The organism is Streptomyces sp. A012304, from assembly GCF_026008495.1.
Classification (GTDB): domain Bacteria; phylum Actinomycetota; class Actinomycetes; order Streptomycetales; family Streptomycetaceae; genus Streptomyces.
This window is the reverse complement of the sequence record NZ_BQUN01000228.1, coordinates 169,983-226,695: the sequence shown is the minus strand read 5'-3', so window position 1 is coordinate 226,695 and position 56,713 is coordinate 169,983. Positions and strand designations below refer to the sequence as shown.

General features: G+C 72.7%; 47 protein-coding genes and 3 pseudogenes (1 of these 50 running past the window's edge). 23 read left to right on the top strand and 27 right to left on the bottom strand.

The window, feature by feature from the left end:
* Positions 1-35, top strand: the final stretch of a protein-coding gene (locus ALMP_RS43940) for a TfoX/Sxy family protein (protein WP_264937686.1). The gene continues 295 nt to the left of window position 1, outside the view; the window shows 35 of its 330 coding nt (coding positions 296-330); its start codon lies off the left edge, out of view; its stop codon occupies positions 33-35.
* 159 nt (positions 36-194) lie between these two features.
* Here the strand turns inward: ALMP_RS43940 and ALMP_RS43935 are convergent, their stop codons facing one another.
* The 4 genes from ALMP_RS43935 to ALMP_RS43920 form a co-directional block, all read right to left on the bottom strand.
* Positions 195-1,496 carry a glycosyltransferase family 87 protein gene (locus tag ALMP_RS43935; RefSeq protein ID WP_309299627.1) on the bottom strand — a complete coding sequence of 434 codons (1,302 nt, stop codon included), beginning with the start codon at positions 1,494-1,496 and terminating at the stop codon, positions 195-197.
* A 176-nt stretch (positions 1,497-1,672) separates the two neighbouring features.
* Entirely contained in the window at positions 1,673-2,542 is an 870-nt protein-coding gene (locus tag ALMP_RS43930) for a bifunctional 2-polyprenyl-6-hydroxyphenol methylase/3-demethylubiquinol 3-O-methyltransferase UbiG (RefSeq protein ID WP_264937684.1), read from the bottom strand.
* Positions 2,539-3,195 carry a DUF2064 domain-containing protein gene (locus tag ALMP_RS43925; RefSeq protein WP_264937683.1) on the bottom strand — a complete coding sequence of 219 codons (657 nt, stop codon included), beginning with the start codon at positions 3,193-3,195 and terminating at the stop codon, positions 2,539-2,541. The genes ALMP_RS43930 and ALMP_RS43925 overlap by 4 nt, the downstream gene beginning before the upstream one ends.
* Positions 3,192-3,923, bottom strand: coding sequence for a glycosyltransferase family 2 protein (locus ALMP_RS43920; protein WP_264937682.1), 732 nt, complete (start codon positions 3,921-3,923; stop codon positions 3,192-3,194). The genes ALMP_RS43925 and ALMP_RS43920 overlap by 4 nt, the downstream gene beginning before the upstream one ends.
* A gap of 113 nt (positions 3,924-4,036) precedes the next feature.
* Between ALMP_RS43920 and ALMP_RS43915 the strand changes: the two genes are divergently transcribed.
* Both ALMP_RS43915 and ALMP_RS43910 read left to right on the top strand, forming a co-directional pair.
* Positions 4,037-4,756, top strand: coding sequence for a response regulator transcription factor (locus ALMP_RS43915; RefSeq protein ID WP_264937681.1), 720 nt, complete (start codon positions 4,037-4,039; stop codon positions 4,754-4,756).
* A complete protein-coding gene (locus ALMP_RS43910; RefSeq protein ID WP_264937680.1) occupies positions 4,746-5,858 on the top strand; it encodes a sensor histidine kinase KdpD in 1,113 nt (370 codons plus the stop codon). Before ALMP_RS43915 ends, ALMP_RS43910 begins: the two co-directional genes overlap by 11 nt.
* A gap of 73 nt (positions 5,859-5,931) precedes the next feature.
* On the opposite strand, the gene ALMP_RS43905 is transcribed toward ALMP_RS43910, so the two are convergent.
* The 4 genes from ALMP_RS43905 to ALMP_RS43890 form a co-directional block, all read right to left on the bottom strand.
* Complete coding sequence (locus tag ALMP_RS43905; RefSeq protein WP_264937679.1) at positions 5,932-6,984, bottom strand: NAD(P)-dependent oxidoreductase; 1,053 nt, start codon at positions 6,982-6,984, stop codon at positions 5,932-5,934.
* 265 nt (positions 6,985-7,249) lie between these two features.
* Positions 7,250-7,660 (bottom strand): hypothetical protein, encoded by a 411-nt coding sequence (locus tag ALMP_RS43900; protein ID WP_264937678.1) that lies wholly within the window; start codon positions 7,658-7,660, stop codon positions 7,250-7,252.
* On the bottom strand, positions 7,657-8,793 hold the full coding sequence (locus tag ALMP_RS43895) for a molybdopterin-dependent oxidoreductase (protein WP_264937677.1): 1,137 nt from the start codon (positions 8,791-8,793) through the stop codon (positions 7,657-7,659). Before ALMP_RS43895 ends, ALMP_RS43900 begins: the two co-directional genes overlap by 4 nt.
* A 494-nt stretch (positions 8,794-9,287) precedes the next feature.
* On the bottom strand, positions 9,288-9,536 hold the full coding sequence (locus ALMP_RS43890; protein WP_264937676.1) for a hypothetical protein: 249 nt from the start codon (positions 9,534-9,536) through the stop codon (positions 9,288-9,290).
* A 261-nt stretch (positions 9,537-9,797) separates the two neighbouring features.
* Here ALMP_RS43890 and ALMP_RS43885 point away from each other — a divergent pair, with 261 nt between their 5' ends.
* Complete coding sequence (locus tag ALMP_RS43885; RefSeq protein WP_309299626.1) at positions 9,798-12,176, top strand: Tex family protein; 2,379 nt, start codon at positions 9,798-9,800, stop codon at positions 12,174-12,176.
* 77 nt (positions 12,177-12,253) lie between these two features.
* Complete coding sequence (locus ALMP_RS43880) at positions 12,254-12,820, top strand: putative glycolipid-binding domain-containing protein (protein WP_264937674.1); 567 nt, start codon at positions 12,254-12,256, stop codon at positions 12,818-12,820.
* A gap of 55 nt (positions 12,821-12,875) precedes the next feature.
* On the opposite strand, the gene ALMP_RS43875 is transcribed toward ALMP_RS43880, so the two are convergent.
* A complete protein-coding gene (locus ALMP_RS43875) occupies positions 12,876-14,516 on the bottom strand; it encodes an ABC-F family ATP-binding cassette domain-containing protein (protein WP_264937672.1) in 1,641 nt (546 codons plus the stop codon).
* A 79-nt stretch (positions 14,517-14,595) separates the two neighbouring features.
* On the opposite strand from ALMP_RS43875, the gene ALMP_RS43870 reads away from it, so the two are divergent.
* Positions 14,596-15,555 (top strand): FAD-dependent oxidoreductase, encoded by a 960-nt coding sequence (locus ALMP_RS43870; RefSeq protein ID WP_264937671.1) that lies wholly within the window; start codon positions 14,596-14,598, stop codon positions 15,553-15,555.
* 4 nt (positions 15,556-15,559) lie between these two features.
* Here ALMP_RS43870 and ALMP_RS43865 read toward each other — a convergent pair whose 3' ends face one another.
* A complete protein-coding gene (locus tag ALMP_RS43865) occupies positions 15,560-17,503 on the bottom strand; it encodes a Xaa-Pro dipeptidyl-peptidase (RefSeq protein ID WP_264937670.1) in 1,944 nt (647 codons plus the stop codon).
* 200 nt (positions 17,504-17,703) lie between these two features.
* Here ALMP_RS43865 and ALMP_RS43860 point away from each other — a divergent pair, with 200 nt between their 5' ends.
* Positions 17,704-19,257, top strand: coding sequence for a M1 family metallopeptidase (locus tag ALMP_RS43860; RefSeq protein ID WP_264937669.1), 1,554 nt, complete (start codon positions 17,704-17,706; stop codon positions 19,255-19,257).
* Positions 19,258-19,367: 110 nt separating this feature from the next.
* Here ALMP_RS43860 and ALMP_RS43855 read toward each other — a convergent pair whose 3' ends face one another.
* Together ALMP_RS43855 and ALMP_RS43850 are read right to left on the bottom strand one after the other, a co-directional pair.
* On the bottom strand, positions 19,368-20,288 hold the full coding sequence (locus ALMP_RS43855) for a PfkB family carbohydrate kinase (RefSeq protein ID WP_264937668.1): 921 nt from the start codon (positions 20,286-20,288) through the stop codon (positions 19,368-19,370).
* A 299-nt stretch (positions 20,289-20,587) separates the two neighbouring features.
* Entirely contained in the window at positions 20,588-22,051 is a 1,464-nt protein-coding gene (locus ALMP_RS43850; protein WP_264937667.1) for an amino acid permease, read from the bottom strand.
* 243 nt (positions 22,052-22,294) lie between these two features.
* Between ALMP_RS43850 and ALMP_RS43845 the strand changes: the two genes are divergently transcribed.
* Positions 22,295-23,008, top strand: a complete 714-nt coding sequence (locus ALMP_RS43845; RefSeq protein ID WP_264937666.1) for a MerR family transcriptional regulator — start codon at positions 22,295-22,297, stop codon at positions 23,006-23,008.
* Positions 23,009-23,019: 11 nt separating this feature from the next.
* On the opposite strand, the gene ALMP_RS43840 is transcribed toward ALMP_RS43845, so the two are convergent.
* The 4 genes from ALMP_RS43840 to ALMP_RS43825 all read right to left on the bottom strand — a co-directional run bounded on the left by ALMP_RS43840 (position 23,020) and on the right by ALMP_RS43825 (position 28,185).
* Complete coding sequence (locus tag ALMP_RS43840) at positions 23,020-25,194, bottom strand: 3-hydroxyacyl-CoA dehydrogenase NAD-binding domain-containing protein (RefSeq protein ID WP_264937665.1); 2,175 nt, start codon at positions 25,192-25,194, stop codon at positions 23,020-23,022.
* 41 nt (positions 25,195-25,235) lie between these two features.
* Complete coding sequence (locus ALMP_RS43835) at positions 25,236-26,450, bottom strand: acetyl-CoA C-acetyltransferase (RefSeq protein ID WP_264937664.1); 1,215 nt, start codon at positions 26,448-26,450, stop codon at positions 25,236-25,238.
* Complete coding sequence (locus ALMP_RS43830; protein WP_264937663.1) at positions 26,447-27,637, bottom strand: CaiB/BaiF CoA-transferase family protein; 1,191 nt, start codon at positions 27,635-27,637, stop codon at positions 26,447-26,449. The genes ALMP_RS43835 and ALMP_RS43830 overlap by 4 nt, the downstream gene beginning before the upstream one ends.
* A gap of 167 nt (positions 27,638-27,804) precedes the next feature.
* On the bottom strand, positions 27,805-28,185 hold the full coding sequence (locus ALMP_RS43825) for an MmcQ/YjbR family DNA-binding protein (RefSeq protein ID WP_264937662.1): 381 nt from the start codon (positions 28,183-28,185) through the stop codon (positions 27,805-27,807).
* 91 nt (positions 28,186-28,276) lie between these two features.
* Between ALMP_RS43825 and ALMP_RS43820 the strand changes: the two genes are divergently transcribed.
* Positions 28,277-29,455: a trans-acting enoyl reductase family protein gene (locus ALMP_RS43820; protein WP_264937661.1), complete on the top strand. Its 1,179-nt coding sequence runs from the start codon at positions 28,277-28,279 to the stop codon at positions 29,453-29,455.
* Positions 29,456-29,501: 46 nt separating this feature from the next.
* Here the strand turns inward: ALMP_RS43820 and mmpA are convergent, their stop codons facing one another.
* From mmpA to ALMP_RS43800, 4 genes are all read right to left on the bottom strand, one after another.
* Positions 29,502-29,648: a morphogenic membrane protein MmpA gene (gene mmpA, locus ALMP_RS43815; RefSeq protein WP_264937660.1), complete on the bottom strand. Its 147-nt coding sequence runs from the start codon at positions 29,646-29,648 to the stop codon at positions 29,502-29,504.
* 209 nt (positions 29,649-29,857) lie between these two features.
* Entirely contained in the window at positions 29,858-30,553 is a 696-nt protein-coding gene (locus ALMP_RS43810) for an endonuclease V (protein WP_264937659.1), read from the bottom strand.
* A 62-nt stretch (positions 30,554-30,615) separates the two neighbouring features.
* Complete coding sequence (locus tag ALMP_RS43805) at positions 30,616-30,942, bottom strand: plasmid stabilization protein (protein ID WP_264937658.1); 327 nt, start codon at positions 30,940-30,942, stop codon at positions 30,616-30,618.
* 49 nt (positions 30,943-30,991) lie between these two features.
* Positions 30,992-32,104 (bottom strand): oxidoreductase, encoded by a 1,113-nt coding sequence (locus ALMP_RS43800; RefSeq protein ID WP_264937657.1) that lies wholly within the window; start codon positions 32,102-32,104, stop codon positions 30,992-30,994.
* 224 nt (positions 32,105-32,328) lie between these two features.
* On the opposite strand from ALMP_RS43800, the gene ALMP_RS43795 reads away from it, so the two are divergent.
* The 4 genes from ALMP_RS43795 (at position 32,329) to ALMP_RS43780 (ending at position 36,776) form a co-directional block, all read left to right on the top strand.
* A complete protein-coding gene (locus ALMP_RS43795) occupies positions 32,329-32,745 on the top strand; it encodes an SsgA family sporulation/cell division regulator (protein ID WP_264937656.1) in 417 nt (138 codons plus the stop codon).
* 288 nt (positions 32,746-33,033) lie between these two features.
* On the top strand, positions 33,034-34,665 hold the full coding sequence (locus ALMP_RS43790; protein ID WP_264937655.1) for an ABC-F family ATP-binding cassette domain-containing protein: 1,632 nt from the start codon (positions 33,034-33,036) through the stop codon (positions 34,663-34,665).
* A gap of 130 nt (positions 34,666-34,795) precedes the next feature.
* Positions 34,796-35,572, top strand: coding sequence for a dimethylargininase (gene ddaH / locus ALMP_RS43785; protein WP_264937654.1), 777 nt, complete (start codon positions 34,796-34,798; stop codon positions 35,570-35,572).
* Positions 35,573-35,801: 229 nt separating this feature from the next.
* Entirely contained in the window at positions 35,802-36,776 is a 975-nt protein-coding gene (locus tag ALMP_RS43780; protein ID WP_264937653.1) for an acyl-ACP desaturase, read from the top strand.
* 146 nt (positions 36,777-36,922) lie between these two features.
* Here the strand turns inward: ALMP_RS43780 and ALMP_RS43775 are convergent, their stop codons facing one another.
* From ALMP_RS43775 to ALMP_RS43765, 3 genes are all read right to left on the bottom strand, one after another.
* A complete protein-coding gene (locus tag ALMP_RS43775; RefSeq protein WP_264937652.1) occupies positions 36,923-37,168 on the bottom strand; it encodes a WhiB family transcriptional regulator in 246 nt (81 codons plus the stop codon).
* Positions 37,169-37,341: 173 nt separating this feature from the next.
* Positions 37,342-38,379, bottom strand: a complete 1,038-nt coding sequence (locus tag ALMP_RS43770) for a LacI family DNA-binding transcriptional regulator (protein WP_264937651.1) — start codon at positions 38,377-38,379, stop codon at positions 37,342-37,344.
* A gap of 75 nt (positions 38,380-38,454) precedes the next feature.
* Entirely contained in the window at positions 38,455-39,471 is a 1,017-nt protein-coding gene (locus ALMP_RS43765) for a multicopper oxidase domain-containing protein (RefSeq protein ID WP_264937650.1), read from the bottom strand.
* A 187-nt stretch (positions 39,472-39,658) separates the two neighbouring features.
* Here ALMP_RS43765 and ALMP_RS43760 point away from each other — a divergent pair, with 187 nt between their 5' ends.
* Positions 39,659-42,145, top strand: a complete 2,487-nt coding sequence (locus ALMP_RS43760; protein WP_264937649.1) for a ThuA domain-containing protein — start codon at positions 39,659-39,661, stop codon at positions 42,143-42,145.
* A 68-nt stretch (positions 42,146-42,213) separates the two neighbouring features.
* Complete coding sequence (locus ALMP_RS43755; RefSeq protein WP_264937723.1) at positions 42,214-44,364, top strand: OmpL47-type beta-barrel domain-containing protein; 2,151 nt, start codon at positions 42,214-42,216, stop codon at positions 44,362-44,364.
* 116 nt (positions 44,365-44,480) lie between these two features.
* Here the strand turns inward: ALMP_RS43755 and ligD are convergent, their stop codons facing one another.
* A complete protein-coding gene (gene ligD, locus ALMP_RS43750) occupies positions 44,481-45,536 on the bottom strand; it encodes a non-homologous end-joining DNA ligase (RefSeq protein WP_264937648.1) in 1,056 nt (351 codons plus the stop codon).
* A gap of 105 nt (positions 45,537-45,641) precedes the next feature.
* On the opposite strand from ligD, the gene ALMP_RS43745 reads away from it, so the two are divergent.
* Positions 45,642-46,718, top strand: coding sequence for an ATP-dependent DNA ligase (locus ALMP_RS43745; RefSeq protein ID WP_264937647.1), 1,077 nt, complete (start codon positions 45,642-45,644; stop codon positions 46,716-46,718).
* A gap of 67 nt (positions 46,719-46,785) precedes the next feature.
* Here the strand turns inward: ALMP_RS43745 and ALMP_RS43740 are convergent, their stop codons facing one another.
* Positions 46,786-47,976, bottom strand: coding sequence for a zinc-dependent alcohol dehydrogenase (locus ALMP_RS43740; protein WP_264937646.1), 1,191 nt, complete (start codon positions 47,974-47,976; stop codon positions 46,786-46,788).
* A 296-nt stretch (positions 47,977-48,272) separates the two neighbouring features.
* Here ALMP_RS43740 and ALMP_RS43735 point away from each other — a divergent pair, with 296 nt between their 5' ends.
* Complete coding sequence (locus ALMP_RS43735) at positions 48,273-49,298, top strand: DUF3048 domain-containing protein (protein ID WP_264937722.1); 1,026 nt, start codon at positions 48,273-48,275, stop codon at positions 49,296-49,298.
* 77 nt (positions 49,299-49,375) lie between these two features.
* Here the strand turns inward: ALMP_RS43735 and ALMP_RS43730 are convergent, their stop codons facing one another.
* Positions 49,376-49,840 (bottom strand): MarR family winged helix-turn-helix transcriptional regulator, encoded by a 465-nt coding sequence (locus ALMP_RS43730; RefSeq protein ID WP_264937645.1) that lies wholly within the window; start codon positions 49,838-49,840, stop codon positions 49,376-49,378.
* Positions 49,841-50,045: 205 nt separating this feature from the next.
* On the opposite strand from ALMP_RS43730, the pseudogene ALMP_RS44275 reads away from it, so the two are divergent.
* The 6 genes and pseudogenes from ALMP_RS44275 to pcaD all read left to right on the top strand — a co-directional run.
* A pseudogene (locus ALMP_RS44275) lies at positions 50,046-50,123 on the top strand (succinyl-CoA--3-ketoacid-CoA transferase); the annotation flags it as partial.
* 39 nt (positions 50,124-50,162) lie between these two features.
* Positions 50,163-50,309, top strand: a pseudogene (locus ALMP_RS44270) (3-oxoadipyl-CoA thiolase); the annotation flags it as partial.
* A 16-nt stretch (positions 50,310-50,325) separates the two neighbouring features.
* Positions 50,326-51,099: a protocatechuate 3,4-dioxygenase subunit beta gene (pcaH, locus tag ALMP_RS43720; RefSeq protein ID WP_264937644.1), complete on the top strand. Its 774-nt coding sequence runs from the start codon at positions 50,326-50,328 to the stop codon at positions 51,097-51,099.
* A 6-nt stretch (positions 51,100-51,105) separates the two neighbouring features.
* The gene (gene pcaG, locus ALMP_RS43715; RefSeq protein ID WP_264937643.1) at positions 51,106-51,711 is read left to right on the top strand and encodes a protocatechuate 3,4-dioxygenase subunit alpha; all 606 of its coding nucleotides are present in this window, start codon (positions 51,106-51,108) and stop codon (positions 51,709-51,711) included.
* Positions 51,708-53,039, top strand: coding sequence for a 3-carboxy-cis,cis-muconate cycloisomerase (pcaB, locus tag ALMP_RS43710; protein ID WP_264937642.1), 1,332 nt, complete (start codon positions 51,708-51,710; stop codon positions 53,037-53,039). The genes pcaG and pcaB overlap by 4 nt, the downstream gene beginning before the upstream one ends.
* Positions 53,036-54,157 carry a 3-oxoadipate enol-lactonase gene (pcaD, locus tag ALMP_RS43705; RefSeq protein WP_264937641.1) on the top strand — a complete coding sequence of 374 codons (1,122 nt, stop codon included), beginning with the start codon at positions 53,036-53,038 and terminating at the stop codon, positions 54,155-54,157. The genes pcaB and pcaD overlap by 4 nt, the downstream gene beginning before the upstream one ends.
* A 133-nt stretch (positions 54,158-54,290) precedes the next feature.
* Here pcaD and ALMP_RS43700 read toward each other — a convergent pair.
* Positions 54,291-56,713: pseudogene (locus tag ALMP_RS43700) on the bottom strand (ATP-binding protein); the annotation flags it as partial.

Sequence of the window (56,713 nt, the reverse complement as noted above, 5' to 3'; positions counted from 1 at the left end):
GACGCACCTTCGCATCGAGCCTGCCACCCAAATAACCCCGGTAACCCCGGCACGCGCCCGTCTGACAGATCACCTGGGCGGCCACACCATAGGCAGTTCGATCGCATCAGGCGGCGGCGAGGCGGGCGATCGGACAACAACTCGGATTCGGCTTCTCGACGTCACGGCGGGCAGGGGGAGTGGGCGGCGCCCCCTCAGGCGGCGATCGGCAGCCGCTCGCGTCGGCGCCGCACCATCCGGCGTGTCCGCTCGGAGCGCAGGCAGGCGCCAAGGAGAACGGCCAGAGCGGCGGCGCCGTAGGCCCAAGCCTGAAGGGGAAAGCCGGGCAGCAGGCGTCCCGCGAGATACAGGACGGTGCCGGCGAGGGTGACGGTCAGCCATTCCCAGCGGCCGTCCAGGGCGACGAGAGCGACGACGAGCAGTGAGTACCACGGGTAGCTGGGCGAGACCAGCAGCAGAGTCGTGCCGGTCAGCAGCAGGGCGCCTCGCCAGGGGCGCGCGGGGTCGCCGCGGAGAAAGACGTGGAGGGCGATCAGTGCGAGGAGCACAACCACGGCCATTCCGGCGGCGGCATCCGGCACCAGCAACCGCAGCAGGGCGAAGCGTCGTACATGGCCTGGTTCGTAGCCCTCCTCGTGGAGGTATCCGGGCAGGTAGCCGAGGACGCCGGCGCCGGAGGCGGCTACGTAGGGCAGGTAGGCGAGCGCGATCGCGGCCAGGACAGCAGAGAGCAGGCGCGCGATGCCTTTCGGACTGCGCCGGCCGGAGAGGGCGCCGGGCAGAGCCAGGATGGGCAGGAGTTTCACGGCGACGGCTGCGCCCAGCAGCGCGCCGCGGCGGGCGCCGGCGGTGGCGGTTCCGAGGGCGAGGACGGTGAGCAGAACGCCGAGGGTGTCGATGTGGGCGTTGTTGACCGCTTCGAAGGGGACGGCCGGACACCAGGCCCACAGGGCGGCGCGGGCCGGTGCCCGCCGGGGATCGCCGCGACGGCGCAGCACGGCAAAGAGGGCGACTGTGGTGCCGAACGCCAGGACTGCGCCACCGACTTGGAGCGGCTTGTGGCGGCTGTCCGGTGGGGAGACGGCGTGCACGGCGAAGTACCAGCCCTCGGCGACGGGTGGGTAGATGGTCGGGACGGTGGGGCGGTTGATGCGGACGCACAGGCCGCTGGCCATCCGGGTCACCCCCCAGTCCTCGCAGGCGCCATCGCGGGGGAAGAGCCAGTCGTCGCGCAGGTGGTCGAGTTCAGGGGCAGCGGGCGGATGGGCGTAAGGGGAGATGCCGGCGGCCTGGACCCGGCCGTCCCAGGCGTAGCGGAACATGTCGTTGCTGGTGCGAGGTGGGGTGGCGAGCGCGGCCAGCGCGATGGCGGCCGACCCGGCCAGTACAAGACCGGTCGCGGCGCGGGCCGGAATCTTGCGGACCGTCCAGGCAGCCGCGGCGAACAGGGTCCAGGCGACGGCGTAACCGGCCAGCAGCCGGCCGGGGTCGCTCACGTTGTCCCCCGCGCGGAGCGTGTCGACGACTGTTGCCGTGAGTGCGGCAAGCAGGGCCGCGGTGACGGCGACGCGGATACGTGGACGACGGCTGCCGCGGTTCGGCGGTCCTGGAGGCGGCCCTTGCGGGGACTCGGTCGGCCGGGGTCGCGGCGGGTGCGGGATGGCAGTGTCGGTCATGGGCGTGCGGCCTTGTCACAGATGGCGGTGCGGGGCGCGGCGTCGTGCCCGGGCTTCGGGCGGTGGAGTTCGAGGAAGGGGCGGCCACAGGCCGTCCACCGGCCGGTCGGGATCCAGCCGGTGGCGTCTGCGGCGTACAGCAGCGCGGTGGTGCCGATACGGGCCCAGGGGAACGGCCGGCCGTGCCGTCCCTGGCCGTCCTCGACACGGACGGTGAGGCGTTCGTCCACGTCGGTCGGTGCGGCCTCGGCCAGCAGGCGTCCGCCGGGGGCGACCAGTTCTCGCAGCCGGGTGAGCAGGGCGAGCGGGTCGCCGCCGATGCCGACGTTGCCGTCGATCAGCAGGGCGGTGCCCCAGCGGCCTTCCTCCGGCAGGCGGTCGAAGACGGACCGTCGTACGGCGGTACCCCCGTGGCGCCGGGTGCGGGCGACGGCGGCCGGGCTGACGTCCGCGCCCAGCGCCGGTACACCGCGAGCGGCCAGGGCGGCCACCAGGCGTCCCGGCCCGCAGCCGACGTCCAGGACGGGACCGGTGCAGCGCCTCAGCACGCTGGTGTCGGCGGCGTCGGGGGGTGCGCACCAACGCTCGACGTCCAGTGGGAGCAGCTCCTCGCTGAGGCCGTCCGGGCTGTCAGGGGGTGACAGGCGGCGCAGGAACAGGGGGCCGCGGCCGGCGCGAAGGGCGTGGGCATAGGGGTCCTCGGTCCACGGCTCGCCCGGCGCTCCGGGTGCGAGCCGGTCTGCGTGGTGTGCCGGCGTGGGGATCCGGGCCGTGCGCGCCGTCAGGGGGTGCGGCTGTGGTCCCGTTGTGGCCGGCCCGGCCCACTCGGTTACGGCGGTGTCCAGGCCGGTTGCCGTCCCGCTCATCGGGCGACCTCCGCGAGCGAGGCCAGGGCGGCGGCGAAGCGGGATCCGGGGGGACAGCAGGCGGCGACCCGGGCGGCGTCGGCGGCGGTGTCCACATCGCGCAGCACCGGCAGGTCGGCCGCTGTCAGTCCCGCCTCGGTCAGTCGCGACCGCTGGATCGCACCGGTGCGGTCCGTGGACATCGGCACCCCACGGACGACCGACCCGGCTCGCGCCGGATCGGCGAACCCCAGCGCCCAGAAGCCTCCGTCGGCGGCCGGGCCGAACCAGGCGTCGTGACCGTCCCGGCCGACACCGGACAACAGCTCGGGCGTGAGCTGCGGGGTGTCCATGCCGACCAGGAGGGCCGGTCCGTCCTCGCAGTGGGCGAAGGCGGCCGCGATCTGCTCGTCCAGACCGCCCGGCGCCTGCGGTACGACGTCGAAGCCGGGCGGCAGCCAGGGGCCGGGAGTCCCGCGCAGGACGAGGAGGCGGCGCCGGGCAGGGGTCCGCAGCAGGGTGTGGAGGGTGTCGGTGAGGGCGGCTTCGGCCAGCATGGCGGCTTCCTCGGGCGTGTAGGGCGGCGTGAGCCGGGTCTTGACCCGGCCCGGCACCGGCTCCTTCGCGATGACCAGCAGGGTGGCCGCTTCCCGTCCCGTGCGGCTGGCGCTCATCGTCCGCCTCCCGGGACGGTGGTGGCCGTGACCGCCGGTGCCGTGACGGACCGCTCACCGAGGACGGCGCGCATGTCGCGTACCGCCTGCCAGGTGCCGCGCCAGGTGCCGGTCACCTTCGAGCGGCCGGTGCGCGGGTGGTACGGCACATCCGTCTCCGTCACCCGCCAGCCGGCCTCGGCGGCACGGACCACCATCTGCAGCGGGTAGCCGGAGCGCCGGTCGGTCAGGTGCAGGGCCAGCAGTGCTTCGCGGCGGGCGGCGCGCATCGGGCCGAGGTCGTGCAGGCGCAGTCCGGTGCGGCGGCGGATCAGGCGGGCCAGTTCCAGGTTGGCCAGGCGTGCGTGCACCGGCCAGGCGTCCCGCGTGGTGGGCCGCCGTCGGCCCAGAACCAGGTCGGCGCGGTCGTCGAGGACGGGGCCGGCGACCTCGGGCAGAGTTGCGGGGTCGAGGGAGGCGTCGCAGTCACAGAAGCAGACGACGTCGGCGGTGGCGGCGGTCAGGCCCGCGTGGCAGGCGGCACCGAAGCCGCGGCGCGGCTCGTGGACGACGTACGCCCCTAGTTCGCGGGCGAGGTCGGGGGAGCCGTCGGTCGAGCCGTTGTCGACGACGATCGCACGCCAGCCGGCAGGGATCCGGTCCAGGACCCACGGCAGGGCCTCGGCCTCGTCCAGGCAGGGCAGCACCACGTCGACCCGGGAAGGGGTGGAGGGGGATGTCTCGGTCACCCCACTCACCCTACGAACCCGAAAGGGACATAAGGGATTTGGCGATCTTACGGATCGCTGACGTCCGTCGCCGCTCCCGTCGGCAGCCGGACACCGGTGCGAGACTCAGCGATGTGAAACGCGTACTCGTCGTGGACGACGACCCCACCGTCTCCGAGGTCGTCGCCGGCTACCTGAACCGGGCGGGCTTCGCCGTCGACGTGGCCGCCGACGGCCCCACCGCCGTGACCAAGGCCATCGCGCAGCCACCCGACCTGGTGGTGCTGGACCTGATGCTGCCCGGCATGGACGGTCTGGAGGTGTGCCGCCGCATCCGCGAGGACGGCCCGCTGCCGGTGATCATGCTGACCGCGCGGGGCGACGAGGAGGACCGCATCCTCGGTCTGGAGGTCGGAGCCGACGACTACGTCACCAAGCCCTTCAGCCCTCGCGAACTGGTCCTGCGGGTGGAGTCGGTACTGCGCCGCGCCGGGGCGGTGGCGGCCGCGCGGACCGCACCCGCCGGGGCATGGCTGCGGGCGGGGCCGCTCGCCCTGGAGCCCACCGCCCGCCGAGCCACCCGCCACGGCGATGAACTCGCCCTGACCATCCGGGAGTTCGACCTGTTGGAGTTCTTCCTGCGCAACCCCGGGCGGGCCACGAGCCGGGAGGAACTGATGCACAAGGTCTGGGGCTGGGAGTTCGGAGACCTGTCGACCGTGACCGTCCACGTGCGGCGGCTGCGCGGAAAGGTCGAGGACGATCCCGCGCACCCCCGGCTGATCACCACGGTGTGGGGGGTGGGCTACCGCTTCGACGCCCCCGGTACGAACGGAGCCGACGATGCTGCGTGACACCTTCCTGATCGCGCTGTACTCGGCGATCGGCGCAGCCGCCGCCGGACTGCTCGGCACCGCGGCCCTGCGACTGGTGCGCCACCGGTCGGTCACGCTGTCGCTGGCCGTGGTGGCAGCCGTCACGGTCGCGGCGATGCTCGCCGGAACGATGCTGGTGGCCTGGGCGATGTTCCTGTCCGACCACGACCTCTGGGTCGTGACGATGGTGTGCTCCATGGCGGCCGTCGTCTCGCTGGCCGTCGCCCTCGTCCTCGGCCGCAGCGTCGTCAAGGGCAGCCGGGCCCTGGCCAAGGCCACCCGCGCATTCGGCGACGGCGGCAGCTTCACTCCGCCCGCCGCCGCACCTACGGCCGAACTCGCCGCGCTCAGCCGCGAGCTGGCCGCCACGAGTGCGAAACTCGCCGCCTCCCGCGAACGGGAACAGGCCCTCGAAGCCTCCCGCCGCGAACTGGTCGCCTGGATCTCCCATGACCTGCGTACCCCCCTCGCCGGACTGCAGGCGATGGCCGAGGCACTGGAGGACGGCATGGTCGCCGACCCGCGCGTCTACCACGCCCGCATCCGCACGGAGGTCGAGCGGATGAGCGACATGGTCGGCGACCTGTTCGAACTCTCCCGTATCCAGGCCGGTGTCCTCGCCCTGAACACCGCCCGCATCTCGGTGTACGACCTGGTCGGTGACGCCATCGCGGGTGCCGACGCCCTGGCCAGGGAGCACGGCGTACGGCTCGTGGGAGCCGGGGTCGAGCCCGTGCCGATCGAGGTCGACGGCCGCGAGATGTCCCGCGTCCTGGCCAACCTGCTCGTCAACGCCATCCGCCGGACCCCCGCCGACGGCACGGTCGCCGTCTCCGCCCGCCGGGAGGCCGACAGCGTCGTCGTATCCGTGACCGACGGCTGCGGCGGCATCCTGCCCGAGGACCTGCCCCGAGTATTCGACACCGGATGGCGCGGCACCGACGCCCGCACCCCGCCCGCCGGGGCGGGACTGGGTCTGGCGATCGTCCGCGGGATCGTGGAGGCCCACATGGGACGCGCGGCGGTGCACAACGTACCGGGCGGTTGCCGCTTCGAGGTCCACCTTCCCGCGGCCGTTTGAGCGGCCCGCACGAAGGAGGGCCGGCCCAACGGATCAGCGGGCGGCGTGCGGGTCGGTGGCCGCACCGGAAATGTCAGCCCGCCCGCAGCGGTGCCGTCGCGAACTCCGCCATCCCCTCCCCGAAGGAAACCTGCGCCTTCCACCCCAGTTCGTCGCGCAGCCGCTGCGAGGAGGCGGTGATGTGCCGGACGTCTCCGAGCCGGTACTCCCCCGTGACGACCGGCTTCGGACCGCCGTGCGCCGCGGCCAGGGCGGCGGCCATCTCCCCTACGGTGTGCGGCTGCCCGCTGCCCACGTTGTACGCCCGCAACATCCCCTCCGGCAGGTCGTCCACCCCGTCCAGAGCCGTGGCGTTGGCCGCGGCGACGTCCCGGACGTGGACGAAGTCCCTCAGCTGACCGCCGTCCTCGAAGACACGCGGCGCCTCGCCACGCTCCAGCGCGGAACGGAACAGGGAGGCGACGCCCGCGTACGGGGTGTCGCGCGGCATGCCGGGTCCGTACACGTTGTGGTAGCGCAGCGCCGCCACCCGGCCGCCCGTCGCCCGCGCCCACGCGGCGGAGAGATGCTCCTGGGCGAGCTTGGTGGCCGCATACACGTTGCGCGGGTCCGCCGGCGCCTCTTCGGCCACCAGCCCCGGGTGGAGCGGGTCACCGCACTTTGGGCACGGTGGTTCGAAGCAGCCCCCCTCCAGGTCGGCCACCCGGCGCGGCCCCGGCCGCACGACACCGTGCCGGGAGCACTCGTAGCGTCCCTCTCCGTACACGACCATCGAACTCGCCAGCATCAGCCGGCCCACCCCGGCCTGCGCCATCCCCGCCAGGAGCACCGCCGTGCCCAGGTCGTTGCAGCCCACGTAGTCGGGAGCGTCACCGAAGTCCTTGCCCAGCCCGACCATCGCGGCCTGGTGACAGACGGCGTCCACGCCCCGCAGAGCGGCGGCGACCGCTTCCCCGTCGCGGACGTCTGCGTGCCACCAGTCGACCCCGTCCGGGATCGGCGGTGCCGTGCGGTGCGCGGCGGACAGCAGCGCGTCGAGCACGCGCACCTCGTGCCCGGCGCCGGCAAGGGCAGTGACGATGTGCGAGCCGATGAAGCCCGCACCTCCAGTGACCAGGATCAACATGCGGCCGACGTTACGACCGCGCACTCACCCACGGACCCTGCGGCGGGGATTCGTCAGGAGTTCGTAAGGCTTCCCGCCGGGCGCCGCGGCCACCGGACGTCACCGGTCCGGGACGCCACCGCCGGCAGACCGAAGCCCACCGCGATGCTGAGCGCGGGGCGGGCGTCAGGAGGATGTGCCCCGGCCCAGTGGTCGGCCGTCGCGTCCGCCAGATGGCGTGGATGCGTCAGCCCCGCCACTGCAGCGGGGGCGGTTGGCGTCGGAGCTACGAAGGCGGCCGCCGCCGGGTACGGCGGGTCCCCCGAACGGCCAGCAGGAAGGTCGTCACCGTTGCCACGGCCACCATGGCCAGCAGCCAGTTGCGCGGGTAGTCCAGCGGCAGCACCGATGAGTTGGCCGGCTTCCCCGGGCGCAGCAGCACCGGCAGCGCCACCGCGGTCAGGGCGCCCGCGACCAGCAGCGCCCCGCGCACCGGCCCGCGCACACCACCACGTACCAGTACCAGCCCGATGAACAGCACCAGCGGCGCGATCACCGCGTCGTGCAGCAGCACGGCCCCGCCCAGCCAGACCAGCACACCCGCCAGGTCGCGCACGTCCACCAGCAAGGAGGCGCCGACGCCCATCAGCGCCATACCGGCCGCGCCGGTCAGCACGCGTACCGCGCTCACCTTCATGACAGGACCTCCAGCCGGCCGACCCACTTCGTCTGGAGCACCCCGGGCCGGTTCGGGGCGATCAGGCGCAGCGGGTAGCCGTGGTCGGGGGAAAGCTCCTGCCCGTTCAGGCTCAGCGCGAGCAGGGTCAGCGGGTCGCGGGCGTGCTCGTGGCCCATCTCCGAGACCCGGTAGCCGCCCCGGGTCTGCAAGGACACCACCCGCACCCGCGCATGGGGCGGGGCGCCTGCCTGCTCCAGCAGGTCCACGACCCGCACGCCCGTCCAGTGCGCCGACTTGCTCCACCCCTCCACACAGGCGATCGGCAACTCCACCTCGTGCTGCGCCAGAGAACGCAGCTCATCCAGCGTCAGCGTGTACGACCGCGGTCCGGCGACCGTCAGGCGGTAACGCTCGGCGGGAACCAGACCGACCCCGGCCGCGGCGGCGGTCCGGTTGACCGGCAGCCCCTGCGGGCCATGGTCCGGATGGCGCGGCGCGAGCAGAGCGAGATCCTTCAGCGGGGTGAAGGACTGGCCCACGGTGGTCACGGTGACCGCCCCCACCGCCGCGGCCACCGCGGCCAGCAGCGAACGCCGGTCGGCCCGGTCCTCCTCCGGCAGGGCCAGTGTCCCCGGCGAGCGCCGGCCCCAGTGGGCCCGGATCCCGGGTGCCTTGACCGCGATGTGCAGCACCAGCGCCCCGGCCAGCAGCCAGGCCACGGCGTAGTGCACCGGCACGAAGGAGAACGACCACGGATACCACTGGGCGGTGTTCAGCAGGCCGATGGCCACCTCGAAGACGGCCGCCGCCACCAGGACAGCCACCGACAGCCGCTCCAGCGCGTGCCGCACCGAACGCACCGGCGGCCAGACGAACAGCCGCGGATACACCGTCCACAACTTGGCCAGCAGCAGCGGAATCGCCGCGATGCCGGACGCCACGTGCAGCCCCTGCGTGAACCGGTAGCCCCACACCGGACGGCTCGGCAGGTCATCGGCCAGCCACCCCGGCGGATGCTGCATCACATGACTGAGCAGACCGGTGACAAAGCACACCGCGAAGGCGAGGCCGAGCCACCGCCCGATCGAGGTCGCCGTCCGGGCGTCGTGCAGCCTGCCTCGGAATACCGGCGGAAAGAAGCGCTGTTCCATGCCCCCATCCCATCCGCCGCCAGGCCACTTCGGAACGCCCGAGCCCCTTACAGAACACGGACGTATCCCTGGCGCAAAGTCCGGCAGGCGATCGGAAAACGGGCCCGCGGACAGACGCGGACACCGGCCGCGACACCCTGCCCGGCATCGGCCCAAGCCCGCCGGCGAGTTCATCGCACTCACCGGCGGTGACCTGAGCACCTTCGGCAGCGCTGACCACCTCGCCGCCTCCCGCGATCCGCGTCACTTCGAGGTTGTCGAAGGCCGGGCCCCGCTCCTGTCGGTGACCGAGCCAAGGGGGGCGAAGCCCAAGGCGAAACCCGGCATGGTGTACACGCCGCGCGGCCAGAAGAGGTGGCTGTCGACGAAGGACCAGCCGAGGCGAGGAGGACGGCCGTGCCGGGGATGACCCGGATGCCGTGCCGGGGGAACAGCGCGACCGCCGTGGCCAGGACGGCGACGATGAGGGCGTAGGCACTGGTCTGCCCGAGCGCTTACCCCATGTCGTAGAGCGGGCTTTTCAATGGCCCCGGACTGGCTTCCTCGTGGGCATGGCCGACCGTGGTGCCGGCGGTGATGCCGGCGACGGCGTCGAGCCCGGTGTAGAAGGCGGCGTAGGCGAAGGCAGCCACCCAGGCCACCAACGTGGCGCAGCCGGCTGTGCCGCGGCGGGGCCGTTGCCACAGAGGCACCAGGAGCCCGATCGTGAGCAGCGGGAAGACCGGCAGGAGCAGGATGTGCAACCGTTCGTTCGTAAGGCCCCCGGCCGTTGGACAACCGTCACCGAGACGGTGGCCCTGGCAGAGCCGGGCGACCGTTTATTCGATCAAGCCTCGGACACCCCACCTCGTGAAAGCGCGACGCTAGTGACAGGTGTCGCGCCCAAGTGACAACTATCTCGCCCAGTCACAGAGGCCCGCCGGGAGTGGCGCCCTGATCCCCGGTTGTCGGTGCCGCCTGCCACAATTGCCGCGCAACCTCACTGGAGAAGGCGGTACGGGATCGTGACGACACCCGGGTCCAGCGGGACCATGGCAGCAGGGTCCATCGAAGGCAGGATCGCCGAGGAGCTCGGCGTACGGGAGCGGCAGGTGAAGGCCGCCGTGGAGCTGCTGGACGGCGGCTCGACGGTGCCTTTCATCGCCCGCTACCGCAAGGAAGCGACCGAGATGCTCGACGACGCGCAGCTGCGCACGATCGAGGAGCGGCTGCGCTATCTGCGGGAGCTGGAGGAGCGCCGGGCGGCGATCCTGGAGTCCGTGCGCGAGCAGGGCAAGCTGACCGACGAGCTCGAGGCGCGGATCCGGGGCGCCGAGACCAAGGCGCGGCTCGAGGACATCTATCTGCCGTACAAGCCGAAGCGGCGGACGAAGGCGCAGATCGCGCGGGAGGCCGGGCTGGAGCCGCTCGCAGAGGGGCTGCTCGGTGATCCGGGCGTGGCGCCCCTGGCGGCGGCGGCCGCCTTCGTCGACGCCGACAAGGGCGTGGCCGATCCGCAGGCCGCGCTGGACGGCGCGCGGGCGATCCTCACCGAGCGGTTCTCGGAGGACGCCGACCTGATCGGTGAGCTGAGGGAGCGCATGTGGGTGCGCGGGCGGCTCGCCGCGAAGGTGCGGGAGGGCAAGGAGGAGGCGGGCGCGAAGTTCGCCGACTACTTCGACTTCGCCGAGCCGTTCACCGAGCTGCCCTCGCACCGGATCCTGGCGATGCTGCGCGGTGAGAAGGAGGAGGTCCTCGACCTCGTCCTGGAGCCGGAGGAGCCGACCGAGGGACCCTCGTCGTACGAAGGGATCGTCGCCCACCGGTTCGGCATCGCCGACCGGGGCCGCCCCGCCGACAAGTGGCTGACGGACACGGTCCGCTGGGCCTGGCGCACCCGCATCCTCGTGCACCTCGGCATCGATCTGCGCCTGCGGCTGCGTACGGCCGCGGAGGACGAGGCGGTCAACGTGTTCGCGGCGAACCTGCGCGACCTGCTGCTGGCCGCCCCCGCGGGCACGCGCGCGACGCTGGGGCTGGACCCGGGCTTCCGCACGGGCGTGAAGGTCGCCGTGGTCGACGCCACCGGCAAGGTCGTCGCCACGGACGTGATCTACCCGCACGTCCCGGCGAACAAGTGGGACGAGGCGATCGCCAAGCTGGCGCGGCTGGCGAAGGAGCACGCGGTCGAGCTGGTCGCGATCGGCAACGGCACCGCCTCCCGCGAGACCGACAAGCTCGCGGGTGAACTCATCACCCGGCACCCCGAGCTGAAGCTCACCAAGGTGATGGTGTCCGAGGCCGGCGCCTCCGTGTACTCGGCGTCCGCGTTCGCCTCGCAGGAGCTGCCCGACATGGATGTGTCGCTGCGCGGCGCGGTGTCGATCGCGCGCCGGCTCCAGGACCCGCTGGCCGAGCTGGTCAAGATCGACCCGAAGTCGATCGGTGTCGGCCAGTACCAGCACGACCTGTCCGAGGTGAAGCTGTCGCGTTCGCTCGACGCGGTGGTGGAGGACTGTGTGAACGGCGTCGGTGTCGACGTGAACACCGCGTCCGCGCCGCTGCTCGCCCGGGTCTCCGGGATCACCTCCGGTCTCGCGGAGAACATCGTGGCGCACCGCGACGCCAACGGGCCGTTCACCTCCCGCCAGGAGCTGAAGAAGGTGCCGCGGCTCGGCCCGAAGGCGTACGAGCAGTGCGCGGGCTTCCTGCGGATCCGCGGTGGCGTCGACCCGCTGGACGCCTCCAGCGTGCACCCGGAGGCGTACCCGGTGGTGCGGCGGATGGTGAAGACGTCCGGGCAGGAGGTGGCCGCGCTCATCGGCAACACGGCGGTGCTGCGCTCGCTGCGGCCGGACGACTTCGTGGACGAGACGTTCGGTCTGCCGACCGTCACCGACATCCTCAAGGAGCTGGAGAAGCCCGGGCGCGACCCTCGGCCCGCCTTCAGGACGGCCACCTTCAAGGAGGGCGTGGAGAAGATCTCCGACCTGTCTTCCGGGATGATCCTGGAGGGCGTGGTGACGAACGTGGCGGCCTTCGGCGCGTTCGTCGACGTCGGTGTCCACCAGGACGGTCTGGTGCACGTCTCCGCGATGTCGAGGACGTTCGTGAAGGACCCGCGGGACGTGGTCAAGCCCGGTGACATCGTCAGGGTGAAGGTCCTGGACGTCGACATCCCGCGCAAGCGGATCTCGCTGACGCTGCGGCTGGACGACGAGGCGCAGGCCTCCGACGGTGAGCGCAGGCCGCAGCGGGGCGCGCGTCCGCCTCAGCAGCGGCAGCAGCGCCAGGGCGGCGGCTCGCGTCAGGGCGGCGGTTCGCGCCAGGCTCCGGCTCCGGCCAACAGCGCGATGGCCGACGCGTTGCGCAAGGCGGGACTGCTCGATCCCAAGAAGCGCTGAGGTCGTCGGGAACCGCGGATCGGTCGTGGCCGATCCGCGGTTCCCCGTACCTCTTCCGGGGCGCCTACAGTGACGGCATGACCGTGTCGAACGTCATCACCTGGGAAGTCACGGGAAGCAAGGGCTACGAGACCGCGTGGGCCGAGACCGGCGGCGACGCGCTGCGGGCGCGCGGACGGGCGATCGGGACGGTGCCGCGGCCGTACTGGGTGGCGTACGAGCTGGAGACCGCCGACGGGTTCGTGACCCGGCGGCTGTGGGTCACCGTGGAGACGGCCGAACGCACACGCTCGCTCGATCTGCGGCGCGACGGCCGCGGCGGATGGACGGCCGACGGGGAGCGGCTGCCCGGGTTCGAGGGCGCCCTCGACTGCGACCTGGGGCTGTGCCCGCTCACCAACACCATGCCGGTGCTGCGGCACGGCCTGCACCGGGGAGCGGGCGAACGGCGTCTGCTGATGGCCTGGGTGTCGGTGCCGGAGCTCACCGTCCGGCCCTCGTGGCAGACGTACACCTTTCTCGGCCCCGCCGGGCAGGGCGGCGCACGGGTCCGGTTCGGCTCCGGGGCGTTCCGCGCCGACATCGAGTTCGACCGGGACGGGTTCGTCGTCGAATACCCGGGTCTGGCGTCCCGGCTGAGCTGAAACTCCGCGCCGCGCCCGGGAACGGGTGGAGCGGGATGGCCGGACCGCGAGGGCGCTAGCGTTCGGTGACCTTGCCGTCCGCGACCTCCAGGCGGCGGGTGACGTGCACCGCGTCCAGCATGCGCCGGTCGTGGGTGACCAGGAGCAGGGTGCCCTCGTAGGCGTCGAGCGCGGACTCCAGCTGCTCGATGGCGGGCAGGTCGAGGTGGTTGGTCGGCTCGTCGAGGACGAGGAGGTTGACGCCTCTGCCCTGGAGCAGGGCGAGGGCGGCGCGGGTGCGTTCGCCCGGTGACAGGGTCGCCGCCGGACGCAGCACATGGTCCGACTTCAGACCGAACTTGGCCAGCAAGGTGCGCACCTCGACCGGTTCGGTGTCCGGGACGGCCGCGCAGAACGCGTCGAGCAGGGCCTCGGAGCCGTGGAACAGCTTGCGGGCCTGGTCGACCTCGCCGACCAGGACGCCCGAGCCGAGGGCGGCGTGTCCGGCGTCCAGCGGGACCCGGCCCAGCAGCGCGCCGAGCAGCGTCGACTTGCCGGAGCCGTTCGCGCCGGTCACCGCGACCCGGTCCGCCCAGTCGATCTGGAGGGACACCGGGCCGAGGGCGAAGTCGCCGCGCCGTACCTCGGCGTCCCGCAGGGTCGCCACGACCGCGCCGGAGCGCGGGGCGGCCGCGATCTCCATGCGCAGCTCCCACTCCTTGCGGGGCTCCTCTACGACTTCCAGGCGTTCGATCATGCGCTGGGTCTGGCGCGCTTTCGCGGCCTGCTTCTCGCTGGCCTCGCTGCGGAACTTGCGGCCGATCTTGTCGTTGTCGTTGCCCGCCTTGCGGCGCGCGTTCTTCACGCCCTTGTCCATCCAGGCGCGCTGCGTCTGCGCGCGCTCCTGCAGGGCGGCCCGCTTGTCGGCGTACTCCTCGAAGTCCTCCCGGGCGTGCCGGCGGGCCACGTCGCGTTCCTCCAGGTAGGCGTCGTAGCCGCCGCCGTAGAGGTTGATCTGCCGCTGGGCGAGGTCGAGTTCGAGGACCTTGGTGACGGTGCGGGTGAGGAACTCGCGGTCGTGGCTGACGACGACCGTGCCGGCGCGCAGGCCGGTCACGAAGCGTTCGAGGCGCTCCAGGCCGTCGAGGTCGAGGTCGTTGGTGGGCTCGTCGAGCAGGAAGACGTCGTAGCGGGAGAGCAGCAGGGAGGCGAGGCCGGCGCGGGCGGCCTGACCGCCGGAGAGGGAGGTCATCGGCTGGTCGAGGTCCACGCCGAGGCCGAGGGAGCCGGCGACTTCCTCCGCGCGCTCGTCGAGGTCCGCGCCGCCCAGGCCCAGCCAGCGCTCCAGGCTCGTCGCGTAGGCGTCGTCGGCGCCCGGCGCCCCGTCGACCAGGGCCTGCGTGGCCTCGTCCATCGCGCGCTGCGCCTCGGCGACGCCGGTGCGGCGGGCGAGGAACGCCCGCACGCTCTCGCCCGGGCGCCGCTCCGGCTCCTGCGGCAGGTGGCCGACGGTCGCGGTCGGCGGGGACAGCCGCAGCTCGCCCTGCTCGGGCGCGGTGAGTCCGGCGAGCAGCCTCAGCAGGGTGGACTTGCCCGCGCCGTTGGCTCCGACCAGCCCGATCACGTCTCCGGGGGCCACGACGAGGTCGAGCCCGGAGAAGAGGGAGCGGTCACCGTGCCCGGCGGCGAGGTTCTTGGCGACGAGAGTGGCGGTCACAGACCGTGGATCCTAGTCGGCGAGCGCCGCCCGGGTCGCACCGGTTCGGTTCCGGGCGCCCGTCGGTTACGGTCCGGACGTGAGCACTCAGCGGAACGGCGAGGTCGTCGTGGTCGGGGGCGGGGTCATCGGGCTGGCGACGGCGGTCGTCCTCGCCGAGCGGGGCCGCCGGGTGCGGGTGTGGACGCGCGACCCGGCGGAGCGGACCACCTCCGCGGTCGCCGGGGCGCTGTGGTGGCCGTACCACGTCGAGCCGCTCGTGTCGGCGCGCGCGTGGGCGCTGCGCTCGCTTGAGGTGTACGAGGCGCTGGCCGAGCGGCCCGAGGAGACCGGGGTGCGCCTGGTCGAGGGCGTCATGGGCGGGACGGACCCGGCCGAGGTGGAGAGCTGGACGGCCGGCCGGCTGGCCGGACTGCGCCGGGCCACGGCGCGGGAGTACGGGGGCGCCGGGACCGGTGTGTGGGCGCGGCTGCCGCTGATCGACATGGCGGTTCATCTGCCGTGGCTGCGCCGGCGGCTGTTGCGCGCGGGCGGCACGATCGAGGAGCGGACCGTCTCCGCTCTGGCGGAGGCCGACGCCGCGGTCGTGGTGAACTGTGCGGGGCTGGGCGCCCGTGAGCTGGCCTCGGACCCCTCGGTACGGCCGCAGCGCGGGCAGTTGGTCGTGGTGGAGAACCCGGGCATCCGCACCTGGCTGGTGGACACCACCTCCGGCGGTGAACCGGCCTACCTCTTCCCGCAGCCGGGGCGGTTGCTGCTCGGCGGGACCGCGCAGGACGACACGTGGTCGCTGGAGCCGGACCCGGCGGTGGCCGAGGGGATCGTGCGGCGGTGCGCCGCGCTGCGGCCGGAGGTCGCCGGGGCACGGATCCTGGAGCACCGGGTGGGACTGCGGCCCGTGCGTCCGGCGGTGCGGCTGGAGCGGGAGGTGATGCCGGACGGGCGGCTGCTGGTGCACCACTACGGGCACGGCGGTGGCGGGGTGACCGTGGCGTGGGGGTGCGCGGAGGAGGCGGCCGGGCTGGCCGCCCCCTCCTGAGGGCCTAAGGGATCCGTCGGGGGTGCGTGGGTGCCCGGACCCCGTCGAGGAGCGTGGCCGCCGGTGCCGGGGCGGGGTCTGCGGCCGTGGCGCGGGCGAACGCCGAGGCGCCGCCGACGAACGGGACGCGGGCCGAGGTACGGGACAGGTCGAGGGTCAGCGTGGGCCGGCTGGACGGCGGGTCGATGAGGCCCTTGTCCGTGCCCGCGACGATCAGGGCGAGGCGGTGTCCTGCCGGGACGACGTGGTCGGTGGCGCCCAGGTCGAGGGTGATGGTGTAGGCCCTGCCCGGGGTGAGCGGCCGGCCTTTTCCGGGGTCGGCGTGGGTGCCCAGGTCGGCCCAGCCGCGGCTGACCACGGTGTGGTCGACGTCGGTGGTCCTGGCCCGCGTCTCCTTGAAGCAGGCGCTGTCGCCGGGCGTGCTCGCGCCCCAGCAGGTGCCCTCGGTGAGGGTGGTGATGCCCTCGCCGCTCGCCGCGTAGTCGCGGATGGTGTCGGGGCCGAGGTCGACGAGCACCGCGGAGAGATGGGCCGTGGTGGTGGTCGGGGTGGCCGTCACGGTGACCCGGGAGGAGCCGGACAGGCGGAGGTCCTCGGTGAGGGGTCCGGTGGTGAAGCCGGCCTTGTCGGGTGTCGGCGTGTCGATCCGGGCGGCCCAGTCGGTCTCGCTCAGTGCCGGGTCGTCGGTGAAGGTCTCGGTGCCCCGGGCGGGGGTCAGGCCGAGCGTGCCCAGGCCCGGCTGGGTGCCCCGGGCGGGGCGCAGGGTCGTGGTGGACGTGCCGCGCGGCGGCCAGGTCTTCGAGGTGACCCACTGGTCGGGGTGGCGTTCGATGTCGGCCATGGGTTCGCGGTCGATGCCGTTGTCGTAGCCGAGGAGTTCGTGGTCGAACCAGCGGTGCAGGGTCCGCACCCAGGTGGCGCGGCGGAAGTCGAAGGGGTCGACGTGGCCGGTCTGGGAGAGCCAGATCTTGCGGGGGACGCCGTTCTTCGCGAGGGCGTCCCACCACGGGCCGACGTGCTGCATACGGACGTTGAGGTCCTGCATGCCGTGGACGAGGAAGACGCTCGCCTTCACCTTGCTCGCGGCCTCGACGTAGTCGCGTTCGGTCCACAGGCCGGTCCAGTCGCCGGTGCGCGGGGCGCCATCGACCAGTTTCCGCTGGACCGCGGCGCACTTGGCGCGGGCGTCGGGGCTGTTCACGCGGTTCGAGAGCCAGTCGGGACCGGAGTCGTACAGCGGGGCGCCCCGGGAGAAGTAGTAGTCGTACCAGGAAGAGATGGCGCTGATCGGGACGATGGTCCGCAGGCCCCGCACGCCGGTGGCGGCGACGCCGTTGGCCACCGTGCCGTCCCAGCTCTTGCCGATCATTCCGGTCCGGCCGTTGGTCCAGTCCGCCTCGGCGGTGGTGCCGCCGGTGCGGGTGGTGTACGCGGTGGCGCGGCCGTTGAGCCAGTCGACGACGGCTTTCGCGGAGAGGACGTCGGAGCGGCCGCCGACGTCGACACAGCCGTCGGAGCGGTTGGTGCCGGCGAGGTCGACGCCGACGACGGCGTAGCCGCGCGGCACGAAGTAGTTGTCGTAGAACAGCGGCATCTGCACGACGTCGCCGGCGGCGTCGTACGTCTTGCGCTGCCCCTCGTTGCCGCGTCCGCAGCAGGAGTAGTACGGGCTGGCGTCCATGATGACGGGCACCTTGCGGCCGCTCTCGGCGAGTTCACGGGGGCGGACGATGTCGACGGCGACCCGGTCGGTACGGCCGTCGCCGTCGCCGTCGAGGCCGGTGTCCACCCAGACGGCCTCGCGGATGGCGTTCTCGTACGAGTGGACGGGCTTGCTCTCACGTGGCGTGGCGTGAGCCGCCGCCGGGGTGAGGAGGGCGGCCGTCAGGGCGGTGACGGCGGTGGTCGCGAGCGGTCTCCAGATCGTCGAGCGCGTGCGTTTCGGCATGCGCGGGACGGTACAGGCGTCAACTCACGTGCAGAAGAGGGCGATTGCGCGGCCACTGTGGCCGGATCACGTCCATGGAAAGGGTTCGGTCATGACGGCCGAATGGCGATCGTGTGACAGCTGTGGCGGTGGGCAGGTCCTGGGGCACAGGGAGTCAATAGGCTCCGAACCGACTTCAGCGCCTACGACTTGGAGCTTTCGTGCACCGCAGATTCATCGCGCCGGGCGCGGTGGCCGCCGCGTCCGTCCTGCTGGCGATCCCGGCGTCGGCCGCGAGCGTCTCCCCCGGCGCCCCGGGCATCGGCGACCCCTACTACCCGGCCTACGGCAACGGCGGATACGACGTCTCCCACTACGACCTGCGGCTGAAGTACCAGCCGGCCACCGACCGGCTGGAGGGTACGGCGACGCTGCTGGCCCGCACCACGCAGGACCTGTCGCGGTTCAACCTGGACTTCCTGCTCGACGTCAGCGAGGTGCGGGTCGACGGCGCCAAGGCCGCGTTCACCACGTCCGGCGAGCACGAGCTGGAGATCACGCCGAAGACGCCGCTGGCCAAGGGCACGGCGATCACCGTCGTGGTGCGCTACAGCGGGGTGCCGTCGTCGAAGAAGGCGTACGGCTTCACCAGTTGGCTGCGCACCCCGGACGGCGGGGTCGCCGCCAACGAACCCGAGGCGGCCTGGTGGTGGTTCCCCAGCAACGACCACCCGCTGGACAAGGCCACCTACGACGTGTCGGTGCAGGTGCCGGACGGCAGCCAGGCCATCTCCAACGGCACGCTCCAGTCGACGAGTTCACGGGCCGGCTGGACCCGTTTCAGCTGGCGCTCCAACAAGCCGCAGGCGACCTATCTGGCCACGCTCGCGGTCGGGAAGTTCGACATCACGACGGGCCGGACCGAGAGCGGCATCCCGGTCGTCAACGCCTACAGCAAGGACCTCGGCGACCACGCGGGCGCGGCACGGGCCAGCATCGAGCGGACCGGCGAGATCGCCGAATGGCTGACCGAGTACTTCGGGCCCTACCCCTACAACGCGCTCGGCGGGTACGTGCCGAACGTGACGACGGGGTACGCGCTGGAGACGCAGACCCGGCCCTTCTACAGCCCGCGGCAGTTCGCGAACGGTTCCAACACGTCCGTGGTCGTGCACGAGCTGGCCCACCAGTGGTACGGCGACCTGGTGTCCGTCGCCGGGTGGAGGGACATCTGGATCAACGAGGGCTTCGCGCGGTACGCGCAGTGGCTGTGGTCCGAGCACGAGGGCGAGGGCACGGCGCAGGAGATCGCGGACTACGTGTACGCCTCGCGCCCGGCGGACGACCCGTTCTGGACGGTGAGGCCCGGCGACCCGGGCCCGGAGAACCAGTTCCACCTGGCGGTGTACGACCGGGGCGCGCTGGCCCTCCAGGCGCTGCGCAACGAGATCGGTGACGAGGCGTTCTTCGCGATACTGAAGGGCTGGCCCCAGAAGTACGCGCACGGCAACGCGACCGTCGCCGACTTCCAGCGGTACGCGGAGGAGGTGTCCGGGAAGTCGCTGGGCGCGCTGCTCGACACCTGGCTGTACCAGCCGTCGAAGCCGTCGGCCCCCGCGGCGGCCGAAGCCTCCGTCGCCCGCTCCAGGACGGCGGCCGCGCAGCAGCCGAAGTCGTGGAAGAAGATCGCGGCGACGAACGGTGTGCACGAACACGAGCACGACGCGCACGACGCTCAGGAGCAGGACGCGCAGGAGCACGAGCACGAGCACTGAGCCCACGCCCCGCTGCCGCGCCGTCGCGCCCCCGGGACTCCCGTCCGGTCCGCGGCCCGCACGGCGGCACCTCGTGAAGGAGCGGTCCTGACGGCGGCGGTCACGGCCGGCTAGCGCGGCGCCGTCGCCTCCACGGCGGCGACGCCCGCCAGGAGTTCGTCGTCTGTCAGGGCCGCGCTGCGCGTGGACGGCACCGTGCAGGCGTGGGCGCCGGCCACCGTGCCGTACACGGCGCAGCGCAGCGCGGGTTCGCCGGTGAGGCGGCCGTAGAGGAAGGCGGCGGCGAAGGCGTCGCCCGCGCCGTTGGAGTCGACCACCGGCCCGGGCGGCACGGCGGGCGGGACGTGGGTCAGCTCGCCGTCGGCCAGGAGGTACGCGCCTTCGGCGCCGGCCGTGACGACGACGATCTCGGCGCGGCCGTGACGGGCGATGCGGCGCGCGGTCGCCTCGGGGTCGGTGAGGGCGGTCGCGGAGAGGAGGACGACGTCCGCGGCGTACGCGAAGGCCTCGTGGTAGGGGTTCTCGCCGTCCCAGTTGTGCAGGTCGGTGGAGAGGGTCACGCCGGCCTCGGCGAGCACGGGCAGGGCGTGGGCGCAGGGGTGGGTGATGGACACGTGCGCGTGGCGGCTCCGTGCGGCCAGGGCCCGCAGGGTGTCCTCCGGGAAGCGGTCGTCCGGGTGGGCGCGGCTCGTGTCGTACAGGGACAGGCGCCGGCCGTCGGGGCCGACCAGGTTGACCGCGCGCTTGGTGCCGGCGGGCTGCGGGATCTCCGTGAGGGCGATGCCGTGGTCGCGGTGCAGGGCGCGGACCAGGTCGCCCTCGGGGTCGTCGCCGACGAAGTCCAGGTGGTGGGTGCGCAGGCCGAGCGCGCTGAGCCCCAGGGCCATGAAGTCCCCGGTCTGTCCCGCGCGGGGGCGGATCCCGCTGTCGATCATGTAGCTGTCGGCGTACGGAAGCGGCAGCTCGGGGACGTACACGATGGTGTCCACGCCCGCGCCGCCCAGCACCAGGACGTCGATGTCACGGCTCAACTCCGGCCCTCCCCATGGTCGTGGACCGTGACCGCGATCCCGCTTGCCGAGCCGCTCGATGACGAGCGGCTCGATCCGGGACCACTTGCCGCCGGCCGGGCCGCAGCTTATCGCTCCGCTGGATGGAGCCGGTTCGTGCTGCGCCGGTGCGGCGGGCGGTCGCTCCGTTGTTCCGGCGCCGGTACTGGCGCCGGGGGCCTTCGATCGTGGGTGTGCACCGGTCGTGGGTGGCTGGTCGCGCGGATGCCCCGCGCCCCTTCGGGGCGCGGGGCATCACCGCACCGCAGAGGCCCCGTCTGCTACTTCGTGAGGCCGGCGGGCTGCTGGTCCGCGCTCGCCGCCCGGCGGCGGACGGCGAACCAGCCGCCGACGAGGGCGGCGGCGATCACCGGGATGAGGAGGAGGGTCTTGCGGCCGACCTCGGGGTCGTTCCACATCATGCCGAGGCAGACCAGCAGGAAGGCGATCGTGGCGACCTCCGTGACCGGGGTGCCGGGGAGGCGGAAGGAGGGTCGGGCGAGGAGGCCCGCCTTGGCGCGGCGGACGAAGACCAGGTGGCAGACCATGATGATCACCCAGGTGCTGATGATGCCGAGGGAGGCGACGTTCAGCACGATCTCGAAGGCCTGGTCCGGCATGAGGAAGTTCAGGCCGACGCCGAGGACGCAGACCCCGCAGGTCAGCAGGATGCCGCCGTAGGGGACCTGGCTGCGGTTCATGCGGGCGGTGAACTTCGGGGCGGAGCCCGCCATGGCCATGGAGCGCAGGATGCGGCCGGTGGAGTACAGGCCGGAGTTCAGGGACGACATGGCGGCGGTGAGGACGACCAGGTTCATCACGTCGCCGGCGCCGGAGACGCCGATCTTCGACAGGACGGTGACGAAGGGGCTCTCGTCGGCCGAGTAGACCGAGCCGGGCAGCAGGAGGGCGAGCAGGACGACCGAGCCGACGTAGAAGAGGCCCACGCGCCACATGATCGAGTTCACCGCGCGCGGGACGACCTTGTGCGGTTCGGCGGTCTCGCCCGCGGCGACGCCGACCAGCTCCAGGGCGGCGTACGCGAAGATCACGCCCTGCATGACGAGGACGACGGGCATCAGGCCGTGCGGGAAGACGCCGCCGTTGTCGGTGATCACATGCAGGCCGGGCGTCCCGCCGCCGACCTCGTGCTGGGTGGCGAGCAGGAAAATGCCGACGCACATGAAGGCGACGAGGGTGGCGACCTTGACGATCGCGAACCAGAACTCCATCTCGCCGAAGATCTTCACCGAGATGAGGTTCACGGCCAGCACCACGGCGAGCGCGATCAGCGCGAGCACCCACTGGGGAATGCTCGTGAACATGCTCCAGTAGTGCGTGTACAGCGCGATGGCGGTGATGTCGGCGATGCCGGTCGTCGACCAGTTCAGGAAGTACATCCAGCCGGCGACATAGGCGCCCTTCTCGCCGAGGAACTCGCGCGCGTACGACACGAACGACCCGGACGACGGCCGGTACAGGACCAGCTCGCCGAGGGCTCGGACGACGAAGAAGGCGAAGACGCCACAGACGAGGTAGGCGAGCGCGAGCGCCGGTCCCGCGTTGTGCAGGCGCCCTCCCGCGCCCAGGAAGAGGCCGGTGCCGATGGCACCGCCGATGGCGATCATGTTGACGTGGCGGTGCTTGAGGCCCTTGCTGTAGCCGGCGTCGCCCGCGTCCGCGGGCATCGCGGTCGCCTGGGGGTGGGCGGCGACCTCGGCCGTGTGCACGGTGTCCTTGCTCACGGGTGGTTCCACTCTCTGGTGCGCCCGGGCGTTGTGCGCCCGGGTGTCCGTACGGTCATGGCCGGCGGCTCCCGGGTCGGGGCACAGACCAAGGCAGCAGCTTCCCAGAGGGCTCCACGATCATGCGGTGGTTCACATCACAGAGCGTTGCTTCTCACATGGTCCGCACCGGACCTCCCTGCCGTCCCCGCAGTCCCTCCCGCCGGGTGTCACAGCGCTGGTGCGACAGCGATACTGCTGCACATGACGATCGAGACCGAGGAGCCGACCCTCACGGTCGACGAGCTGGCCGCCCGCGCGGGGGTCACGGTGCGTACGGTCCGCTTCTACAGCACCAAGGGTCTGCTGCCGCCGCCGGTCATCGGCCCGCGCCGGGTGGGGCACTACGGTCCGCGGCACCTGGCACGTCTGGCGCTGATAGAGCAGCTCCAGCGGCAGGGCATGACGCTCGCGGCGATCGAGCGCTATCTGCACCGGCTGCCACCCGGTCTGGACGCGCACGACCTCGCTCTCCATCGCGCGGTGGTGGCCTCCTGGGCGCCCGAGACGGTGGAGACGGTGACGCGGGAGGAACTGGACCGGCTGGCGGGACGGCGACTGACCGACGAGGACGTCGAGCGGCTCGCCGCCATGGAGATCGTCGCGGGTGAGGACGGATCGTTCCGTGTCGACGCGGGGCTGCTCCGGCTCGGCGTCGAGCTGCTCGACGTACCGCTGTCGCAGGACGTGGTCCTCGCGGCGCGCGAGGTGCTGCTGGAGCACTCGCGCACGGCGGCACGCGAACTGTCGCGGCTGCTGCGGGAGGCGGTGGCCGAGCGCGGCGCGCAGGACGTGAAGTCGCTGTCCGCGCACATGCAGCCGCTGGTCGTGGAGGCACTGCTGACCACGTTCCAGCGTTCGCTGCGCACGGAGCTGCGGGTGTGGCTCGGGGAGCCGCCCGCGGACGGCTCCCCCTGACGTGCGGTGGCTCAGCGCCCGTCGGTGAAGGTCTCCCCCTTCTGCGCCTTGTCCACCAGCAGCGCGGGCGGCGTGAAACGGTCGCCGTAGCGTTCGGCGAGCTCACGCGCGCGTGCCACGAAGCCGGGCAGGCCTCCGTCGTAGCCGTTGATGTACTGGAGGACACCGCCGGTCCAGCCGGGGAAGCCGATGCCGAAGAGGGAGCCGATGTTGGCGTCGGCGACGGACGTCAGGACGCCTTCCTCCAGCAGCCGGACGGTGTCGAGGGCCTCGGCGAAGAGCATGCGCTCCTGCATGTCCCTGAACGGGATCTCGGCGCCCTCCCGGGTGAAGTGCTCGCGCAGGCCCGGCCACAGACCCGCCCGCTTGCCGTCGGCGTAGTCGTAGAAGCCGGCGCCGCCGCTGCGGCCGGTGCGGCCGAACTCGTCGACCATGCGGTCGATGACGGCCTCGGCCGGGTGCGCCTGCCAGGTGCCGCCCGCCTCCTCGACGGCGCGCTTGGACTCGGCCCGGATCTTGCGCGGCAGGGTGAGCGTCAGCTCGTCCATGAGGGAGAGGACCTTCGCCGGGTAGCCGGCCTGCGCGGCGGCCTGTTCGACGGACGCGGGCGCGATGCCCTCGCCGACCATGGCGACGCCCTCGTTGAGGAAGTGGCCGATGACACGTGAGGTGAAGAAGCCGCGCGAGTCGTTGACGACGATCGGGGTCTTCTTGATCTGCCGGACCAGGTCGAAGGCGCGCGCGAGCGCCTCCTCGCCGGTGCGCTCACCCTTGATGATCTCGACGAGCGGCATCTTGTCGACGGGCGAGAAGAAGTGCAGCCCGATGAAGTCGCTCTGACGCTCGACGCCTTCGGCGAGGGCGGTGATGGGGAGGGTGGAGGTGTTGGAGCACAGCAGGGCGTCGGGGGCGACGACGTGCTGGATCTCCTGGAAGACCTTGTGCTTGAGGGAGGCGTCCTCGAACACGGCCTCGATGACGGCGTCGCAGCCGGCGAGGTCCTGCGCGTCGGCGGTGGGCGTGATGCGGGCGAGCAGCGCGTCGGCCTTCTCCTGGGTGGTGCGGCCCCGGGAGACGGCCTTGGCGCACAGCTTCTCGGAGTAGCCCTTGCCCTTGACGGCCGCCTCGAGGGAGACGTCCTTCAGGACGACGTCGATGCCCGCGCGGGCGCACGAGTAGGCGATGCCCGCGCCCATCATCCCGGCGCCGAGGACGGCCACCTTGCGGACCTGGCGGGGCTCGATGCCCCGGGGGCGGTTGGCGCCGGAGTTGACGGCCTGGAGGTCGAAGAAGAAGGCCTGGATCATGTTCTTCGAGGTCTGGCCTGCGGCCAGCTCCACGAAGTAGCGGGCCTCGATGACCTGTGCGGTCTCGAAGTCGACCTGGGCGCCCTCGACGGCCGCGGCGAGGATGTTGCGCGGGGCCGGGTAGGGGGCGCCGTTGGTCTGCTTGCGCAGCGTGGCGGGGAAGGCCGGCAGGTTGGCCGCGAACTTCGGGTTCGACGGGGTGCCGCCGGGAATGCGGTAGCCCGGCTTGTCCCAGGGCTGCTGCGACTCGGGGTTGGCGTCGATGAAGGCGCGGGCCTTGGCGAGCATGTCCTCGGGCGAGTCGGCGACCTCGTGGATCAGGCCGTTCTCCAGGGCGCGCCGGGGGCTGTACTGGGTGCCCTGGAGAAGGACCTTGAGGAGGGCGTCGGCGATGCCCAGCAGGCGCACGGTGCGCACCACGCCGCCGCCTCCGGGGAGCAGGCCGAGGGTGACCTCGGGGCAGCCGATCTTGGAGCCGGGGGCGTCGAGGGCGACGCGGTGGTGGCAGGCCAGGGCGAGTTCGTAGCCGCCGCCCAGGGCGGCGCCGTTGAGGGCGGCGACGACCGGCTTGCCGAGGGTCTCGATGCGGCGGAGGTTGCGCTTGATCTCCAGGCCGCCGTCGAGGAGTTCCTGGGCGGTCTCGGGGGTGACGCGGATCAGGTCGCGCAGGTCGCCGCCGGCGAAGAAGGTCTTCTTGGCGGAGGTGATGATGACGCCCCGGATGGTGTCCTTCTCGGCCTCCAGGCGGTCGGTGACCACGGCGAGCGAGGCGCGGAACGCCTGGTTCATGGTGTTCGCGGACTGGTCGGGGTCGTCCAGGACGAGGGTGACGAGGCCGGTGCGGTCCTGTTCCCAGCGGATGGTGGTGCTCTGTGTCATGACAGGGTCTCCGTAGAAGTCTGGTGGTTCCGCCGGGGTGTTCAGACGCGTTCGACGATCGTGGCGATGCCCATGCCGCCGCCCACGCAGAGGGTGGCGAGGCCGTAGCGCTTGTCCTGACGCTCCAGTTCGTCGACGAGCGAGCCGAGGATCATCGCGCCGGTGGCGCCGAGGGGGTGACCGAGGGCGATGGCGCCGCCGTTGACGTTGACCTTGTCCAGGGACAGGCCCATGTCCTTCACGAAGCGCAGGACGACCGCCGCGAAGGCTTCGTTGATCTCGACGAGGTCGATGTCGTCGATGGTCAGGCCGGCCTTGGCGAGGGCCTTGCGGGTGGCGGGGGCGGGTCCGGTGAGCATGATGGTGGGCTCGGAGCCGGAGACGGCGGCGGAGACGATCCGCGCGCGCGGGGCGAGCCCGTACCGCTCGCCGACCTCCCGGGAGCCGATGGCCACGAGGGAGGCGCCGTCGACGATGCCGGAGGAGTTGCCCGCGTGGTGGACGTGGTCGATCTTCTCCACCCAGTGGTACTTCTGCAGGGCGACGGCGTCGAAGCCGCCCAGGTCGCCGATGTCGGCGAAGGAGGGCTTCAGCTTGGCGAGCGAGTCGGCGGTGGTGCCGGGGCGCATGTGCTCGTCGTGGTCGAGGACGACGAGGCCGTTGCGGTCCCGCACCGGTACGACCGAGCGGTCGAACCGGCCCTCCTTCCAGGCCGTGGCCGCCCGCTCCTGCGACAGGGCCGCGTACTCGTCGACGTCCCGCCGGGAGAAGCCCTCGACGGTGGCGATGAGGTCGGCGCCGATGCCCTGCGGCACGAAGTTCACGGCGAGGTTGGTCATCGGGTCGTTGAACCAGGCGCCGCCGTCGGAGGCCATCGGCACCCGGGACATCGACTCCACTCCGCCCGCGAGGACGAGGTCCTCCCAGCCCGAGCGGACCTTCACGGCGGCCAGGTTGACGGCCTCCAGGCCCGACGCACAGAAGCGGTTCTCCTGCACGCCCGCCACCGTGTCCGGCAGCCCGGCGGCGATCGCGGCGATCCGCGCGATGTCGGAGCCCTGGTCGCCCACGGGGCCGACGACGCCGAGGACGATGTCGTCGACCGCGGCCGGGTCGAGGTCCGGGAAGCGGTCGCGCAGCTCGTGGATGAGGCCCACGACGAGGTCGATGGGCTTCGTTCCGTGCAGGGCGCCGTTCGCCTTGCCGCGTCCGCGCGGGGTGCGGATCGCGTCGTACACGTACGCTTCGGTGCTCACGGGGAGGCCTTTCGGTGAGGGTCGGGCTGCTGAGGGTCTCGGGGGCGGACGAGGCGGGGCACGTCCCAGTCGCGTGCCACCTCCGCCGTGTCGGCACCGGGCCGGGCGGGAGCGCCCCGGACGGCGGTGGGGGTCGCGGAGAAGCGGGGTGCGGGGGCGGGCTGCGTGATGCCGCCGTGGTCGGTGAAGGTGGCGCGGGCCGCCAGGTGCGGGTGGTGCGGGGCCTCGCGCAGCGACAGCACGGGCGCCACGCACGCGTCGGTGCCCTCGAAGACGGCCGTCCACTCGGCGCGGGTGCGGGACTTGAAGCGGGCGGCCACGGCCTCGCGCAGCTCGCCCCAGCGGGCCGGGTCCTTGCGGGCGCCGGCGAACTCCTCCACGCCCAGCAGCCGCACGAACTCGTCGTAGAACTGCGGCTCCAGCGCGCCGACGGCCATGTGTCCGCCGTCGGCGGTCTCGTAGGTGCCGTAGTAGGGGCAGCCGCCGTCGAGGAGGTTGGCGGCGCGGCGGTCCTGCCAGCCTCCGGCGGCGAGCATGCCGTGGAGCATGGCGGAGAGGTGGGCGGTGCCGTCGACGATGGCGGCGTCGACGACCTGGCCGGTGCCGGTGGCGCGCGCGTGGTGGAGGGCGGCGAGGACGCCGACGACGAGGTAGAGGGAGCCGCCCGCGTAGTCGCCGAGCAGGTTGGCGGGGGCGGGCGGTGGCGTGCCGGGGGCGCCGATCAGGCCGAGGGTGCCGGTGAGCGCGATGTAGGCGATGTCGTGGCCGGCCCGGGCCGCGAGGGGACCGTCCTGGCCCCAGCCGGTCATACGGCCGTAGACGAGCCGGGGGTTGCGGGCGTGGCAGTCCTCGGGGCCGACGCCGAGGCGTTCGGCGACGCCCGGGCGGTTTCCCTCGATCAGCACGTCGGCGCGGGCGGCGAGGTCGAGCACGCGCGCGGGGCCGTCCGGTGCCTTGAGGTCGACGATCACCGAGCGCTTGTTGCGGTTGGTGATGTCGTGGGCCGGGTCGATGGCGAGGGAGGGGCCGCCGGGACGGTCGACGCGTACGACGTCGGCGCCGAGGTCGGCGAGGAGCATGGCCGCGAAGGGGCCCGGTCCGATGCCGGCGAGTTCGACCACGCGCACACCGGCGAGCGGGCCGTGACCGGGCGTGCCCGTGGCACCTGCCGTGCCTGCCGTTGTCATCCAGCCCCCTTGCTGTGACACAACCGATGTAACACCAATGATGCTAGGAACCCGTCCCGGTGAACAAGACGTGGGCGAGCAAGCGCTTGGCCAGTCCTTGCGGTCCTGTCGGTCCTTTCAGTCATGTCAGCCCTGCCAGGCCTGTCAGTCCTGTCAGGGGGCCGCCGTCATCGGGCGTCCAGCTCCGCTATGAGCCGTTTGGGTGCGATGGTGCGGTAGCTCTCCTCCACCCAGTCGCACAGCAGCTCGGCCGCGGGTGCGCCCTCGCGCTCCAGCGGGACGCTCACCCAGCCCGACTTGCCGAGGCCGTACCCGGCGGGCTCGGCGCCCGGGGAGGCCAGCGCGTGGGCGTGGGCGGTGTCGTCCCGGAGCTTGACGGTGACACCGAGCGGATAGCTGCCGTCGTCGACGCCGAGGAAGACGAACACCTTCTTGTTGACCTTGGCGACCGTCTCGCCCCAGGGGAACTCCTCGGTCGCGCCCGGCAGACCGAGTGCGAACGCGCGCACCTTCCCCCATTTTCTCAGGGCGTTCCTGTCCACGGCCACCTGCTGCCTCCGGGCTCGTCGTCGGGCTCCGTACTCCTCACGCTAGCCTCAGCCACCGACAGCGGCGCGGGCTGCACGACCAAGGGGTGTCATGAGCAGGCTGAAAAGGACGGACCGTCCGTACGACATCGTGCTCTTCGGAGCCACCGGCTTCGTCGGGACGCTCACCGCGGAGTACCTCGCCGCGCACGCGCCCGAGGAGCTGCGCTGGGCGATCGCCGGCCGCGACGAGACCGGGCTGCGGCGGCTGCGCGACCGGCTGCCCGGCGGCGCGCGGCCCGGCGTACTGCGGGCGGATGTCTCGGACCCGGCCTCACTGCGGGCCCTCGCCGAGCATGCGCGCGTGGTCGCGACGACGGTCGGCCCCTATGTGGCGTACGGGGCGGAACTGGTGGCCGCCTGCGCGGACACCGGTACCGACTACCTCGACCTCACCGGCGAGCCGGAGTTCGTGGACCTGACCTATGTACGGCACGACGCCCGCGCGCGGGAGACGGGTGCACGCCTGCTGCACGCCTGCGGCTTCGACTCCGTCCCGCACGACCTCGGCGTGTACTTCACCGTCCGGCAGCTGCCGGAGGGCGTGCCGCTGACCGTCGACGGTTTCGTGACCGCCGACGCCACCTTCTCGGGCGGCACCTTCGCCTCCGCGCTGGGACAGTTCGCGCGCGGCCGGCAGATGGCGGCCGCCGCGCGCGAGCGGCACCGGCACGAGCCGCGCCTGATGGGCCGACGGGCCGCGGCGCCCCTGGGCGCTCCCCGGTTCGCCCCGGAGGTCGGGGCCTGGGCGCTGCCGCTGCCGACGATCGACCCGCAGATCGTGCGCCGCTCCGCGAAGGCGCTGGAGCGCTACGGCCCCGACTTCCGCTACCGCCATTACGCGGCCGTACGGCGACTGCCCGTCGCCGTGGGCGGGGTCGCGGCCGTCGGGGCGCTGGCCGCGGCGGCACAGCTGCCGCCGGCCCGGCGCTGGCTGTCGGACCGGCTGAAGCCCGGGGACGGGCCGAGCGCCGAGAAGCGGGCGCGGAGCTGGTTCTCCGTCCGGTTCGTGGGCGAGGGCGGCGGCCGGCGGGTGTGCACGGAGGTCTCGGGCGGCGACCCGGGCTACGACGAGACGGCGAAGATGTTCGCCGAGGCGGCGCTGGCCCTGGTCTTCGACGACCTTCCGCAGACGGCCGGCCAGGTCACCACGGCGGTGGCGATGGGCGACGCGCTGACCGAGCGGCTGCGCGCGGCGGGCATCCGCTTCCGGGTCGCCGCGAGCCGCTGACCGCTCCCCCACCGCACCTTGGACCGGCCCCTCGGGCGGCGCGGTCTCAGATCGGCCACTCGACCAGGGTGTAGATCATCCCGACGATCCAGCCCAGCCCCGCGAGGACGGCGAGGACCAGCGCGGCGTTCACGGCGCGCTCCACGGGCCGGTCGGGGTCGGCGAGGGGCTTGGGGGAACGGTGCGTCGTCATGCGGGTCAGCCTGCCGGGCCGTCGCGGGCCGTGACATCCGTACAGATACTCAGACGCCGTACTCAGAGGCCGCGTGCGGTGCGCCGTGGAGGGCGCCGCCGGCGAGGGGCGTCGACCCGGTTTCCAGTCGTGGAAGGCGCCGCCGGCGAGGGGGCGTCGACCCGGGATCCGGCGGGCCGGCCGGGCGCGTCCCGCCGTACCGGGGCGGGTCAGTGACGGCTCCTCGCCTCCTGGAGCGCGCGCCGGCACAGCGCGTCCGCCCGCCGGGTCGACTCCGGCAGGCGGAACTCGGGGGTCAGGGCGAGGGTGTGGGCGCAGGCGTTGTCCAGGGTCACCCGGTGGCCGACCGACACGAAGACCGGCTTGACGCCGGCCCGGGTGCGCAGGGCCCGGCCGACCTCGTCGTCGCCCGCCAGCAGGGGGGAGGCGGATCCGCGCGGGGCGGGCGGGTCGTCGTAGGTGAAGGTGAAGGGGTTCTTGGCGACGCCGATCGTGGGCAGGCCGGTGAGGACGCCGAGGTGGCTGGCGAGGCCGAAGCGGCGGGGGTGGGCCAGGCCGTAGCCGTCGCAGACCACCAGGCCGGGCGGGCAGGGCAGCGCCTCGAGGGCGGCGAGCACGGTGGGGATCTCGCGGAAGGCGAGCAGGCCGGGCACGTACGGGAAGGAGATCCGCCCGACGGCGGTGGCCTCGGCGACGACGTCGAGGCTCGCCGCGTCCAGCACGACGGCGGCGGCCGCGACGACGTCCCGCTCGTCGTCGTAGGCGACGTCGACTCCCGTCACCCGTCCGGTGCCGGGCGGCGGGCCCGGTTCGTCGAGCACCACCCGCGCCCGCAGCTCGTCCTGGACGGCGCGGGCCTCTTCCTCGGTCGCGGGCCAGCCCGCGGGAACACTTACGGTCGTCATGGTGAGGACGAGCGTACGGCTCCCGCGTGGCGGCCCGCGATCCCGTCAGGCGGCGGTTCGGGTCAGTCCTTGCCGAGGGCCCGCTGCAGCTGGCTCTTGTTCATGTCCGAACGGCCGTGGATGTTGCGGCGCTTGGCCTCCTCGTACAGCTGGTCGTACGTGGGACCCTGCGAGCCCTTGCCGGACCGCTGGCCGCCCCGCTTGCCGGACGACATGTCCTGCGTGGAGGTGCGGCTCGCGGTCTTCGACTCACCGGACCGGGCGCGTTCCTTGTTGACCGTCCGGGCGGCGATCTCCTTCGCCCGCTCGGTGCTCTCCCCCCGGTCCTGCGCGCTCTTCTTGATGTGCTCGTACTGGCGCTCCCGCTTGGGGCTGGAACCGCGTGGCATGTGCGCTCACTCCTTTCGTGTCCGCACCCCTCGGGTACCCCGAAACGGCTCAGCTCTCCAGGCGTGCCACCCGCCCCTGTTCGCCGGCCGCCCAGCACCCGAGGTCGGGCGTGCAGTCGACGGTGTCGTACGAGCCGGTGTCGATGGTGCGCCAGGTGCGGCCGGCGTCGGTGGTCAGGTCGGTGCCGGTGGGGCCGACCGCCAGGGCGGCGGTGCGGCTGTGCGGCAGCCAGGCGACGCCGGAGCGGTAGGCGGGCGGCGGGGTGGCGGAGGGCCGCCAGGTGCGCCCGCCGTCGCCGGTGGTGGCGGCGGCCCGTGGGGAGTTCTGGTCGGGGCGGTAGTCGCCGCCGACGGCGAGTCCGTGGGCGCGGTCGCGGAAGGCGAGGGCGAAGACGCCGCGCGCGGGGTCGCCCGCCGGGACCGGGGCGTCGGTGGCGGTCCAGGTCAGTCCCCGGTCGGAGGAGTGCAGCACGCGCGCGCGTGCGGCGCCGCCGGTGGCCAGCCAGACGTCCCGGGGGCCGGCGGAGACCAGGCACTGGCCGCCGGCCGCGAAGCCCGCCTCGCCCTCCAGCGCGGCCGGCATGCCCGCGCTCGGCAATACCCGCCAGGAGCGGCCGCCGTCGCTGGTCGACAGGATGCGGAACCTGCCGTCCACCGGGTCGCTCATCGCCAGGCCGTGGCGGCGGTCGAAGAAGGTCAGGCAGTCGTAGAAGGCCCGCGGGTCGGTGTTGCGGAAGGACTCCGTCCAGGTCGCTCCGCCGTCGTCGGTGCGGTACACCCGCGAGGCCTCTCCCTCGCCGATGGCGAGCACCACGGCGCGCCGGGCGTCGAACGCCTCGACGTCCCGGAACTGCAACTCACCGGCGCCCGGCGGGGAGACCTCGTCCCAGCTCGCCCCGCCGTCGGTGGTGCGCAGGACGGTGCCCTGGCTGCCGGCCACCCAGGCGGTCTCGCGGTCCACGGCGGCGAGGCCGCGGAAGCGGACGGAGGAGGTGCCGGTGTCCTTCACCGCCCACCCGGGGCCAGGGGTGCCCGCCTGCGCGGGGCCCGCGGTCAGCAGGGCCAGCGCCGCCGCGCAGGCCGCCCCCACGACCGCCGTGCGCCCCGTGCGCCTCGCCCGAGCCGTGCCTGCCGTGCGTCGCGTCTTCCCCAAGCGCCTCATGGCGGGCGAAGCTAGCCCACGTCCCGGGTGCCGTCCAGATGCCCGTGGTCGCCCCAACCGCCCTACGGGGCACGGGAGGAGAGGTGAGTCACTCCCGTGCATGAAAGGCGGTGACCGAGGTCACTCGGAATTCGTGTGCACGGATCGGCCGGTTCCGGCGTCTCTTCCAGTGTCCGGCCCCCACCCGCCCGCATTTCGTCCCGCCGTCACAAGGGAGCAAGGCGTTGTCCATCGTCATCGAGCAGCCCGTAGAGGCCCGCCTGGTCGCCGCCGCGCCTCGGATGCAGAGCATCCCCGCCACGCTGCACTACGACCGGCGCGATCCCTTCGCCGTCCGCATGACCTTCCCGGCACCGGCCACCCTGGAGGGCGTGGACGTCTGCTGGACCTTCGCCCGGGACCTGCTCGCCGCGGGTCTGCACGACGCCGAGGGCCAGGGCGACGTCCGCGTCCGCCCGTACGGCTACGACCGCACGGTGCTGGAGTTCCACGCCCCCGAGGGCACCGCGATCGTGCATGTCCACTCGGCGGACGTCCGGCGCTTCCTCCAGGCCACGAGCGAGCTGGTGCCGACCGGCCTGGAGCACCTCCAGCTGGACCTCGACCACGACCTCGCGGAGCTGATGCGGGACGCCTGTTAATCCGTTGACAGCCCTTCCGGCCCTCCCTACGGTGTAGAACGCTTCTGCTGCCGTCGATCGGAGAAGGACGTTGCTCGTCTGAGGTCATGAGACACCACGCCACACCCGAGAGGTGTGTGCGCTGCGTGCGACCTCGGCGTTCGAGCTGTCCTTGCGAGCAGGGCCGATTCCCTTCCGGGTCTTCCCGGGTGTCCGTGCCCCACGCGCTCCCCGCTCCCCCGGTGGTCGCCGTCTTCCGGTGTCTCGACACGCGTTGCCCCTGACCGCACACGCAACCGCGAGGCCCGCTTGTTTATTTCGATCACCTGTTCCTCCCTCTCCTTCGCCTGGTCCGACGGCACCTCCGTCTTCGACGGGCTCGACGTCGCCTTCGGCCCCGGCCGGACCGGACTCGTCGGCGTCAACGGCTCCGGCAAGTCGACCCTGTTGCAGCTGATCGCGGGGGAACTCACCCCGGCCGACGGCTCCGTCCGCGTCAAGGGCGAGGTCGGCTACCTCCCGCAGAACGTCACACTCGACACCTCCCTGCGGGTCGACCAGGCCCTCGGCATCGCCGCCCAGCGGGCCGCGCTGCACGCCATCGAGGCCGGTGACGTCTCCGAGGAGCACTTCGAGACGGTCGGCGAGGACTGGGACGTCGAGGAACGTGCCCTGGCCACCCTCGGCGAACTCGGACTCGGCCACGTCGACCTGGACCGCACCATCGGCGAGGTGTCGGGCGGCGAGTCGGTGCTGCTGCGCCTGGCCGCGCTGCTGCTGCGCCGCCCGGACGTCCTGCTGCTCGACGAGCCCACCAACAACCTCGACCTGTACGCGCGCCGCCGGCTCTACGCGGCCGTCGCGTCCTGGCCCGGCGTGATGGTCGTGGTCAGCCACGACCGGGAGCTGCTGGAACTCGTCGACCAGATCGCCGATCTGCGCGCCGGCGAGATCTCCTGGTACGGCGGCAACTTCTCGGCCTACGAGGAGGCGCTCGCCACCGAGCAGGAGGCCGCCGAACGCATGGTCCGCGTCGCGGAGGCCGACCTGCGCAAACAGAAGAGGGAACTGGCCGACGCCCAGGTCAAGCTGGCCCGCCGCAAGCGGTACGGGCAGAAGATGTTCGAGCAGAAGCGCGAGCCGAAAATCGTCATGGGGGCGCGCAAGCGCTCGGCGCAGGAGTCCGCGGGCAAGCACCGCATCATGCACGAGGAGAAGCTCGCCGAGGCCAGGGAGCGGCTCGACGAGGCGGTGGAGGCCGTCCGGGACGACGACGAGATCCGTGTCGACCTGCCCTACACGGCCGTACCGCCGGGGCGCGACGTGCTCACCCTGCGGGATCTGGAACTCGCCTACGGCGCGCGCGTGCGGGGCGGCCTCGACCTGCGCGGGCCGGAACGGATCGCGCTGGTCGGGCGCAACGGCGCCGGCAAGACGACGCTGCTGCGCACCATCGCCGGGGAGCTGGCGCCGGTCGCGGGCGAGGCGCACGCGCATGTGCCGCTGCGGTTCCTGCCGCAGCGGCTGGACGTCCTCGACGGCGACCTCACGGTCGCCGAGAACGTCGCCCGGTTCGCGCCCGGCGCGACCAACAACCGGATCCGGGCCCGTCTCGCCCGCTTCCTGTTCCGGGGCGCCCGCGCCGATCAGAAGGCGGCGACGCTGTCCGGCGGGGAGCGGTTCCGGGCGGCCCTCGCGGCCCTGATGCTCGCCGAGCCGGCGCCCCAGCTGCTGATGCTGGACGAGCCGACCAACAACCTCGACATGGCGAGCGTGCGCCAGCTCACCACCGCCCTGGAGTCCTACGAGGGCGCCCTGATCGTGGCCAGCCACGACCTGCCGTTCCTGGAGTCGATCGGGATCACCCGGTGGCTGCTGCTGGACGGGGAGCTGCGGGAGGCGTCGGCCGAGGAGGTGCTGGAGCCGGTGGACCCGGCATAGCACCGCTTCGTCTCAGGAGGGGCACGGCCGGGCGGCGAGGGTTTTGTCCTCGGCGACCGGCGCTGCATGATGGCGGACCGGCGCCTTGTCAGGGGCGCCGGCCTGTCGTCACCGATTCGGAGTCCTGGACGTGCCCAGCAAGAAGGCCCTCATCCGCCGCCCCAGCCCGCGCCTCGCCGAAGGTCTGGTGACGCACATCGAGCGGGAGAAGGTCGACGTCGGACTGGCGCTGGAGCAGTGGGAGGCGTACGTCGAGGCGCTGCGCGCGCACGGCTGGGAGACCATCGAGGTCGAACCGGCCGACGACTGCCCGGACTCCGTGTTCGTGGAGGACACGGTGGTGATGTACAAGAACGTCGCGCTGATCGCGCGCCCCGGCGCCGAGTCGCGGCGCGAGGAGACCGCCGGGGTCGAGGAGGCCGTGGCCCGGCTGGGCTGCTCGGTGAACTGGATCTGGGAGCCCGGCACGCTGGACGGCGGTGACGTGCTCAAGGTCGGCGACACCGTCTACGTCGGCCGCGGCGGCCGTACCAACGCGGCCGGCGTCCAGCAGGTCCGTGCCGCCTTCGAGCCGCTGGGGGCGCGTGTCGTCGCCGTACCGGTGAGCAAGGTCCTGCATCTGAAGTCGGCCGTCACGGCGCTTGCCGACGGCACGGTCGTCGGCCACATCCCGAAGGTGGACCGCCCGTCGCTGTTCCCGCGCTTCCTGTCCGTGCCGGAGGAGGCCGGCGCCCATGTGGTGCTGCTGGGCGGCCCGAAGGTGCTCATGGCGGCGAGCGCGCCGAAGACGGCGGAGCTGCTCGCCGACCTCGGGCACGAGCCCGTCGTGGTCGACATCAGCGAGTTCGAGAAGCTCGAGGGCTGTGTGACATGTCTCTCGGTGCGGCTGCGGGACCTCTACGCCTGACCGCGTGGGCGCAGCGCCTTCTCAGCCCCGAGACCTGCGGTTCCCGGGGCTGTCGCGTATGCCCGCGAAGGCCTCCGAATCACCCCAGTGGACACGGCTGATCAGCGATCTTTACAGCGCCCTTAACCTACGGCTTCGTAACCTACGGCTTCGTAGCCTACGATCCCGTAAGTTCCGGCGCCGCCCGCCGGACGCATTCCGCTTTTGCACGACGTCCCCTGGAGTACCCGTGACGATCACTTCCCCGCACCTCGGCAGCCCCTCCGTCTGGACCGACGCCCGGCTGCTGTACGCCTTGGAGGAAGTGGTCGAGAAAGAGCTGAACCGGCACCTGAAGGTGGCCAAGGACTGGATGCCGCACGAGTACGTGCCGTGGAGCGAGGCCCGCAACTTCCCCGGTCTCTTCGAGGACGGCGAGGCCTGGGAGAAGGAGCAGTCGAAGGTCACCGAGGTCGGCCGGATCGCGCTGGTGGTGAACCTGCTGACCGAGGACAACCTGCCCAGCTACCACCACGAGATCGCCACGCTCTTCGGCCGGGACGGCGCCTGGGGCACCTGGGTGCACCGCTGGACGGCGGAGGAGGGCCGGCACGGCATCGTGATGCGCGACTACCTGCTCGCCTCGCGCGCGGTGGACCCGGACAAGCTGGAGCAGTTCCGCATGGCCCACATGAGCGAGGGCTTCGAGTCGGACAACCGCCACTCGATGCTGCACTCGGTGGCCTACGTCGCCTTCCAGGAGCTGGCCACCCGCATCTCGCACCGCAACACCGGCCACCAGTCCGGCGACCCGGTCTGCGACCGCATGCTGGCGCGCATCGCGACCGACGAGAACCTGCACATGGTCTTCTACCGCAACCTCCTCAAGGCGGCCTTCGAGCTCGCCCCCGACCTGACCATGCAGGCCGTGCGCGACGTCGTCGTGAACTTCCGCATGCCCGGCCACGGCATCCCCGGCTTCGAGCGGGCCGCGGCGCAGATGGCGATCGGCGAGGTCTACAACCTGCGCATCCACCACGACGACGTCCTCCAGCCCGTGCTGCGCCACCTGAAGGTCATGGAGATCGACGGTCTCGGTGCCGAGGGGCGGCAGGCGCAGGAGGAACTCGGCCTGTTCCTGGGCGGACTGGACGCCGAGGCCCTGAAGTTCGACGAGAAGCTCGCGGCGCGCAAGGCGCGCATGGCGGCGCGGGCCGGCGGCTGACCGAGGCTCGTCGCCCGGACGACGGCCCGCACCGGGGAAACGGTTCTCCCGGTGCGGGCCGTCGTCGCGTACGGCACCCCGACGCCGGTACGGCGTCCTCCGATCCCGACCGGACCCCCGCGACCCGGCCGTACGGACGTACGGATTCAGGGTGACGTGCGCCTGAGCTGGAGCCGTTCCTTCTCGGACAGACCGCCCCACACGCCGAAGCGCTCGTCGTGGGTGAGGGCGTACTCGAGGCAGGCGGTGCGCATCTCGCACATGCCGCAGATGCGCTTGGCTTCCCGCACCGAGCTGCCGGGCTCGGGGAAGAAGAAGTCCGCCCCGGTCTGCGCGCACAGCGCCTCGCGCTGCCAGGCGAGGTCGGGCGTGGCAATCGTGTCGGTGTCCATGGCGAGGATCGTGCCGCGCGGTGAAAAACGTTCGATCAACGCCGCATATACGAGGCGTCGCGGGGCCCCCGGCCGTCTTGATGGTGCCCGGGCGCGGACCCCGGCGCACGGCGGCGCGCGGGACCGGCGAGGAACGAGGAGAACCCGGCCCGTGACCGACGGTGCTCCCCTCTCTAGGCCGAGGCGCGGCGCACCAGTGTGGTCGGCAGGACGACCCCGGACGGCGCTTCGTCGCGTGCGTCGTCCCCGGCGCGCCGGTCGGGGCCGCGCAGCAGGAGGCGGGCCATGATCCGGCCCATCTCCTCGATGTCCTGACGGACCGTCGTCAGCGGCGGATCGGTCTGTTCGGCGACGGGCAGCATGTCGTCGAAGCCGACCACGGCGACGTCCTCCGGCACGCGCCGACCGCGCTCGCGCAGCACGCGCAGGGCGCCCGAGGCCATGAGGTCGTTGGCGGCGAACACGGCGTCGACGTCGGGGCGGCGGTCGAGGAGTTCCCGCATCGCCCGTTCGCCGCCGCCGGGCGTGAAGTCGCTCTCCACGACGAGCGGCGTACCGGCGTCGCCCATGACGTCCCGGAACCCTTGCAGCCGGTCGGCCGCGGAGGTCTGGTCGAGGGGTCCGGTGAGATGCGCGATACGGGTGCGGCCGAGGCCGGCCAGGTGGCGCACGGCCTCGCGGGCGCCTTGGCGGTTGTCGCTGTCGACGTACACGACGTCGCGGGTGCCGTCGCTCCAGCCGGGGCGGCCGCCGAACACGGTGGGGATCCCGGCGCCCTGGATCAGCCCGGGCAGCGGGTCGTCCAGGTGCAGGGAGAAGACGAGGGCGCCGTCGACATGGCCGCCGGCGAGGTAGCGGGCGACCCGGGTGTGGTCGTCGCGGCCCTCGGTGAGCAGCAGCACCAGCTGGTTGTCGTGGGCCGTCAGCTCCTTGCTGATGCCCCGTAGTTGCAGGGCGAAGAAGGGGTCGGCGAAGACCCGGGTCTCCGGCTCGGCGATGACGACGGCGACGGCGTCGTGCCGTTTCGTCACCAGGCTGCGGGCGGCCTGGTTGGGGACGTAGCCGAGTTCTTCCACCGCCCGCCGGACCCGTTCCACGAGGGGCTCCCGGACGCCGTTCCCGCCGTTGACGACGCGTGAGACGGTGGCCCGGGAGACACCGGCCAGCGCGGCCACCGCCTCCAGTGTGGGACGCGGTGCTGCCTCGGTCACTGCGGAGCTCCTCCTGGGTGGGTGCGGATCAGGATAGCCCCGTGGAAGGAGGAGGTGAGAGCGCTCTCGCGCTGCTCAGTGTTCGTGCGCGCCCTGTGTCGTGCCGGTCTCGTCGGTACGGCCGGCCCCGCCCGTCCCCCGTGGCTCGTGCGGGCCGTGCGGGTCGTATCCCGGAATGGTGCCGTCCGGCTTCTTCACCAGGAACAGGCCCACCATCCCCATGTCGGAGTGGCTCTGCACATGGCAGTGGTACATCCACGCGCCGGCGCCCACGCCCTCCCCCGCGATCACCTGGAAGCCGAAGGAGTCGGCCGGTCCGACGATCTTGTTGTCGATGATCTGGCTGGGGTCCTCGGGGCCGGTGAGCATGCCTGTGCGGTTGTCGGCCCAGCGGTGTCCGTGCAGGTGGAAGGTGTGGTAGTACTCGCCGTGGGTGATCATGACGAACTCGACGCGGTCGCCGACCGTGGCCTCGAAGTCGGGTCCGCTGTGGGCGGGCCGGTTGTTGATCGTCATGTCGTTGAAGACGATCGTGTGGGTCGCGTCGGGCAGGACGTCGCCCTTGCGGCGGACGATCACCGGGCCGTAGAGCCCTTTGCGGAGGCCTCCCGTGCCGTGTTCCGTGCCGACGACGTGGTCGTGGTAGTGCCAGTATCCGGCGCTGCCCGCGCGCCAGGTGCCGTCCGCGCGGCGGCCGGGGGCGTGGGTGCGCCAGGTGTAGGTGCGGGTGCCGCCCGGTTCGACGTCACTGCGGTTCAGCTTCGTCCCGTCGCTGGTGATCTCGTAGTCCAGGCCGTGGACGTGCAGGCTCACCGCCACGTCGAGGGTGTTCTCTACCTCGATGTGGAGGGTGTCGCCCTCGGTGAGCTCGATCAGCGGGCCGGGGACGGTGGCGGCGCCCTTCTCGAAGCCGTAGCCCAGTTTCCCGTCGGCGAGCTTCTCGGCGTAGAGCTTGAGGTGTCTGACCGCGCCCCCGGCGGCGGCCGTCCTGGCCGGGGTGCCCACACTCACGGCCTCGGGGGCCACGGACAACGAGGTCGCCACGGCCGCGCCACCGAGCAGCACCCGCCGGTTGAAAGCACGTCTGTCCATACGGAACTCCCCACCTGGTAAGGAACTTGCGCAGGCGTACCGGTGATGAACCGGTGAGACGGTAACCGTTCATTCCGGTGTTCATCCACACTCAGGACAAAGTTCGTGCCATTGCGGCCATAGGTATTGGCGGGCCGCGCAAAGACGTCTAGCTTCCTTGGCTGTCGCTGTGACCGAGGAGGTGCCCATGCACTTACGAGGGTTGAGCACGGGAAGCGGGAGAAGACGGGCTGGGGTGGCCACCGTGGCCGCCGGTGTCGTCGCCGCGGGACTGCTGTCGGCTCCGGCGGCACGAGCGCGTCCGGCCCCGGAACCGCCCCCGACAACGATGTCCGTGAAGTCGCCGCCGGGCGACGCGAGCGTACGGGTGCTGATCTTCCACGGTTCCGCGGCGGCCGGGGACGAGTCGCCGGTCGTGAACGCCGGGATCGAGGCGATCGAGGCGATCGGCCTGTCCGGCCCGGCGGACCAGCGGTTCGAGGTGGAGGCCACGGACGACGCCTCGGTCTTCACGGACGCGGCGGAGCTGGGCCGTCATCACGCGATCGTGTTCCTGACCGGCGGCGGCGATGTGCTCGATCCCGAGCAGGAGGCCGGTCTGGAGGCCTATATGGAGGCCGGCGGCGGCTTCGTCGGCATCCATGACGCGGCCCGCGCGGAGCCGTACTCGGACTGGTTCACCGGCCTGGTCGGCGCCCGTCCGGCCGCGGCCGGCCCGACGAGCGTGCAGCGCGCGGTGGTCGAGGTCGGTGACCGGCGGCATCCGGCCACCAAGGACCTGCCCGTGCAGTGGAAGCGGCCGGACCGGTGGTTCAACTGGGTGCGGAACCCGTCGGGCGAGGTGCACACGGTCGCCCGTGTACGGGAGTCGACCTACCGGCCCGGGGCGGGTGCCAACGGCTGGGACCACCCGGTGAGCTGGTGCCGCGACTACGACGGCGGGCGCTCCTTCTACACCGGCATGGGCGGCACGGTGTCGTCGTACGACGAGACCGACTTCCGCACCCATCTGCGGGGCGCCCTGCTGTGGACGACCCGGCTCGTGCGGGCGGACTGCAAGGCGACCATCACCGGCAACTACAAGGCGGAACGCCTGACCCGTCCCAACCAGCCGGGGCGCAACGACCAGATCGGCGAGCCGCACGGCCTGGTCACCGCCCCCGACGGCCGTGTCCTCTACATCGGCCGGGGCGGCGCCGACTCCTCCCAGCCGGTCGTCACCGACTGGAACGACCCCGACATCGGCAAGGGCAAGGGGGAGATCCACGTCTACGACCCGAAGACCGGGAAGGTGACGCTCGCGGGCGCGCTGACCGTCTTCGGCAACAAGGGCGGCGGCGACGAACTGGTCAAGGTCGAGGAGGGGCTCCTCGGCATCGAGCTGGACCCGCGCTTCGAGCAGAACGGCTGGGTGTATCTGCACTACACCCCGCACGCGCGGATCGACCGTGACACACGGATGGCCGAACGGCGCGTCTCGCGCTTCACGTTCGACCTCGCCACCAACCGGCTCGACCTGGGCAGCGAGAAGGTGCTGCTGGCGTGGCCGGTGCAGATCCACAGTTGCTGCCACGCGGGCGGCGGGATGGCCTGGGACTCCCGGGGCAATCTGTACATCGCCACCGGCGACAACAACTCCAGTGGGTTCAGCGACGGTTACTCCGGCAACAACCCGCAGCCGAACTACAAGGGCGTGTCCTTCGCCGACGCGCGGCGCACCGCCGGCAACACCAACAACCTCAACGGCAAGATCCTGCGCATCCATCCGGAGCCGGACGGGACGTACACGATCCCGGACGGGAACCTGTTCACCGGCCGGGAGACCGACGAGGGCGGCGGCAAGACGCGCGGCGAGATCTATGTGATGGGGGTGCGGAACCCGGCGCGGATCTTCGTCGACCGGACGACGGACATCCTGTACGCGGGCTGGGTCGGCCCGGACGCCTCGGCGCCCTCCACGACCTGGGGGCCGGCGAAGTACGACACGTTCGCCGTCATCACCGAGGCGGGCAACCGGGGCTGGCCGTACTGCATGGGCAACAAGCAGCCCTACCGGGACCGCAATCTGCCCGATCCGACGAGGCCGCTGGGCTGGTACGACTGCGACCGTCCGAGGAACGAGTCGCCGAACAACGACGGCCTGGTCGACCTGCCGCCGGTCACCGGCAACAACATCTGGTACTCGCCCCAGGGCGGCGCACCGGACTACCCGCGCGACGCGAACGGTGTTCCCTCCTACAAGCCGGAGGAGGCCTCCTTCCTGCTGCCGTGGCTCAAGGGCGGTGGCCAGGCCGCGATGAACGGCCCGGTCTACCGGTACGACGCCACAAGCACCAGCGCGACCAAGTGGCCCGCGTACTGGGACGGCAAGTGGTTCGTCGGTGACTTCTACGACGCCGGCCAGCCGCGCAACGCGGTCCTCACCGACCCGAGGACGCACGGTGACGGCGGTCTGCCGGTGCATTCCGAGTCCCTGAAGAAGATCGTGCCGGTCGGCAACGACGGCATCAAGAACCTCATGGACTGGAGGTTCGGCCCGGACGGCGCCCTCTACGTCCTCGACTACGGGCGCGGCTTCTTCACCTCGGACGCCAAGTCCGCACTGTGGCGGGTCACTTACACGGGCGGCGGCCCCACTCCGGCCGCCGATCAGCTGGCGAGGGGGGCGCGGTGACACAGCATCCGACACGGAGTCGGACACGGCGGCGAAGAGTCTGGACGGCCCTGCTGGCCGCCGTGCTGATGACGCTCGGGCTGGGGGCGGTGCCGGTCGCCTCCGCTGATCCCGAGCCGGGGCCCGCGGCCGCCCAGGTCCTCACCTGGACGGCCGGCGACGACATCACCAAGTACACGTCCGCGCCGGCCACGGCCGTGGCGGGGCCGGCGACGATCGTCTTCGAGAACAGCGTGGCGACCGGCAACACCACTGGCATGCCGCACACGCTGACCTTCGTGACGAACGATCCCGAGTTCAACGACGACGTGCGGCTCAACATCCTCGCCGGCCCGAACGACGACATGGGCGGGCGTCACACCGCCGAGGTCACGCTCACTCCGGGCCGCTACTTCTACCACTGCACGATCCCCGGCCACGGCCAGATGCAGGGCATCCTCGTGGTCACCGAGGGGAACGGGGAGGACACGACGGCTCCGGAGGCGTCCGCGCGGGTGAGCGGCACGCAGAACACCCAGGGCCAGTACGTGGGGTCGGCGACGGTGACGGTCGAGGCGACGGACACGGGAGGGTCGGGGCTCGACGCGGTCCAGTACGCGGTCGGCGACACGGGCGACTGGCTACCGTACACAGCGCCCCTCGTCGTCGACCGGCCCGGCGACCACACCGTCCGGTACCGGGCGGTCGACAGGGCCGGCAACGTCTCCGCCGAGCGGAGCGTGCGCTTCACCGTCGTCGCCCCGCCCTCGGACGACACCGTTGCGCCCGAGACCTCGGCGACGGTGAGCGGCGAGCGCAACGCCGACGGGGCGTACCTCGACATGGCCACGGTCACGGTCACGGCGTCCGACACCGGCTCCGGGGTGAACACCATCGAGTACGCGGTCGGCTCCGGCGCCTGGCAGCCGTACACCGCCCCCGTGATGGTGCATCTGCTCGGCTCGCACACCGTGCGCTACCGGGCCGTCGACAAGGCGGGCAACGTGTCCGCCGAGAAGAGCGTGCGCTTCACCGTCGTGGCGACTCCTCCGCGCGACACGACTCCCCCCGTGACCGGTGTGACCGTCGAGGGCACCAGGAACTCCGACGGGGCGTACGTCGGCAAGGCCAGGGTGACGGTGAGCGCGACCGACGCGGGTGGGTCGGGTGTCGACCGGATCGAGTATTCACTCGACGGCGGACCGTACATCGCGTACGGCAGCCCGGTGATCGTCGACCGCGCCGGCGCCCACACCCTCGCCTACCGGGCGACCGACAGGGCCGGCAACACCTCAGCGGCCCGCACCGTCAGCCTCACCGTCGTCTCCAGCCAGGTCCCGGCCCCCCACTGCCCGGAGTACGACGAACGGTCGACGGTGATCGTCGGCACCGTCGACTCGGGGGTGCCGAACCGGGTCACCGACACCCGGTGCCGGATCGGCGAGCTGATCGAGGACGAGAAGGACTGGACCTCGCACGCGCTGTTCCTCAAGCATGTGAGGACGGTCCTGGACGGGCTCCTCCAGGCGGGCGTCGTCGACGGGCGCGAGTCCGAGGCGATCCACGAGGCCGCCCGCCGGTCCGGGATCGGCAGGCCCGGGCAGACCGAGGGCTACCGCACGATCCTCGACGGCAGCGCGGAGTCCTTCGCCCGCTGGCAGCAGGTAGGCGGCGGTTCGTTCGCGCTGAACCCCGACGGGTCGATCACCAGCGGCACCACGAGACCGGGCCTGGGCATGCTGTGGTTCCCGCAGCGCAAGTACGGCGACTTCTCGCTGCGCCTCCAGTGGCGCGACGACGCCCCGGGTGACGGGAACGCCAACTCCGGTGTCTTCGTGCGCTTCCCGGGGGTCCACGACCATCCGGAGGAGCCCCGGCCCGAGTGGGTCGCCATCAAGTACGGGCACGAGGTGCAGGTCCTGGACCGGCCGGACGGCGACCTGTACAAGACGGGCTCGGTCTACGGCTTCGACCGGGTGGGGCTGGCCGGCGCGGGCGTCACCCAGAAGGGCACCTGGAACGACTACGAGATCCGGGTGGTCGACCAGCACTACGCGGTGTACCGCAACGGCGTGCTCATCAACGAGTTCGACAACATCGGCGGCCAGGACTTCTCCCCGCCCCGCTCGGACGACCCGGGCACGGACGGGCGGCGGTTCGCCTCCGGCTACATCGGACTCCAGGTGCACGGCACGACGGACGTGGTCTCCTACCGGGACGTCCGGATCAGGGAGCTGTGAGAGAAGGAACCGTGAGAGAGGGTCCGGCGCCCGCCGGGCCCTCCGCGGACGCCCGGTAGGAGGCTTCCGCCGAGGCCCTCCTCCGAGGCCCTGCGCGGGCGTGCCCGCCACATCTCCTACGACCCGCCCGCCCCCTTCGGCGGACCCGCGGAGCCGCCGCCGTCCTCCCGGCGGGCCCGGCTCGGCTGCACCCGCTTGGGCTCCCCCGGCATCTTCGGGTACTCCGGCGGGTACGGCAGATCGCCCAGCCCGTGGTCGTGCTCGTCCCGGCGGGCGAGTTCCAGCAGGGCCTCCAGCGAGTAGGCGTGGTCGTCCATGTCGGCGTGGACGTCGCCGAGTTCGGCGTAGCGGACGGGCATGGACGCGAGGTCGAAGTCCCGCGGGTGCGCGGCGCCGACCTCCTCCCAGCGCAGGGGGGCCGAGACGGGGGCGTGCGGGCGGGGCCGTACCGAGTAGGCGGAGGCGATGGTGCGGTCGCGGGCCGTCTGGTTGTAGTCGAGGAAGATGCGCTGCCCGCGCTCCTCCTTCCACCACTTGATGGTCACCCGGTCCGGCATCCGGCGTTCCATCTCGCGTCCGACGGCGATGGCGGCGCGCCGGACCTGGGTGAAGGTCCAGCGCGGTTCGATGGGGACGAAGACGTGCAGGCCGCGGCCGCCGGAGGTCTTGGGCCAGCCGCGCAGACCGCCGAACTCCTCCAGGACGGAGCGCAGTTCGTGGGCGGCGCGGACGGCGTCGGCGTAGTCGGTGCCGGGCTGGGGGTCGAGGTCGATGCGGAGTTCGTCGGGGCGGTCGACGTCGTCGCGGCGGACGGGCCAGGGGTGGAAGGTGAGCGTGCCGTACTGGGCGGCCCACAGCACCGCGGCTTCCTCCGTGGGGCACATCTCGTCGGCGGAGCGTCCGCTGGGGAAGGTGATGTGGGCGGTCGGGATCCAGTCGGGCATGCTCTTCGGGGCGCGTTTCTGGAAGAAGGACTCGCCGGTCACGCCGTCCGGGTAGCGCTCCAGGGTGGTGGGGCGGTTGCGCAGGGCGCGCAGGACCCCGGGGGCGACCGCCTGGTAGTACCGGGCGAGGTCCAGCTTGGTGAAGCCGCGCTCCGGGAAGAAGACCTTGTCGGGACTGGACAGCCGTACGGTCCGGCCGCCCGCTTCCAGTTCCACCGCGTCACCCATGGGGCCCCTCCGGTTCCACCGCATCGCCCGTGCGTGCCACGGTAGGCACACCTCACACGGCTCGCATACCGGGCATTTCCCGCCGTTTCTGGGCAGAATCGGACCATGGACCTGCCGGTGATGCCACCCGTGAAGCCGATGCTCGCCAAGTCGGTGGCGGCGATCCCGCCGGGCATGCAGTACGAGGCGAAGTGGGACGGCTTCCGGGCGATCGCGTTCCGCGACGGGACCGACATCGAGCTGGGCAGCCGTACCGGCAAGCCGTTGACCAGGTACTTTCCCGAGCTGGTGATGGCGTTGCGGGAGCGGTTGCCGGCGCGGTGCGTGCTGGACGGGGAGATCGTGATCGCTAGGGAGGGGCGGCTGGACTTCGACGCGCTGACCGAGCGCATCCACCCCGCCGACTCGCGGGTGCGGACGCTCGCCGAGCGGACCCCGGCGTCGTTCGTCGCCTTCGACCTGCTGGCGCTGGCCGACGAGTCACTGCTCGACGTGCCGCTCGGCGACCGGCGGGCGCTGCTGGTGAGGGCTCTGGCCGGGGTGACGCCGCCGGTGCATCTGGCCCCGGCGACCACGGACGTCGAGGTGGCCCGGCAGTGGTTCGAGCAGTACGAGGGCGCCGGCCTGGACGGCGTGATCGCCAAGCCGCTGACGCTGCCCTACCTCCAGGACGAGCGTGCCATGTTCAAGGTCAAGCACGAGCGGACGGCGGACGTGGTGGTCGCCGGATACCGCCTGCACAAGAGCGGACCGGTGGTGGGTTCGCTGCTGCTGGGCCTGTACGACGACCGGGGCACCCTCCAGCACGTCGGCGTGTCGGCCGCGTTCTCGATGAAGCGCCGGGCCGAGCTGGTCGAGGAGCTGGAGCCGCTGCGCATGGACGACGTCGCCGGCCACCCGTGGGCGGCCTGGTCGGACGAGGCCGCCCATGAGAGCGCCCGGCTGCCGGGGGCGCCGAGCCGCTGGTCGGGCAAGAAGGACCTGTCGTGGGTGCCGCTGCGGCCGGAGCGGGTGGCCGAGGTGGCGTACGACCACATGGAGAACGGGGCCCGCTTCCGGCACACCGCGCGCTTCCGTCGCTGGCGCCCGGACCGGACCCCGGAGAGCTGCACGTACGCGCAGCTGGAGGAGCCGGTCCGCTACGACCTCACGGAGATCCTGGGGACTCCCCCCGAGGCGTGACGCGCCCGGTGATCGGGCCGGACCAAAGCGGTCGGGGCGGTCAGGCCGGTCAAGGCGGCCGGGGCGGTCAGGGCGTCATGAGGATCTTCACCGCGCCGTCCCGCTTGTGCTGGAACATCTCGTACGCCCGCGGGGCCTCCGACAGCGGCATCCGGTGGGTCGCGAAGTCGTCGACGCCGAGGGGGTCCTCATCCGTGAGGTAGGGGATGATCTCGTCGCTCCAGCGGCGCACGTTGGCCTGGCCCATCCGGATCTGGAGCTGCTTGTCGAACATGGTGAGCATGGGCAACGGGTCGGCCATGCCGCCGTAGACGCCGACCAGGGAGAGGGTGCCGCCGCGGCGCACCAGCTCGATGGCGGTGTGCAGGGCGGCGAGCCGGTCGACGCTGAAGCGTTCGGCGAGGGGGCCGCTGAGCTTGCGGGGCAGCAGGGCGGAGGCGTTCTGGACGAGGCGGGCGGCGGCACTGCCGTGGGCCTCGGTGCCGACGGCGTCGATCACGGCGTCCGGGCCCCGGCCGTCGGTCTCGTCGCGGATCGCGGCGACCAGTTCCTTCTCGCTGTCGAAGTTCCTGAGGTCGAACGTCTCCACGCCCCGCGCGTGGGCCCGGCGCAGCCGGTCGCCGACCAGGTCCACCCCGAACACCCGTCCGGCGCCGCGCACTTGGGCGACGCGGCAGGCCATGTCCCCGATCGGACCGAGGCCGAGCACTGCGAGGCTCCCGCCCTCGGGGATGTCGGCGTAGGCGACGGCCTGCCAGGCGGTGGGCAGCACGTCGGAGAGGTACAGGAACCGGTCGTCGGGCGGGCCCTCGGGGACCTTGATCGGGCCGAACTGGGCCTGCGGGACGCGCAGGTACTCGGCCTGGCCGCCCGGCACCGCGCCATACAGGCGGGTGTAGCCGAACAGGGCGGCACCCATGCCCTCGCCGTGGACCTGAGTGGTCTCGCACTGGGTGGGCAGGGAGTTCAGACACATCCAGCAGGTGCCGCAGGCGATCTGGAAGGGCACCACCACCCGGTCGCCGGCCCTGAGGTCGGGCACACCGGGGCCGACCTCCTCGACGACGCCCATCGGTTCATGGCCGAGGATGTCGCCCGGGGTCATGAACGGCGTGAGCACCTCGTACAGGTGCAGGTCGGAGCCGCACAGTCCGGTGGACGTGACGCGGATGACGGCGTCCGTCGGTTCCTGGATCGCCGGGTCGGGCACGGTCTCCACCCGTACGTCCCGCTTCCCCTGCCAGGTCACTGCCTTCATCGTGCCGCGCTCCCTCCACCGAGTCGGGGGATCCGGCCGTCGCACCGGCCGGGTTCCGGGTGCGGCCCGGGTACCCGAGCGGCCCCCCGCCGAACCGCGACACCGAAGCGTGGGGCCGAAGCGTGGGGCCGAAGCGTGGGGCCGAGCCACCCGCACACGCCGACCTGGCCGACCTGAGCCCATCGGCCATTCGGCGCCTCGGCGCGAGCGGCCGGGCTCGTTCAGATATGGCCGCAATGAACCGATAAGCGCACAATCGAGTCAACGGGACGGGCTGCGACGGTGGTGTGACCACGGTGGACGACGACACGGCGACGGGCACGGGACGCGGGGCTCGGCCGGGGCGAAGAGCGCGCCCCCGGCGCGCCGGGAAGGCGGCCGCACTGCTGACCGCGTCGGTCGCGCTCTCCCTGGCCGCGGCCTGCACGACGGAGCGCGCGCCCGCCGACGACGGGCGCGCCACGGCCCGGCAGCCGAGCCCCAGCGGCACCGCGCCGCGGCCCGCCGTGGGCCCACCCCTCGCCGTGAAGATCGACAATGTGCGCGCGGCCCGCCCGCACACCGGCGTGAACGCGGCGGACATCGTCTACGTCGAGCAGGTGGAGGGCGGCCTGAGCCGGCTGATGGCGGTGTACGTGACGAAGCTGCCGAAGTCGGTCGGCCCGGTGCGCAGCGCCCGTGAGTCCGATCTTGAGCTGCTGCGCCAGTTCGACCGGCCGGTGCTGGCCTTCTCGGGGGCGCAGAGCAAGCTGCTGCCGCTGATCGACAAGGCGCCGCTGCGGGCCGTGACGCCCGAGAAGAACGCCGACGTGTTCTACCGCGCCCCGAGCCGGCCCGCGCCGTACAACCTCTATCTGCGTCCCGGCCTGCTGCTGCCCTCCGCCCCGGGCCAGGCCGCGCTGACGACCGGCTTCCGCTTCGGCGCGGCACCCTCCGGCGGCACGCCGGAGACCTCGCGCACCGTGCGCTACCCGGCGGCGAGCTTCACCTTCACCTGGTCCGAGAGCCGGGGGCGCTGGTTGGTGTCGATGGACGGCAGGCCGACCGTGACGACCGACGCGGGACGGGCGGCCCCGGCGACGGTGGTGGTGCAGCACGTGAAGGTGCGCGCGTCGGCCTTCCGTGACTTCCTCGGCAACACCACGCCGTACACGGAGACGGTCGGCTCGGGGAAGGCGGAGGTGCTGCGCGACGGGCGCTCCTACGACGCGGCCTGGCAGCGCCCGAACGCGACGGACGGCACCCGGCTCACGACACGGGACGGCCGGCCGGTCGCCCTCGCCGCGGGCCAGGTGTGGGTCGTGTTCGTCGAGGCGCGATGACCACCGCCCAGCCCGCTCACCGCGGCAGGAACCCGTGCCATCGCCGAAAGGACGCGCGCTCGGCGCGTCCTGCCCGCTCACCCCTGCGTGACCAGCGGCTCTCCCGGGTTGCGCAGCCCCTCGGCCGCGTCGGCGACCCGGCGGATGAGGTCGAAGAACACCGCCTGCTCCTCGCCCGACAGCGGCGCGAGGAAGACCTGGCTCATCCGGGCCGCGCGGACGGCGAGCCTGCGGTGCGTGCGCACCCCGTCATCGGTCAGGCGCAGCAGGAAGCGGCGGCCGTCCTGCGGGTCGCGGACCTTGTCGAGCAGTGCGCGCCGGGTCAGCCGGCTGATCACCTCCGCGACGGTGGAGCGGTCGAGCCCCACCCGCTCCCCCACCGTGCGCTGGTCGAGGCCCGGCTCGGCCATGAGGGCGTTGAGGACGGCGAACTGCGGCGAGGTGATCTCCTCGGAGACCATCGCGTTCCACAGCAGGTAGTGAGCCTGCTGGAGCCGCCGGGCGAGGTGCCCGGGATGGGTGTTCAGGTCCACCGCCGCCATGCCAACTCCCGAGATCAGATCGTATGTGCACTGAACAATACTCGGAGACAGCCGGGCTGTCTTCCCGCCCGGAGACCTGCTGACCTCACCTTTTCTCCGCACTCTTGACGCCCAGGCCCACCGGTGGCAGCGTGAGGGGCACCTCGCCGAATAGTCAGTACCCTGATTAATTGAGGGGGCGCACGGAAGAGATGGGGCTGCACGGATGGACAAGGTGGTCGCCACGGCCCTCGAGGCGGCGGCCGACGTGCCGGACGGCGCGTCGCCGGCGGTGGGCGGCTTCGGACTGAGCGGCGTGCCCGACGTGCTCATCCAGTCCCTCGTCGGCCTCGGTCACCCGCTCGGCGCCTCCGTCGCCCGACTCGCCGGCACCGTCGCCCATCAGCTCGCCCGCCGGGGCAGCGGGGTCGCAGTCGCCACCCCCCGCATCGGCGTGGGCCAGGGTCTCGCCCTCGTCCTCGAACGCTAACCCCCAGGAAACCTCCATGGCTCTCACCCAGCACGACATCGACCAGGAGATCGCGGCCGAACACGCCGCGTACGAGAAGCGGGTCGCCGACGGCGGCCCCGTGGAGCACCATCCGCGCCGCGACTACGCCCCCTACCGCTCCTCCACGCTGCGCCACCCGCGGCAGCGGCCGGTCGCCATCGACGTCGACAACGATCCGGAGCTGGTGGAGCTGTCCTCCCCCGCCTTCGGCGAGCGCGACATCACCGAGATCGACAACGACCTCACCCGCCACCACCGGGGTGAGCCGATCGGTGAGCGCATCACCGTCTCCGGCCGGCTGCTCGACCGCGACGGCCGCCCGTTGCGCGGCCAGCTCGTGGAGATCTGGCAGGCCAACTCGGCGGGCCGCTACGCCCACCAGCGCGAGCAGCACGACGCGCCGCTGGACCCGAACTTCACCGGCGTCGGCCGCACGCTCACCGACGACGACGGCTTCTACCGATTCACCACGATCCAGCCCGGCCCCTACCCGTGGCGCAACCACGTCAACGCCTGGCGCCCCGCGCACATCCACTTCTCGCTGTTCGGCACGGCGTTCACCCAGCGGCTGGTGACGCAGATGTACTTCCCGAACGACCCGCTCTTCCCGTACGACCCGATCCTCCAGTCGGTGACCGACGACGCGGCCCGGCAGCGGCTGGTCGCCACCTACGACCACAGCCTGTCCGTCCCCGAGTTCTCGCTCGGCTACCACTGGGACATCGTGCTGGACGGCCCGCACGCCACCTGGATCGAAGAAGGACGCTGACCCGCCATGACGAAGATCGACACCAGCAGGCCGGAAAACGTGCTGCCCACGCCGTCGCACACGGTCGGCCCCTTCTACGGCTACGCGCTGCCGTTCCCGGGCGGCGGTGACATCGCACCCGTCGGCCACCCGGACACCATCACCCTCCAGGGGTACGTCTACGACGGCGAGGGCAAGCCGCTGCCCGACGCGTTCGTGGAGATCTGGGGCCCGGACCCGGACGGCCGGCTGCCGCAGGTGGACGGCTCCATCCGGCGGGACCCGTCGACCGGTGGCTACCTGGGCCGCAACGGCGTGGAGTTCACCGGCTGGGGCCGTATCCAGACGGACGCCAACGGCCACTGGTACGCGCGGACGCTGCGGCCGGGCGCACGCGGACGCAGCGCCCCGTACCTCAGCGTGTGCGTCTTCGCGCGCGGGCTGCTCGTGCACCTGTTCACCCGGATCTACCTGCCGGAGGACACGGCCGCACACGCCACGGACCCGCTGCTGTCGCGGCTGGAGCCGGCGCGGCGCGACACGCTCATCGCCACGGACGACGGCCGGGGCACCTACCGTTTCGACATCCGCCTTCAAGGCGAGGGCGAAACGGTCTTCCTGGAGTTCCAGTGACACCTCCCGACACCGGCGCCGGTCTGCTCGCCCCCGGGTGGACCGGCTCCGCCACCGCCTCCGCGACCGACGACACCGCCTTCCTGCGGGCGCTGCTCGACGCGGAGGCGGCGCTCGCCCGCGCCCAGGCCGCGCTGGGCCTGGCCCCCGCCGAGGCCGCGGCGGCGGTGACCGAGGCGGCCGGCGGTGACACGTTCGACGTGCGGTCGCTCGCCGAACGGGCCCGGTCCGGCGGCAACCCCGTCATCCCGCTGGTCGCCGACCTGACGAAGGCGGTCGGCGCGGAGCACGGCCCGTATGTGCACCGGGGCGCGACCAGCCAGGACATCATGGACACGGCGACCATGCTGGTCGCGGTGCGCGCGCTGGAGCCGGTCCTGGCCGACCTCGACCGCGCGCAGCGGGCGCTGGCCCGGCTCGCCGCCGCGCACCGGGACACGCCGATGCCGGGGCGCACGCTCACCCAGCACGCCGTACCGACCACCTTCGGGCTGAAGGCGGCCGGGTGGCGGTCGCTGGTGCTGGACGCCCGGGACCGGGTGACGGCCGTACGCGACACGCTGCCCGCCCAGCTCGGCGGTGCCGCGGGGACGTTGGCGGCCTTCACGGCGTACGGCGCCGCCGACGCGACCGAGCTGCCCGCCGCCTACGCCCGTGAACTGGGCCTGCGGGAACCACTGTTGCCGTGGCACACCCTGCGCACGCCGATCGCCGACCTCGCCGGGTGCCTGGCCTTCGCGGCGGGTGCGCTGGGAAAGCTCGCGACGGACGTCCTCACTCTCTCCCGCACCGAGATCGCGGAGGTCTCGGAGGGCAGCGGCGGCGGCTCGTCGGCCATGCCGCACAAGGCGAACCCGGTGCGCTCGACGCTGATCGCGGCCGCCGCCCGACGGGCCCCGCAGCTCGCGGCCGGTCTGTACGGCGCGCTGGTGGCCGAGGACGAGCGGCCGGCCGGGGCCTGGCACGCCGAGTGGGAGCCGCTGCGGGACCTGCTGCGGCTGGTCGGCGGGGCCGCGCGGGACGCCGCCGAGCTGACGGAGGGCCTGCGGGTCCACCCGGACACCATGCGCGAGCACCTCGCTCTCACCCACGGGCTGATCGTCTCGGAGCGGCTGTCGGCCGAACTGTCGGCCGTCCTCGGCCGCGCCCGCGCGAAGGAACTCCTCACCCGGCTCGCCCCCCGCACCCACACCGAGGGCCGCTCACTGGCCGAACTCCTCGCCGAGGAACCCGGGTTGAAGGAGTTGGACCTCGACGCCCTCACCGACCCCGCCCGTTACACCGGCTCCGCCGGAGCCCTCACCGACCGTGCGCTGGAGCGACGTTGACCGAGAAACTGCTCAACCACCGTGCCGAGGGGCCCGATTCCGCTCCCCCGCTCCTGCTCGGCCCCTCCCTGGGCACCTCCCACGCCCTGTGGGACAAGGTCGCGCCCGAGCTGTCCGTCACACACCGGGTGATCCGCTGGGACCTGCCGGGGCACGGCGGCTCGGCGGCGGACCTGATCGCCGCCGGCGCCACCGTCGGCGACCTCGCCGGCCTGGTGCTCGCGCTCGCGGACGCGCTCGGCGTGGAGCGGTTCGCCTACGCCGGGGTGTCGCTGGGCGGTGCGGTCGGTCTGCATCTGGCGCTGCACCACCCCGAGCGGGTGTCGTCGCTGGCGGTGATCTGCTCGTCGGCCCACTTCAACGGGGCCCGGCCGTGGGAGGAGCGGGCCGCGCTGGTGCGGCGCGAGGGGCTGGCCGGGCTGGCGGAGAGCGCGAACGCCCGCTGGTTCACGCCCGGCTTCACCGTGCCGCAGCTGGTCGCCGACCACCGCGACGCCGACCCCGAGGCGTATGCCGCCTGCTGCGACGCGCTCGCCGCGTTCGACCTGCGGGAGCGGCTGCCCGGGATCGCCGTGCCCACCCTGCTGGTCGCCGGACGTGAGGACCCGGCGACGCCGCCCGCACATCTGCGGGAGATCGCGGACGCGGTGCCGGGCGCCGCCCTGGTCGAGATCCCCGGCGCCTCGCACCTGGCGCCGGCGGAGTGCCCCGAGGCCGTCCTCACCGCCCTGCGCGCCCACTTCGACGGCGCCGCCCGGCGCGGCATGGAGGTACGGCGGCAGGTGCTCGGCGACGCGCACGTCGACCGGGCCCAGTCCCGCCAGACCCCTTTCACCGCCCGCTTCCAGGACTTCATCTCCCGCTACGCCTGGGGCGAGATCTGGACCGACCCGACCCTCAGCCGCCGCGAGCGCAGCATGATCACCCTGACGGCCCTGGTCGCGCACGGCCACTACGAGGAGCTGGCCATGCATGTACGGGCGGCCCGCCGCAACGGGCTCTCCCCGGAGGAGATCGGCGCGGTCCTCCTCCAGACGGCCGTCTACTGCGGCGTCCCGGCGGCGAACTCGGCCTTCGCGACCGCTCAGCGGGTGCTGGCCGAGGAGGACGAGGGGTGAGGACGCGCGAGCGGCCGGCGCGCACCGCCGGCGCGCCGCTCGGTGAGACCGCCCGGGACGCCGTCACCCCAGCGGCGTCTGCCCCCCGCACCTGCCCCGGCACCAGTCCCACCCGCCGCGCGCCCAGGTTGCCCAGCGCCTGCTGCGCCTTGATCATCAGGCCGTCCGCGCCGCAGGAGCGGGCCAGCGCCAGGCCGCGTTCCAGTTCGCTCGTCGAGCGGGAGAGGACGCCGTACTCGACGCGGGCGGCCGCGTGTTCGTACTGGCAGGGCGAGGACTCCAGGAAAGCGGCCGCCTGGCCGGCCAGGCGGACCGCGCGCTGGCCGGTCTCCAGGTGGGCGGCGCAGCGCAGGGCCTCGCCGATGGCGGTGTCGGTGCCGAAGCGCTCGGCCTGGCGGCGGGCGTCGGAGGCGAGCCGGGCCGCGCGGGCCGGGTCCTCGGTGGCGAGGGCCCGGGCGAGGTCGACCGCCCAGGGAGCCATCACCGGGTTGAGGTGGCCGCGCACGGCCGCCGCCTTCCCGGCTTCCTCCAGCTCGTTGACGCCGTCCTGGACGCGGCCGACGGCGAGCAGCAGCCGGCCGCGCACCGACCGCGGGTCGGGCAGCACGATCGTCGACGGGTACGGCGGGGCGAAGTCGTACTGCTCGGCGACCTCCCAGGCCTCGTCGACATGGCCGCGGGCGAGGAGCGTGTCGACGAGGTTGCAGGTCGCCGACCAGTACAGCGGCAGGCCGCGGCCGACGCGTTCGGCGAGGCGCAGCGATTCCCGCAGGGACTCCTCCGCCTCCTTCAGCCGGCCGCGGCGGCGCAGGCCCAGGCCGACGTAGGCGTGCGCCAGCGCGAGGTGGCCGCCGCTCCAGCCGGCCGACAGGTAGGCGCGCAGGGCCTCGTTGAAGAGGGATTCGGCGCGGTCGAGGCGGTCGGTGTACGCGTAGGCGCTGGCGAGCATCATCAGCAGTTCGATGCCGGGCTCGGTGTCGGTCCAGCCGAGTCCGGGCGCGAGCCGGCCGTTGACGAGGGCGCGGTCGCAGTACTCGACGACCTCCTCGGCGTTCTCGCCGTGGGTCATGGCGTCGAAGCCGCGCAGGATGAGCAGGGCGCGCTCGGCGTTGTTCCGGCCGGCGCAGGTGGCGGCGAGCGCCGCGAGTTTCTCGGTGCGGCCCGGTGAGGTGCTCTCCCCGGCGTGGATGCCCTCCCACATGAACTGCACGGCCTGCAACCGCATCCGGGCCGATCCCGGTGGCTGCCGGGCGGCCTCCGCCTCGACCGTGCGGACGGCCTCCTCGAGCTGGTCGTTGTGCACGAGGGCCTGGGAGAGCCGGTGGACGGCGTCGACCCGGTCGTCGCCGTCGAGGCCGGGCGAGGCGAGCGCGGCGCGCAGGTGCCCGATGGTCTTGGCGGGCGCGGTGAGGTGGGTGGCGCAGCCGAGTTCGTAGAGCACGCGCGCGTGGACGTCGGGCGCCGGCGGTTCCTTCAGGGCGCGTTCCAGGCAGCGGCGGGCCGCGTCGGGCGCGCCGACGGCGAGGTGTTCGCGGGCGGCCCCGCGCAACTGCTCGACGAGTTCCTCGTCGCCTTCGGCGTGGACCTGGATCAGGTGCCGGGAGGCGGCCGCGAGGCCCTTGCCCGCGTCGGTGACGACCTTGGCGGCGATGCCGTGCATCGCGGTGCGCAGGCTCGGCGGGATGGAGTCGTAGACGGCGGTGGCGATCAGCGGGTGGACGAACTCCAGGTCGCCCTCGACGGCGGGGACGGCCGCCGGGTCGGGTTCGGTGAGTATGCGGTGGGTGCGCAGCAGTTCGGCGCAGCGGACCGCGTCGTCGCGGTCCATCACGGCGAGCCGGGCGGCCTCGTCGATGGAGATGGCGGCGCCGAGGATGGCGGCCGCCATGGCGAACCGGGTGGCGTCGACGCCCAGTTCCTCGAGCCGGTCGACGAGTCCGCCGCCGCGCGCCGAGCGGTTGAGGGAACGCAGTTCGGCGGCCGAGGACTCGCTGGGTTCGAGTTCGTTGTCCTGGACCTTGGCGAGGAGTTCGACGGTGTCGTAGGGGTTGCCGTCGGTGACGGCCCACACCTCGCGGCAGAACGCGCCGTCGGCGTGCGCGCCGAGGGTGGCGCGGGTGAGTCCGGCGACCGCGGCCGGGGTCAGCGTGCTCAGGTTGGTCACGGCCGGGCCCGCGATCGTGGCGATGGTGTCGAGGTGGCGGGCCCGTTCTCCCTTGACCTCGCCCGGCCTGCGGGCCACCACGACCAGGACGCAGAGGTCGTCGAGGCGTTCGGCGAACGCGGCGAGCCAGCGCAGGGTCTCCTGGTCGGCCCAGTGCGCGTCGTCGATGAGCAGCACCAGCGGGTAGTGCACCTTGGCGAGCCGTCGCACGGCGGCCACCAGACCGTCGCACACGCCCTGCGGGTCGGCGGGGGCGTCGCCGGGGTCCGCTATGCCGAGGGCGGGGCCGGCGATGTCGTACCAGTCGCCGAGGTATTCGCGGGCCTCCTCCTCCAGCATCGACAGCAGCGCGGGCTGCAGCAGCTGCCGTACGACGTTGAAGGGGACGGACT

What these genes read in the sequence shown, in the direction of transcription:
- ALMP_RS43930 (WP_264937684.1), bottom strand. Translation starts at nt 2,542, where the DNA reads ATGAGCGGGACGGCAACCGGCCTGGACACCGCCGTAACCGAGTGGGCC.
- ALMP_RS43925 (WP_264937683.1), bottom strand. Translation starts at nt 3,195, where the DNA reads ATGAGCGCCAGCCGCACGGGACGGGAAGCGGCCACCCTGCTGGTCATC.
- ALMP_RS43910 (WP_264937680.1), top strand. Translation starts at nt 4,746, where the DNA reads ATGCTGCGTGACACCTTCCTGATCGCGCTGTACTCGGCGATCGGCGCA.
- ALMP_RS43905 (WP_264937679.1), bottom strand. Translation starts at nt 6,984, where the DNA reads ATGTTGATCCTGGTCACTGGAGGTGCGGGCTTCATCGGCTCGCACATC.
- ALMP_RS43900 (WP_264937678.1), bottom strand. Translation starts at nt 7,660, where the DNA reads ATGAAGGTGAGCGCGGTACGCGTGCTGACCGGCGCGGCCGGTATGGCG.
- ALMP_RS43895 (WP_264937677.1), bottom strand. Translation starts at nt 8,793, where the DNA reads ATGGAACAGCGCTTCTTTCCGCCGGTATTCCGAGGCAGGCTGCACGAC.
- ALMP_RS43880 (WP_264937674.1), top strand. Translation starts at nt 12,254, where the DNA reads ATGACCGTGTCGAACGTCATCACCTGGGAAGTCACGGGAAGCAAGGGC.
- ALMP_RS43865 (WP_264937670.1), bottom strand. Translation starts at nt 17,503, where the DNA reads ATGCCGAAACGCACGCGCTCGACGATCTGGAGACCGCTCGCGACCACC.
- ALMP_RS43845 (WP_264937666.1), top strand. Translation starts at nt 22,295, where the DNA reads ATGACGATCGAGACCGAGGAGCCGACCCTCACGGTCGACGAGCTGGCC.
- ALMP_RS43840 (WP_264937665.1), bottom strand. Translation starts at nt 25,194, where the DNA reads ATGACACAGAGCACCACCATCCGCTGGGAACAGGACCGCACCGGCCTC.
- ALMP_RS43830 (WP_264937663.1), bottom strand. Translation starts at nt 27,637, where the DNA reads ATGACAACGGCAGGCACGGCAGGTGCCACGGGCACGCCCGGTCACGGC.
- ALMP_RS43820 (WP_264937661.1), top strand. Translation starts at nt 28,277, where the DNA reads ATGAGCAGGCTGAAAAGGACGGACCGTCCGTACGACATCGTGCTCTTC.
- mmpA (WP_264937660.1), bottom strand. Translation starts at nt 29,648, where the DNA reads ATGACGACGCACCGTTCCCCCAAGCCCCTCGCCGACCCCGACCGGCCC.
- ALMP_RS43810 (WP_264937659.1), bottom strand. Translation starts at nt 30,553, where the DNA reads ATGACGACCGTAAGTGTTCCCGCGGGCTGGCCCGCGACCGAGGAAGAG.
- ALMP_RS43805 (WP_264937658.1), bottom strand. Translation starts at nt 30,942, where the DNA reads ATGCCACGCGGTTCCAGCCCCAAGCGGGAGCGCCAGTACGAGCACATC.
- ALMP_RS43800 (WP_264937657.1), bottom strand. Translation starts at nt 32,104, where the DNA reads ATGAGGCGCTTGGGGAAGACGCGACGCACGGCAGGCACGGCTCGGGCG.
- ALMP_RS43775 (WP_264937652.1), bottom strand. Translation starts at nt 37,168, where the DNA reads ATGGACACCGACACGATTGCCACGCCCGACCTCGCCTGGCAGCGCGAG.
- ALMP_RS43765 (WP_264937650.1), bottom strand. Translation starts at nt 39,471, where the DNA reads ATGGACAGACGTGCTTTCAACCGGCGGGTGCTGCTCGGTGGCGCGGCC.
- ALMP_RS43760 (WP_264937649.1), top strand. Translation starts at nt 39,659, where the DNA reads ATGCACTTACGAGGGTTGAGCACGGGAAGCGGGAGAAGACGGGCTGGG.
- ALMP_RS43755 (WP_264937723.1), top strand. Translation starts at nt 42,214, where the DNA reads ATGACGCTCGGGCTGGGGGCGGTGCCGGTCGCCTCCGCTGATCCCGAG.
- ligD (WP_264937648.1), bottom strand. Translation starts at nt 45,536, where the DNA reads ATGGGTGACGCGGTGGAACTGGAAGCGGGCGGCCGGACCGTACGGCTG.
- ALMP_RS43745 (WP_264937647.1), top strand. Translation starts at nt 45,642, where the DNA reads ATGGACCTGCCGGTGATGCCACCCGTGAAGCCGATGCTCGCCAAGTCG.
- ALMP_RS43740 (WP_264937646.1), bottom strand. Translation starts at nt 47,976, where the DNA reads ATGAAGGCAGTGACCTGGCAGGGGAAGCGGGACGTACGGGTGGAGACC.
- ALMP_RS43730 (WP_264937645.1), bottom strand. Translation starts at nt 49,840, where the DNA reads ATGGCGGCGGTGGACCTGAACACCCATCCCGGGCACCTCGCCCGGCGG.
- pcaH (WP_264937644.1), top strand. Translation starts at nt 50,326, where the DNA reads ATGGCTCTCACCCAGCACGACATCGACCAGGAGATCGCGGCCGAACAC.
- pcaG (WP_264937643.1), top strand. Translation starts at nt 51,106, where the DNA reads ATGACGAAGATCGACACCAGCAGGCCGGAAAACGTGCTGCCCACGCCG.